The following is a 57,671-nucleotide window of genomic DNA, read 5'->3' as shown; positions in this document are numbered from 1 at the left end:
GAGCTGGTCCCGATCTTCGAGCAGTACGAGTCCTTCTACCGCCTGCTGGTGCGCGCCACCGACCCCGACCCGAGCGGCCGGTTCGCCTCGGCCGAGGAGATGGCCGACCAGCTGACCGGCGTGCTGCGCGAGATCCTGGCCCTCCAGGACGGCTCGCCGCGGCCCGCGCTCTCCACCCTGTTCGGCCCCGAACTGCGGGTGGTGGACACCGAGTTGCTGGCCGAGGGCAGCGGCAGCGCGCCCGGCCTTCCGAAGGTCGAGGCGCTGGACGCGGCGGGCGCCGCGCTGGCCCTGCCGGTGCCGCGGGTGGACCCGGGCGACCCCAACGCCGGGTTCCTCGCCACCCTGATGGCCACCCAGCCGAGCGAGGCGATCGCCGCCCTGCAGGGCGCGCCCACCCAGTCGGTGGAGCGCCGGCTGCGCGAGCTGCGGGCCCGGATCGAACTGGGCGACCAGACGGCGGTGCAGCGCGCGCTGGACGCGCTGGAGGCCGACGAGCCGGGCGACTGGCGGGTGATCTGGTACCGCGGTCTCGCCCTGCTGGTCGCCTCGGCCGCCACCCGGTCCCGCGAGCAGGTGGAGGCCGCCGCCGAGGCGTTCGACGCGGTCTACGACGCGTTCCCCGGCGAGGCCGCGCCCAAGCTGGCGCTGGGCGTCTGCGCCGAGCTGCTGGGCAACGGCGAGGACGCCGCCGAGTTCTACCGGCTGGTCTGGAGCACCGACCACGCCTACGTCAGCGCCGCCTTCGGCCTGGCCCGGGTCCGGCTGGCGGCCGGCGACCGGACCGGAGCCGTGCTGGCGCTGGAGTCGGTGCCGGAGACCTCCAGCCACTTCACCGCCGCCCGGATAGCGGCCGTCCGCTCCCGGCTGCGCGAGCGCTCCCCGCAGGAGCCGCTCGCCCTCGACCTCGGCGCCAGTTCGACCCAGCTGACCGCGCTGGGCCTGGACGACCGGCGTCGCGAGGAGCTCTCGGTGGAGCTGCTGGGCGCCGCGCTGGGCTGGGTGCTGGCCGGCCGGCCCTCCCAGCAGGCGGGAGCCGCCGACCCCGGCGGCCTGACGGTGCTGGGACATCCCGCCGACGAGCGGGAACTGCGGTTCGCCCTGGAACGGTCCTACCGGGTACTGGCCCGGTTGTCCGACCGGGCGGAGAGCAGGATCGCGATGGTGGAGCGGGCGAACCGGACCCGTCCACGGACTTGGGTGTGAGCTGATGCCTCAACAGACCATGTGGTGCCCGACCTGCGTGGAGCCGCTCGACCCGGACGACATGTTCTGCGGCTCCTGCGGGGCGAACCTGGCCGCGCCGGAGCCGCCGTCCGCCGCGGGCCCGTCCGCCGCGGGCCCGTCCGCCGCGCAGCCGTCCGCCGCGCAGCCGTCCGGCACGCAGCCGTCCGCCGGCGAGCCGGACTTCGAGCTGGAGCCGGCCGGCGCGGCCCGCCCCGGCTGCGTGCACTGCGGCGCGCGGCAGGTCGCCTCCGACGGCTACTGCGAGGCCTGCGGCGGCGTCCAGCCGCGCCCGCGCGACCACATGGAGCAGTCGCTGCAGGGTGTCGCGGGCGTCAGCGACCGCGGTCTGCGCCACCACCGCAACGAGGACTCCTTCATGCTCGCGGCCACCTCGCTGCCGGACGGTGCCGCCGCCGTGCTCGCGGTGGTCTGCGACGGCGTCTCCTCCGCCTCGCGCCCCGACGAGGCCTCGCAGGCCGCCGCCGAGACCGCCTCGCAGGCGCTGCTGACCTCGCTCGAGGAGGGCGTCGCGGCCGAGCCGGCGATGCGGCGGGCGATCCTGGCCGCGGCCGAGGTGGTCGCGGCGCTGGCCTCCGACGGCACCGCCCCGACCCCGCACTCCAACTCCCCCGCCTGCACCCTGGTCAGCACGGTGGCCGCGGCCGGCGTGGTGACCGTCGGCTGGGTCGGCGACAGCCGGGCGTACTGGATCCCGGACGACCGGGAGGGCGCCGAGCCCTACCGGCTGACCGAGGACGACTCCTGGGCGGCCCGGATGGTCTCGGCCGGCCTGATGGGCGAGGCCGAGGCCTACGCGGACGCCCGGGCGCACGCGATCACCGGCTGGCTCGGCGCCGACGCCGAGGAGGTCGAGCCGCACACCGTCACCTTCACGCCGCACGTCCCCGGGGTGCTGCTGGTCTGCACCGACGGCCTGTGGAACTACGCCGAGGCCGCCACCCAGCTGGCCGACCTGGTGCGCTCCGACGCCCGGACCGACCCGCTGCGGGCGGCCCGGGTGCTGGTCGACTTCGCCGTCGCGGCGGGCGGGCACGACAACATCACGGTCGCCGTGCTGCCGGTCGTGCCGCTGACCGTCGAGGGGTACACCGAGACGCTGCTCGACCTGCCGGTGCTGCGCCCGGTGCCGGCGCAGGCCGCCCCGCCCCTCCCGGACGCCCCGCCCGCGCCGCCGGCGCCCGCGGCACCCCCGATGCCGGCCGGCCCGCCGGCCGTACCGGCCACCCAGCAGTCCGACTGATCCCCGTCAGACGGCCCCACCCACCACTCGTACCCGAATCAGGAGCTCGGCCATGGCCAGTCTGACGAAGTCGAACCTGCCCAGGTTCAGCACGGACATCTTCCAGAACGAGTACCTCGCCGACGGCGCCCGCGAGGTCAACGCGATCGTCACCGTCACCGCGACCGGCGGCGGTACCACCGGCGGCCGCCCGCTCGGCGCGATGGCCGACGCGGGCGCCGCGGCGGGCACCGACTCGGCCGTCGTGATCATGGTCGACTGCTCGGGCTCGATGGACTACCCGCCCACCAAGATGCGCAACGCCCGGGACGCCACCGCCGTCGCCATCGACACCATCCGCGACGGCGTCGCCTTCGCGGTGGTGGCCGGCACCCACGAGGCCAAGGACATCTACCCCGGTGGCGGGCAGCTCGCGGTGGCCGACGCCGGCACCCGGGAGGCAGCGAAGCAGTCGCTGCGCAAGCTCAGCGCAGGCGGCGGCACCGCCATCGGCACCTGGCTGGACAAGGCCGACAAGCTCTTTCTGACCCGCCGCGAGATAGCCATCCGGCACGGCATCCTGCTCACCGACGGCCGCAACGAGCACGAGAAGCCCGAGGACCTGCAGCGCGTGCTGGACCGGGTGACCGGCCACTACACCTCCGACTGCCGCGGCGTCGGGACGGACTGGGAGCTGACCGAGCTGCGCCGGATCTCCTCCGCGCTGCTGGGCACCGTGGACATCGTCGCCGAGCCGTCCGGCCTGGCCGACGACTTCCGCGGGATGATGGAGGCGGCCATGGGCAAGCAGGTCGCCGACGTGGCGCTGCGGATCTGGACCCCGGCCAACGCCTCGGTGAAGTTCGTCAAGCAGGTCGCTCCCGACCTGGAGGACCTGACCGAGCGCCGGGTCGAGGCGGGCCCGCGGGCCGGCGACTACCCCACCGGCTCCTGGGGCGACGAGAGCCGCGACTACCACGTCTGCGTGCAGGTCCCGTCGGCCGCCGTGGGCAACGAGATGCTCGCCGCCCGGATCAGCCTGGTGCTGCCGCAGGGCGACGGCAGCACCGAGGTGCTCTCCCAAGGTCTGGTCAAGGCGGTCTGGACGGACGACCTGGCCTCCTCCACCCGGATCAGCCCGCAGGTCGCGCACTACACCGGCCAGGCCGAGCTTGCGGAGTCCATCCAGGTGGGCCTGGAGGCGCACCGCGCGGGCGATCTCGACCTGGCCACCGCCAAGTTGGGGGCGGCCGTCCGGCTCGCGCACCAGACCGGGAACGAGGGCACCTACCGCCTGCTGCAGAAGGTGGTGGATGTGGTGGACCCGAAGGAGGGTACGGTTCGGTTCCGTAAGGATGTGAGCGAGGCCGATTCGATGACCCTGGACACCCGCTCCACCAAGACCGTTCGTGTGAAGAAGTGACCTGACGTGACCTGGTACCTGTCAGGGCCGGACCTGCTGAGATGTGGGGGACTTGATGCCGATCTGCCCTAGGGGCCATGAGTCGCAGGCCGAGGACTGGTGCGACTTCTGTGGCTTTCCGATGACACCGCCGAACGCCGGCGGGCCCTTCGGTGCGCCCGCGCCGCCGTCGCACCTGCCGCCGATGCCCGGCGGGATGCCTGGCGGGGCGCACGGCGGCGGCGGGATGGGCGGCGGGATGACCGAGGGCCTGGTCACCTGCCCGATCTGCCGCACGCCGCAGACCGGGCGGTACTGCGAGGAGTGCGGGTACGACTACGAGGCGTCCCCGATGCCGCAGCAGAACGGCTACGCGCAGCAGCAGCCCCCGCAGCCACAGCCGCAGCAGGGGTACGGCTACCAGCAGCCCCCGCAGGCTCCCGGGTACGGCTACCCGCAGCAGGCGCCGCCCCAGCAGCAACCGCCTCAGCACCAGCCGCCTCAGCAGCAGCACCAGCAGAACGGCTACCCGCAGCAGCAGCCCCAGCAGCCGCCGCAGCCCGCGATGGGCGGCGGTGACCCGTACGCGACCTCGTTCCACCTGCCGCCGCCGTCCCAGCCGGTCCAGGTGGAGCAGCCCGCACCGGCCCGCTCCACCTGGATGGCCGAGGTCTGCGCCGACCGGGACTACTTCAACGACATGATGGCGCGCAGCGGTCCGGAGTCCGCCGGGCTCTTCTTCCCGCCGTACTGCCCCCCGCGGCGGATCCCGCTGACCGGCCGCGGCCAGCTGCGGATCGGCCGGCGCAGCCAGCAGAAGGGCACCCTGCCGGAGATCGACCTGTCGGTGCCGCCGGAGGACCCGGCCGTCTCGCACAACCACGCGCTGCTGGCCGAGCAGCCCGACGGCAGCTGGGTGGTGGTGGACCAGGACTCCACCAACTGCACCACGCTCAACTACGCCGCCGACCCGATCGCCCCGCACACCGCGATCCCCCTGAGCGACGGCGACAAGATCCACGTCGGCGCCTGGACCACGATCACGCTGCACCGCTCCTAGCGGCCGGCCGCAGGTCGGCTCTAGAGGGCTCCGTCCGACCGGGCGGGGCCCTCTGCCATGTGCTGGACCTCCTCGAAGCGGACCCGCCCCACCAGCGCGCCCGCGAACACCGTGAACCCCACGCCGATCAGCCAGGACTGCACCACGAGCACCGTGCCGATCGCGCCGTAGGAGGTCGCGCTGGAGACGATCAGCGGCGCGAAGACCAGCTGCGAGAACAGCCGCAGCCCCACCAGTGCGGCCACCGTCGCGCACGCCCCCGGGAAGAGCGGCCGCCAGCCGACCCGGCCGCTCAGCAGCAGCCGCTGCAGCCACCAGAAGAAGATCACTCCGACGATGGTCGTCCAGGTGAGTCCGAGCGCCGGCTGGATCGGGGAGTGCCGCCAGGGGACACCGGTCCAGGAGGCCGCCAGCAGGTACCCCGCCAGGCCCGCCAGGCCCAGCGTCTGGCGCCAGGCCGAGTGCCAGGGGGCGGCCTTCAGCTTCCAGATCCGCTCGTAGCCGGTCTGCACGGCCGCCATGAACGAGACCCCGAAGAAGGCCACTGCCGCGAGGCTGAGGGCCGTGGTCGTGCTCAGCACCCGCCGGGGCGAGCTGAACAGCTGCCGGACGGCGTCGGCCGAACTGCCCGACACTCCCAGCCCGTCCACCATCCACCCCGCGAACCCGGCCCCCCGGACCGGCGAGGCCGCCGCCAAGGTGATCAGCAGTGGCACCAGCGTCACAAACCCGAGCGCCGCGAACCCCATCGCCCGGTGCATCAGCTCCAGTTCCTTCCCGCCACTCCAGAGCCGCCGCCCCCACGCGTGCAGCCGCCCCACCCGCGACACCCCACCCGAACCCGAGCGATCCGAACCCTCCGGCGTGCCGGCCATGGCAACCCGTCACCTCCACCTGTAGCAGCCCGCTGAACCTAGCCCCACCCGCCGATGAAGGCACGCAACAGCCCCCCGCACCGCGCGTCGGCCCGGGATCAGGTGGGCAAAAGCCCCGGGCTTGAAAAGTCGGCCCACCCGACTTCCGCCGCGTCCTATGCTGTGGCGCCATGGGTAGAGATGATCATCAGTCAGCTGTGGGCGTGATCCTGACGCATCGACGGACGCGGGTCTGGGTGGCCGACGGCAAGGTGCACTGGCGGCAGGGGCGGACGACCACGGTGGTGCCCGGTGGCCGGGTGCGCCGGGTGGAGGTCTCGGGGCAGGTGCTGGCGCTGCATCTCTTCGACGAGCAGCAGCCGCTGACGGTCCGCCACCGGATACCCGAGGCCGTCAGCACTCTCGCGTCCGAGATCGAGGCGCTGATCGGCGACACCCCCGGCGATCTGCCAGCCGTCCGCAGCGAGACGCCCAGCGTCTGGCCGGTGCGCGCGGTCCGGGCGTTGGGCGCCTGGATCGCCGGGGTGGCGCGCGCGGCGCGGCGTACGACGGTGAAGCAGCGGTGCTGGCTGGGATATCTGTTCGTCGTGGTGCCGATGATGATCGGCACCGGGACACCGGACAGACCCGGGTTCCTGCTCGCGCTGCTCACGGCGGCCGGCTACGGCGTGCTGCGGCTCGCGGACAAGCTGGCCAAGCCGCGGACCCGGTGGATCCTGGCCCGCCGCGGGGTCACCGTGCAGACCAAGGCCGCCTCGGGCAAGGGCGGCGTGCTCAAGATCACGTACCACTCCCTGGACGGCGAGCGCCACACGCTGGACACTACGGGCGACGCTCGCCATTGGTCTGAGATCCGCTTCGACCCGCGCGATCCCACCCGGTTCCTCTTCCCGACCCGGGCCCTGTGGATCTTCGAGCTGCTGGGCGGCCTGCTGCTCGCCGCGCTCGGCGCATGGCTGCTGACTCCGCTGCTGTCCTGGGTCCTTGAGCTGGTCCCTTAGGAGTCAACTAAGGTCAGGTGCCATGACAGTTGCTATATCCGCGGACGGAATCCGAAAGCGGTACGGGGATGTCCAGGCTGTCGACGGAGTGTCACTCTCCGTCGAGACTGGCGAGTTCTACGGTCTGCTGGGCCCCAACGGGGCGGGCAAGACCACCACACTGGAGATCCTGGAGGGGATCCGCGAGCCCGACGAGGGCCGGGTGGAGCTGCTGGGGATGGCGCCCTGGCCGCGCAACAGCAAACTGCTGCCGCGGATCGGCGTGCAGTTCCAGGCCTCCGCCTTCTTCGACAAACTGACGGCACGCGAGACCATCCGCACCTTCGCCTCCTTCTACGGCGTCGGCCCCAAGCGGGCGGACGCGATGCTGGAGCGGGTCGGACTGACCGACTCCGCTGCCGTCCTGACCGACAAGATGTCCGGTGGCCAGGCCCAGCGGCTCTCGATCGCCTGCGCGCTGGCGCACGATCCCGAGTTGGTCTTCCTGGACGAGCCGACCACCGGTCTTGACCCGCAGGCCCGCCGCAACCTCTGGGACCTGCTGCGGGACATCAACGCCGAGGGCCGCACGGTGGTGCTGACCACCCACTACCTGGACGAGGCGGAGATCCTCTGCGACCGCGTCGCGGTGATGGACCACGGCAAGGTGCTGCGCACCGGCGCACCGGCGGCGCTGGTCCGGGAGTTGGACGACACCGTCCGGGTCAGCGTGGAGTCCGGCCAGCTCTCCGCCGACACGGCACGCGAGCTGTTCACCGCGGCGGGCGGGGAGATCGCCAACCTGGAGGACAACGGCGTCTCGCTCTCGCTCTCCACCAAGGTGCCAGGACCGATCCTGGCCGTGCTGGCCGATCGGAGCGCGCTGCGCGGCCTCGAGGTGCGCGGCGCCACGCTGGAGGACGTCTTCCTCCACCTGACCGGACGGGAGTACCGCGCATGAGCGCCACCCCTGAGAAGGAACGGGCGAGCGCCTTCCTCAACCTGTCGCGCGTGATGATCGTGTCGTTCGTCCGGGACCGGATGGCGCTCTTCTTCGTGCTGCTGATGCCGCTGATCTTCCTGGTGATGTTCGGCTTCCTCTTCAAGAGCTCCGGCACCTCGCACCTCAAGGTCGCCCAGTTCGGTCCTGTCCAGGTGCTGGACGAGCTGCAGGGCCAGCAACGGGCCGGACTCGACAGCGTGTTCACCATCACCAAGGTGACCGACGAGGCGGCCGGCCTGGAGGCGGTGAAGAAGGGCACCCTGGACGCCCTGATCGAGGACGGTCCGGACGGTCAGCCGCTGCTGCACTTCAGTGCCTCCGACCAGGTCAAGGCCGGCGCCGTGCAGAACATCATGAACTCCTTCGTGCAGTCGGCGAACCAGGACGCCACCGGCCAACCGGCCAAGTTCCGGCTGAGCACGGCCCAGGTCGAGGACAACGCGCTCAAGCCGATCCAGTTCCTCACCCCGGGCCTGCTCGGCTGGGCGATCGCCAGCGGCGCGATCTTCGGCGCCTCGCTCACCCTGGTGAACTGGCGCAAGAAGCGGGTGCTCCGCCGGCTGCGGCTGGCACCGGTGAGCGCGGCGGCAGTGGTCGGCTCGCGGGTCGCGGTCAGCCTGCTGGTCGCGCTGGCCCAGACCGCGATCTTCCTGGTGGTGGCGACCACACCGATGTTCGGTCTGAAGCTGAGCGGCAACTGGTGGCTGGTGGTCCCGCTGGTGCTCTGCGCGACCATCGCCTTCATGTCGATCGGTCTGGTCACCGGCTCCTTCGCGAAGACCGAGGAGGCGGCCAACGGGATCAATCAGCTGGTCATCCTGCCGATGTCCTTCCTCTCCGGGTCCTTCTTCCCGCTGGACAACTCGCCGGGGTGGCTGCAGGGCCTGTCGAAGATCTTCCCGCTGCACTATCTGGTCACCTCCGCGCAGTCGGTGCTGACCCGCGGCGGCGGGCTGATGGACGTGCTGCCGGCGATGGGCGGGCTGCTCGCCTTCGCCGCCGTGATGACGCTGATCGCCTCGCGCTTCTTCAGCTGGGACGACGCGTAGTCCCATCCCGAACACCAGCGGGGTCGTAGGCCGGAAGTCCCGGTGTACGGCCCCGCGGCTGTCTGCGACGATGGTCGGGTGAACGAGATCCGGCATGGCACGCTGCACGAGGAGAGCTTCTTCGATTCGGTGGGCGGCGAGCCCACCTTCCGCCGGCTGGTGCACCGTTTCTACCAGGGGGTGGCGGCGGACGAACTGCTGCGGCCGATGTATCCCGAGGCGGATCTCGGGCCGGCCGAGGAAAGGCTTGTCCTCTTCCTGATGCAGTACTGGGGCGGCCCGCGCACCTACAGCGAGGAACGCGGTCACCCGCGCCTGCGAATGCGGCATGCACCGTTCAAGGTCGACCGCGCCGCGCACGATGCCTGGCTTCGCCATATGCGGGTCGCGGTGGACGAGTTGGCGCTCGCACCGGAGGCCGAGCGGCAGTTGTGGGACTACCTCAGTTACGCCGCAGCGTCGATGGTCAACTCCGCTGAGTAAGAAATCAGCCCGGCGCGAATTGCCCGATAGGACATTCTCTTTGCCGACCCTTCCCAGGGTGTTCGCAGTCTGACAGCATCGCCCGATATCCGGTGTTCGATCTCCGCACGACAGCGCGCTCAGGTTTGCCGCTGTGCCGATTTCGAGCACCCCAGGACATTCGGGGGAGGGCATCGTGGGCGGCTTCGTCCTGCGCAGGCTGCGGAGCCGACTGGCACTGGCCGCTGCCGCACTACTCACCATCCTGCTCACTGCGGGGGTGCTCGGCGCCCTCAGCGCCTTCAACGGCGGGGTCGGCGACGCGGGCCTGCGCCAGGCGCTGACCACCCGCGACCGGGCCCGGTCGACCGTCCTGGCCAACGTCAGCACGGACCTGTCCGGGCGGGCGGCGGTGGATCCGAAGGCGCGTCAGCTCGCCACCGAGATCTTCGGCAGCCGAGCCGCCGAGATCAGCGAACTCGCCGTCAGCAACCCGCTCGCGCTGCCCTCGGCGGGCGCGGCCGACCAGGCCAATCCCTACCCCGACCTCACGATGCTCGCCGCGCTGGACCGCGGCCGCGTCAAGCTGACCTCCGGGCACTGGCCCGCGCCGGTCACCGCCGGCGCCGCCACCGAGGTCGCCGTGCCCGATGTCGCTCTGCCCAGGCTCGGCCTGAAGCAGCAGGCACTGCCCGCCAAGCTGCGGCTCACCGACCGCTACACCGACGCCGCCGTCGACATCACGGTGACCGGCAGCTACCGCCCGCTGGACACCGGCGACCCGTACTGGCAGCTGGATCCGCTCGGCGGCCACGGCGAGCAGCTCAACGGCTTCACCTCGTACGGACCGATGCTCACCGACGACAGCGCCTTCACCAGCGGGGCGGTCGTCCAGCACGACCTGAACTGGCTGATCAGCGCGGACTTCGGCCGGATCGGGGCGGCCGACCTCGGCGCCCTGCGCGACCGGGCGAGCGCCGCGACGGCGAACGCCCAGAGCAACTACGGCCTCAAGGCCACCACCCAACTGCCCGCCGCCATCGACGACTTGCGAGCCGACCTGCTGGTGGCCCGGTCCACCCTGGTGATCGACGCGCTGCAACTGGTGGTGCTGGCCGGGGCCGCACTGATCCTGGTCACCCGCCTGCTGGCCGAGCGGCAGCAGGCGGAGAACGCGCTGCTCACCGCCCGCGGCGCGGCGCGCGGCCGGCTGGTCGCGCTGAGCGCCGCCGAAGCCGCCCTGCTCGCGCTGCCGGCCGCCCTGCTCGGCCCGCTGCTCACACCGCCGCTGCTGCGCCTGCTCGACACGTACGGGCCGCTGGCCCGCGCCGGGGTCCGGCTCGGCAGCGGGCTCTCGGTCGGCTCCTGGGCCGTGTCGCTGGCCGTCGGCTGCGGCTGCGTGCTCGCGGTGCTGGCCCCCACCCTGCTGCGCGCGGCCGCCACCGTCGCGCTGCGGCGGGCCGGTCGGCGCCAGGCGCTGGTCTCCGGCCTGGCCCGCTCCGGCGCCGACCTGGCCCTGATCGCGCTCGCCGTACTGGCCTACCTCCAGCTGGCGCACTACAGCGGTGGCGGGCTGTCCGCCGACACCGGCGGACAACTCGGCGTCGACCCGGTCCTGGTCACCGCACCCACCCTGGCGCTCTGCGCCGGCACCCTGCTGGTGCTGCGGCTGCTGCCGTTCGCGGCCCGGATCGGCGAGCGGCTGGCCACCCGCGGCCGGGGGCTGGCCGCCGCGCTGGCCGGCTGGCAGTTCGCCCGCCGGCCCAGCCGGCAGGCCGGACCGGTGCTGCTGCTGGTGCTGGCCGTCGCGATGGGCATGCTGGCGCTCGGCCAGAGCGCCTCGCTGAGCCGCTCGCAGCGCGACCAGGCCGACAACGCGACGGCCGGCGGCCTGCGGGTGACCGACATCGCGCTGCCCTCGCTCGGCCAGGGCGGACTGCTCGCCGCGCTGCCCGGCGGCCAGCGGCTGGTGCCGGTCTCCCGTCAGCAGCTCCCGCTCAAGGACGGCCGTAGCGGCCAACTGCTGGCCCTGGACACCGCGGACGCCGCCCGCTACCTGCGGGTGCGACCGGACCTGACAGGTGGCCGCACTCCGGCCCAGCTGCTCGGGCCGCTGGCCGCGCCGGCCCCCACCGGCTCGGCCGCCGGCCTGGTGCTGCCGGGCAAGCCGGTCCGCATCGACCTGGACGTCTCGGTACAGATCAAGGCGCACGGCCCCACCACCAACACGGACCTGCCACCCGGCGGCGACCCGCACCACCCGAGCCTGCGCCTGGAGCTGCGCGACCGGTTCGGCGTGCCGTACGAAGTCCTGGTCCCCACCCTCCCGCAGGACGACCAGGCCACCGTCTCGGTCGACCTCGGCGACGCCCTCGGCCTGCCGCTCGGCGCGGCCGCCTACCCGCTCACCCTGACCGGCATGCAGGTCTCGTACGCCGAGGACCAGGACGGCGGAGTGACCCAGAGCCTGACGGTGCGCCGGATCGCCACCGCTGACACCCCGAGCGGGCCGGCCACCGCGGCCGCCGTTCCGGCCGACTTCCGCTGGTCGGCACAGAGCATCGCCCCGCCCCGCGGGCCGGTCCCGGTGGGCACCGACGCCAACGGCAACCCGGTCATCCTCGCGCCCAAGCCCCAGGACACCAGCGCCCACCTGGGCGACACCACCTCGACGGTGCTGCTCGGACTCGACTACAGCACCGGCTACGGCGACATCGGCCAGACCACCACCGCCGTGATCACGGCGGCCGGCCCCGACGGCACCCCACCGCCCGCCCCCACCGTCGTGGACGCGGTGGCCACCCAGGACTACCTGCGCGCCACCGGCACCTCGGTCGGCCAGACCGTGCCCGTCCAACTCGGCCTCAGCAACCTGCGGTTGCACATCGTGAGCGCCGTCACCAGCCTGCCGACGCTGAACGGCGAAGAGGCCGGCGGCACCAATGCGGCGCTGGTCGCCGACCTGGCGTCGATCGACCGGGTGACCGCGGCCGCCGGGCAGTCACCGCTCACCCCGAACGAGTGGTGGCTGCCCGGCACCGGCCCGGACGACCCACTGCCCGCCCGGGCGGCCGCCGCGCTGCGCGCCGGCAGCGCCTCGGCGCAGTTCCAGGTCGACAGCGAGCAGGCCACCGCGCTGCGCACGGACCCGCTGGGCGCGGGCCCGCAGAGCGCCCTGCTTGCGCTCAGCGCGGCCGCCGCCGTGCTCGCCGCGATCGGCTTCGCCGCCGGGGCGGCCGGCGCGGCGGGCGAGCGGGCCGCGGAGTTCGCGGTGCTGCGCGCCCTGGGCACCCCGCAACGCCGGCTGGCCCGCACCACCGCCGTCGAGCAGGCGCTGGTGATCGCGCTCGGGCTCGGCATCGGCCTGGGTCTTGGCTCCCTGCTGGTCCGCCTGGTGGTGCCGCCGCTGGTGCTCACCCCCACCGCCCACCGACCGGTGCCCCCCGTACTGGTCCAACTGCCGTTTGTCCAGGTCGCGTTGCTGATGCTCGCGGTGGCCGCGCTGCCGGTCCTGCTGACCGCGCGGGCCGTTCTGAAACCGACCCGAGCCGCCGACACCGCCGCCCGGCTGCGCTACTCGGAGGACACGTGAACCCGCTGAACCGCTCCCCGCGGGCCGCCGCGCCCTGGGTGTGGACGCGGCTGCGCACCAGCCGGCTCGCCGCGCTGCTGCTGGCCGCCCTGGTACTCGGCAGCTCCTTCCTGGCCGCCGCCTTCCCGCGGACCCTGGACCGCGACGCCGACCACGTGGTCAGCGGCCTGCTGAGCTCCGGGTCGCCGCTCTCCCGCAGCCTGGTCGGCCGCGCCACGATGGACCGCTCGTCCGGCGACGTGTCGCCCGCCGCGGTGGCCGCGTACTACAGCGATGCCCAGCTGACCCGGGCCGCGCAGGCGATCCGGGGCGACCTCGACGCGCCGCTGCGCCCGGCGCCGGCCGACCAGGACGCCATGGGCGGGCGCACCCTCGGCTCGCGAGACCTGACCGACCCCGCGCTACCGCGTCCCGACCTCCTTCCCCCCGAGCTGAACCTGGTCTATCTGCAGGGCCAGGCCGACCACGTCCGCCTGGTGGCCGGGAAGCTGCCGAGCGACCCGCCGGCCATCGACGCGGGCGGGTTCACCAGCAGCTACCAGATCGCGCTGCCCAAGGCGACGGCCGACCGGTTCGGCGTCACGGTGGGCGCCGTGCTGCACACCGCCTCGCCGACGCCCGACGGCGCCCCGCCGATCCAGGCCGTGGTGGTCGGGATCTTCCAGCCCACCGACGCCGGAAGCACCTTCTGGAGCGCCACGCCCCCGTGCCTGCTCAGCCCCTGCCTCGACTCCAAGGGCCAGCAGCCGCCGATGCTCTACTGGAGTGTGACCGCCCTGGTCGGTGCCGCCCAGCTGCCCTCGCTGACCGGCTGGCAGAGCGACGCGGAGCTCTTCTGGCAGATCCCCGCCGCCTCGGACGGCCTGCCCGCCCACCGGCTGGCGCAGGCGCAGGCGGTGCTCTCCTCGGCCCTGGACGGCGCGCACGCGGACGCCCTGCCCACGCAGTCCGGCGTCCCCGGGCTGCACCTGACCTCGATGCTGCCCTCCCTGCTGACCCAGGCCCAGCAGGAGCAGTCGGCAGCGGCCGCGCTCTACGCGATCGGGCCGCTGGGCGCCGCGGCCGTCGCCCTGGTGGTGCTGCTGCTGGCCGCCGGTCTGGCCGGCGACCGGCGCCGGGCCGAGCTCAACCTGGCCCGGGCCCGCGGCGGTTCGCTGCGCGGCCTCGGCGGGCGGCTGCTCGCCGAGAGCGCGCTGGTGGTGCTGCCGTCCGCGCTGGCGGGCACCCTGCTCGCGCTGCGGCTGCTGCCCACCGCGCGCTGGACGGCGGCGGTGAGCGCCGGGGCCGCGGTCGGCCTGATCGCGCTGCTGGCGTTCCCGCTGCGTGCCGTCGGGCAGCTCTGGGGCGCCCGGCTGCGCCGCGGTGCGAGCAGCGCGGGAGCCGCGGGCGGCGCCGGTCGGCGGCGCGGCTCCCGGCTGCGGATCGGCGATCCGCGACGGGTGATCGCCGAGCTCGCCGTGCTGGCGGTGACCGCGGCGGCCGTGCTGGCAGTGCGCCGCCGGGGCGCGGCCGCCCCCGGGACCAGCCTCGACCTGCTGCTGAGCGCCGCCCCGCTGCTGCTGGCGCTGTCCGGGGCGGTGCTGCTGGCCCGGGTCTTCCCGCTGCTGGTCGTGCCCGCCGCGCGCTGGGCACGACGGGGATCCGGCGCGATCGGCTTCCTCGGCCTGGCCCGGGCCACCCGCGGCTCGGGGAGCGGGCATCGCGCGCCGACCGTGCTGCCGCTGCTGGCCCTGCTGCTCGCGGTGACCACGGCCGGGTTCGGCGTCACCGTGCTCTCCTCGGCCGACGCCGGACGGACCACGGCGGTGCGCCAACTCGTGGGCGGGGACGCCCAGGTGGAGGCCGTACGACCGGACGGACTGCCGGCCGGCTTCGCCGCGGCGGCGGCCGCGCTGCCCGGCGTGCGGGGCGGCAGCACCGCGGTGGTCGACCGGCTGGCCCCGGTCGGCTCGGTCCCCGGGGTGACCATGGTGATCGTCGACCCGACGACCTACAGCGCGCTGACCCGGTCGATCGGCATCGGCCGCTTCGACCCGGCGCTGCTGAGCGACGCCGGTGCGGCGCCCGGCGATCCGGTGGCCGCGCTGGCCACCCCGGCGCTGGCCGCGCGGCTGGGCGACGACCTCAACTTCACGGATCTGCCCTCGGCCGCAGGGCGGTTGAGCCTCAAGGTGGTCGGCACCGTGAACGGCTCACCCGCGCTGCCGGGCGGCGGCGGTGACCGGCAGGTGCTGGTGCTCTCCGGACCGGCCGTGCTGCGCCAGCTGCCGAGCGCCAAGCCCATGTGGGACGCCCCCAACACCTGGTTCGGAATCGGGAACGGCATCGAGGCCGGCACGCTGCGGGCACTGCTGACGAAGCTCGACAGCACCCGGCCGGCCCCGCCGGCGGACGCGGCGGCGCTCGCCAACGCCGGCGGCGACCCGTCGAAGGTCCCGACGACCAGCCAGCCCGGCAAGCCGTCCTTTGACGAGGCGTACTCCGACTCCTCGTACACCATCCTGACCCGGGCGGCCTACTCCCGGGAGCTCAGCGCAGGCCCGCTGGAGCGCTCGGCCACCAGGCTGTTCTGGGGCTCGGTCGGCGGCGCGGCCGGCTTCACCGTCCTGGCGCTGCTGCTGACCCTGCTCCGGGCCGCGCCCGAACGGGCCGCGCTGCTGGCCCGGTTGCGCACCATGGGCCTGCGGCCGCGGCAGGGCGTCGTACTGATCCTGATCGAGGCGCTGCCGCAGGCCCTGCTCGCCGCCCTGGCCGGGGCCGCGATCGCCTGCCTGACCGTTCCGCTGCTCGGCCAGTCCATCGACCTGTCGATGATGGACGGCGCCGCGGTGACCGGCGGTCTGCGACTGGCGCTGCTGCCGGTGGCCTGGCAGGCCCTGGCACTGGCCGCCTTGGCCACCCTGGCCATCCTCGCCGAGACCGCGATCTCGGGACGACGGCAGATCAACACCGAACTGAGAGCAGGTGAACAGGCGTGACCGCCCCCGACGCCAGCACGGCCGACGCCAGCACGACTGACCCCAGCGCGGCCGACCCCAGCATGGCCGACCCCAGCTACCAGGAGCTCCAGGAGCGCGCCCGACGCGCCCGCAACTCCCCCGTCCCCGACGTCGACGCCATCATCAGCTGCGACCGCGTGGTGCGCATCTACAGCACCGACAACGTCGAGGTGCAGGCCCTCCAGGGCCTCGACCTCACGGTGGCCAGGGGCGACCTGATCGCCCTGGTCGGCTCCTCCGGCAGCGGGAAGTCGACACTGCTCAACATCCTGGCCGGCCTGGACAGCCCCACCGCGGGCACCGCCACGGTCGACGACCACGACCTGCTGCGGATGACGCCCCGCCAGCGTCTGGAGTACCGCCGGCACACCGTCGGCTTCGTCTGGCAGCAGACCGCCCGCAACCTGATGCCCTTCCTGACCGCCGCGCAGAACATCACTCTGCCGATGCAGCTCAACGGCCAACGCCGCAGCCCGGGCGTCACCAAGCAGCGCACCGCGCGCACCGGCCGGCTGCTGGAGACCCTCGGCATCGGGCACCTCGCGCACCGCCGGCCCGCCCAGCTCTCCGGCGGCGAGCAGCAGCGCGTCGCGATCGCCGTCGCGATGGCCAACAACCCCTTGCTGCTGCTGGCCGACGAGCCCACCGGCGAACTCGACACCGAGACCGCGCACGGCATCTTCGAGGCGTTCCGCACCGTCAACAAGGAGCTCGGCACCACCACGGTGATCGTCACCCACGACCCGATGGTCGCCTCGGAGGTCCGCCGCACCATCGCCATCCGCGACGGACGCACCAGCACCGAGATCCTGCGGCACACGCTCACCGACACCGACGGCACCGAGACCACCACCGCCACCGAGTTCGCCATGCTCGACCGCAGCGGGCGCGTCCAGCTGCCGAAGGAGTTCCTGGAGGCGCTGGGCATCGAGCACCGCGTGGCGCTCAACCTGACGCCCGACCACATCACCGTGCACCCGCACAACAAGTAGCCGGGCGCTGTCGGTTCAGAGCACAGTCGGCTCAGAGTGGGGGCGTCAGAGCAGGGGCGTCAGGCCGAGGCCGGCGCCCGGGGCCGCCGCGGCCCGCACCGCTACCGAGCCGTTCGGGGCGTTCAGGCGCAGCCAGCTCCCCGCGCGGTGCGCGGACAGCGGCGCGCCCGGGTGCAGGAAACCGATCACATAGGCCGCGTGGGCGGCGCGCAGCGGCAGCTCGGGCACGGCCAGCAGCGGACGGGACCAGATCTCGTCAGCCAGCGCGTCGAGCACCTGCCGGCTCCGGTGCTGCTCCGGGACCGCCGCGCTGCGCTCCTTGAACTCCCGCACAGCGGCCATCAGTTGCGGCATCACCTGGTCGGCCCCGAGCTCGCCGAGCGGGCGCCAGCCGGTGCGCGGCGGGAGCAGCCCCGCCCACGCCGGTCCGGTCACCGGGGCCGGCAGCGCGACCGCGCCGGTCGCCTCGTCCACGCCCTCCAGCAACTGGCCGGCCGAGACGGTGAGGTCGGCCGCCTGCGCGAGGTCGGTCAGCCGCGCGGTACGGACCGCGACGGCGCCGGACGTCCCCAGCGGCAGCCGTCCGAACACGGCCAGCACGCCTGTCTGCTCACTGCTCTGCTGCTCGCCGCCCGGGTGCTCGCCGCCCTGCTGCCCGCCGACCTGCTGAGCGGCCGATCGGACCGCCTGGAGCCGGACCGCCGCCGCACGGTCGAAGCGCAGCAGTCGCGCCAGGAAGCCTCCGAGGTCGGCGGCTTCCGCGGGGTCGGCGAGGGCCAGCCGGGCGGTGCTGTTCACAGGAAGCTCACTTCGTCTCGGTACGGGCGGAGAGCGGCTCGGTACGGGCTGAGGAGGTGGCGGGGTGGCGCAGGACGTCAGGCCGCGGCCCGGAGTTCCTGGTCCACCAGGAAGCGGCTGAGGAACTCCCGCTCGACCGCGCTGATCCGCCGCGGTCGACCCGCCGCCAGGTCGTAGGGCACGACCACGCTGGAGGCCCGGACATACACCCGCTCGGTACCGTCGGCGTCGGTGTCCTTCACCTCGTAGGCCACCGTCACCGAGGCGCCGCCGATCCTCGTCACCCAGGTCTCGATGGTCACCGGCGTCGGGCGGTGCACCAGCGGAAGCTTGTAGTCGATCTCGTGGCGGGCCACCACCGAGCCGCCCGCGAACTCCCCCGCACCGGCCTCGGCGGCCTGGGTGAACATGAAGTCGATCCGGGCCTCCTCCAGGTAGCGCAGGAAGACCACGTTGTTGACGTGACCGAAGGCGTCCATGTCGGACCACCGCATCGGGCAGGCGTAGATGTGGCGTGCCACGACAGTTCTCCTTCTCACTTCGCTGAGGTACTTCACAGATGACGGGCGTCGGCCCGGCAGGCCGCCTTCTCCAGGCGCCCTGCCGGGCCGGTACTGCTCCCTGCTGTGCGGCCGGTCAGCCGATCAGCCGCGGGTCAGCTTCTTGTAGGTCGCGCGGTGCGGGCGGGCCGCGTCGGCGCCCAGCCGCTCGATCTTGTTCTTCTCGTACGACTCGAAGTTGCCCTCGAACCAGAACCACTTGCTCTCACCCTCGTAGGCGAGGATGTGGGTGGTCACCCGGTCCAGGAACCAGCGGTCGTGGGAGATGACCACGGCGCAGCCCGGGAACTCCAGCAGGGCGTTCTCCAGCGAGGAGAGCGTCTCGACGTCGAGGTCGTTGGTGGGCTCGTCGAGGAGCAGCAGGTTGCCGCCCTGCTTGAGGGTGAGCGCCAGGTTGAGGCGGTTGCGCTCACCGCCGGAGAGGATGCCGGCCCGCTTCTGCTGGTCCGGACCCTTGAAGCCGAACGCCGAGACGTAGGCCCGCGAGGGCATCTCGACCTGGCCGACGTTGATCCAGTCGAGCTCGTCCGAGACCACGGCCCACAGCGACTTCTGCGGGTCGATGTTGGCGCGGCTCTGGTCGACGTAGCTGGTCTTGACCGTGTCGCCGATCTTGATGCTGCCGCTGTCCGGCGTCTCCTCACCGAGCAGCATCTTGAACAGCGTGGTCTTGCCGGCGCCGTTCGGGCCGATCACGCCGACGATGCCGTTGCGCGGCAGGGTGAAGCTGAGGTCGTCGATCAGGATCTTCTCGCCGAAGGACTTCGAGAGATTGTTGACCTCGACGACGATGTTGCCCAGGCGCGGGCCCGGCGGGATCTGGATCTCCTCGAAGTCCAGCTTCCGCATCTTGTCGGCCTCGGCCGCCATCTCCTCGTAGCGGGCGAGACGGGCCTTCGACTTGACCTGGCGGCCCTTGGCATTCGAGCGGACCCACTCGAGCTCTTCCTTGAGCCGCTTGGCACGCTTGGCGTCCTTCTGGCCCTCGACCTTGAGACGGGACTGCTTGGTCTCCAGGTACGTGGAGTAGTTGCCCTCGTACGGGTAAGCGCGACCGCGGTCGAGTTCGAGGATCCACTCGGCGACGTGGTCGAGGAAGTACCGGTCGTGGGTGACCGCCACGACGGTGCCGGCGTACTTGGCCAGGTGCTGCTCCAGCCAGTTCACCGACTCGGCGTCGAGGTGGTTGGTGGGCTCGTCGAGGAGCAGCAGGTCGGGGGCCTCCAGCAGGAGCTTGCAGAGCGCCACGCGACGGCGCTCACCACCGGAGAGCTTGGTGACCGGCCAGTCGCCGGGCGGGCAGCCCAGCGCGTCCATGGCCTGCTCGAGCTGGGCGTCGAGGTCCCAGGCGTTGGCGTGGTCCAGCTTCTCCTGGAGCACGCCCATCTCGTCGAGCAGCGCGTCGGAGTAGTCGGTCGCCATCAGCTCGGCGATCTCGTTGAACCGGTCGAGCTGGGCCTTGACCTCCTTGACGCCGTCCTGGACGTTCTCCAGCACCGTCTTGGACTCGTCGAGCGGGGGCTCCTGCAGGAGCATGCCGACGCTGTAGCCGGGCGAGAGGTAGGCCTCTCCGTTGGAGGGCTGCTCCAGGCCGGCCATCATCTTCAGCACGGTGGACTTACCGGCGCCGTTCGGGCCGACAACGCCGATCTTCGCTCCGGGGAGGAAGTTGAGCGTCACGTCGTCAAGGATGACCTTGTCGCCGTGTGCCTTGCGCACCTTGCGCATGGTGTAGATGAATTCCGCCACGTGAGATCGCTCCGGCGTCGTCGAGGGGGTAAGTCAAGGAGTATTCAGGCTTGCAGCGTTCCATTGTGCCGCACTGGGACTGCCAACCCGAACTCCTTAATACTGCCTGACCCCCTTACCGGCCCCCGCCGCTGCCCCCGGGTCTCCCGTGCTCTCCCATGCTGTCCCATGCTGTCCCGTGCTGTCCCGTGCTGTCCCGTGCTGTCCGGTCCCGGAACGCCGGTGGCCCGGGCCGCCCCACCGCGAAGGGCGGGGCGACCCGGGCCCACCGGGTTCAGCTACGTCGCTCGGCTGCCTCAGGCAGCACTGTGACGACCACGACGGCGCATCATGAAGACCGCGCCACCGCCGGCCACCACGAGCGCACCGGCGATGCCGGCGATCATCGGGGCCTGGCTGCCGCCACCGGTGAACGCCAGACCACCCGCGGGGGTGCTCGCACTGGCCGAGGCGACCGGGGTGCTCGGCTTGGCGCCGGCCGGCGTGCTCGCCGAGGCGGACGGGGTCGGGCTCGTCGAGGCGCCGGCCGCGGTCCAGCTCGCGCTGGCGGTGGCCTGCACGGTGTCGTTCGAGTTGCCGGCCAGGATGAGGGTCTGGCTGTGGTTGGCGACGGTGTAGTGCTGGCTGATGAACGCCCGGCCCAGCTCGACCGTGGTGGAGGTCGACGCGTTCAGCGTGGCACTGCCGGCGGCCGCGGCCGCCGGAGCCTTCACGAAGAACTTGTCGTTCGCCTTGGCCGGCTTGAGCAGGTGGCCGTCCGCACCGGTCAGCACGTTGCCGGAGGCGTCCGTCAGGACCACACCCGACTTGTTCGCCGCCGCGTCGAGCGAGACGTCGACCTGGTCACCGGTGGTGTTGACGGTGATCGGGCCGAGCTGCGCACCGGCGCTGCCCTTGACCGTGCCCGGCGTCAGCGAGAGCGACGGCGCCGGCTCGGACGTCAGGACCGTCTTCGGGTCGTTCACCGTCTTGATCAGGTACTGCGTGAGGCCATTGGCGGCACTGTCCTTCGGCACCGCGACCGCGTCGTCGGAGAAGGTCCAGATCGCCGCCTGGGTGCCCGCCGCCGCCTGAGCGGTGGTGAGGCTCTCGACTCCGGCCTCCGAGGCGAGGGCCTTCAGGTCGGTGATGTGGGGGTAGGAGTTCTGGAGGATCCAGAGCACCTTGCCCGCCTTCTTCGGGTCCTTGCCGCCCTCGTCCGGGTTGCCGAGCGAGATGTTCGACCAGTCGGTCTCCTGGTACTTCGCCCCCGACTGCGTCTCGTTGCCGAGGTCGATGCAGTAGGTCTCCAGGAACTTGCCGTTCTTGGCGTCCGTGTCGAGCTGGATCAGGCCACCCTCGTTGTCAGGTCGCCCGTTGACGGTGATCTGGCCGTAGTTGTTTGCGATCAGCTCGGGGTTGTGCAGGACTGCCACCGCGCCCGAACCGGTACCCGTGCCGGTGTCCGCGATGGCCGCACCCGCCATCGCGAGGCCGCTGCCGACCACCACACTCGACGCGAGCATGACAGTGGCTATGCGGGAGATTCCCCGCCGTTGCATGTGGAACATTGACTGTTACCCCTCCGGGCAGGGCCGCGCCCTGACGGCCCGCCGCGCATTTTCGCGCTCCGTGTGGCGCTGCTGCACTGATGTGAACCAGACGCATCATATTGATTGAGGGGGGCGTGCAAACGTCTGTGTCAAACGATGACGATTCCGTATCGGAATTGTTATCAAGCCTGGGGTTGCGACGGGATGCTGACGGTGTGCCAGCTTTTCGTCACTTTATCGACTCTCCGAGCTCCCCCATTGCGCCTGGTGCAACAAGCAGTAGCTTCGCACGTTCAGTTCACACCCGGCCGGCGATCAGACTGCGCTCAACTGGCGCGTGAAAGGTGGTCAAACGGTGATCGCCTCCTCCTCTTCCAGCCGAGCCGCCACCGCCGGCTCGGCCGACCCGGCAGCCCGCCCCGCCTGCGGCGCTGCGCCCCGGGAGCGGCGAGCGGTCGCCGCTGGGACCCGACGCGCAGGGCGCGCCGCCGGGAACCCAGGCTGCGGCATCACCCGGGCCGAAGCGAGCACTTCACCGGGCTCGGCGGGCTCGACGCACTCGACGGATCCGCCCGCCAAGGCGGCTGCTGACGCTGCGCCACTGCCGCCACCGCCACGGTCATCGCCCCCGCCCCCACCCGCGGCTCCCGCCCGCTGCGCCTCATCCGCCCGACGCTTCTGCACCGCCGCCACGATCCACTCCGGCACCGCCTCCCCCAGCGGCATCACGCTCTGGCGAACCGGCGCTTCGTCACCGAACCGCCCAGCACCGCGATCCGGCTTCGACCACCCGCCCGCCTCGACGGCCGCCAACCCGACGCCGCCCGAGCCGAACTCCCCCGCATCGGCCACAGCCGCCCCCACCGCACCCGGACCGGCGCCGGCGCCGGCGCCAACCCCGACCCCGACCCCCACCCCCGCCAACTCCGGTCGCCCCCGCACCGCCCAGCGGAACGCCGAGGTGCCCCGCCCGAGGTCGTGCCCCACCACGCGGGCGTCGATCTCGACGGCCGACCGCCGCTTGCCGCCCTCCTCCCACTCCCTGATCCGCAACCGGCCGCTGACCACGACCGGATCCCCCTTGCCCACCGAACTCACCACATTCGCCGCCAGCCAGCGCCAGGCGACCACCGTCACCCAGTTGGTGTCCCCGTCGACCCAGTCACCGCGCGCCCGGTCATAGCGACGCTCGGTGGCCGCCAACCGAAAGTTGGCCATCGGGACCCCGGCGGACGTCTGCCCGTAGCTCACCGGGGACGCCACATTGCCGATCATCGTCACCAACGTCTCATTCATGACGTTTCCTCACTTTCGCACCAGGCTGCCTTTCACGCCGCCAGAAGTGAGCATCGCGCCTCTTGTCCAGGAGTGGGAGAAATTCTTTTTTCCTGTGGATAACTGGCCCATGTGGATAACTTTTCCCGCTTATGGCAGATAACCTGCCCGGACGGCCCATCGACTCGCCACTCAAACATTCAGCGTCCATGACAAGTCCCCTTCGGGCATGTCCTCGCCAGCACTGCCGCAACCCCTGAACGAGTGGCCCCGAAGGCGTTCTGTCCACTTCATCCGACCGGAGGAACCGAAATCCAGCCCCATCCGACACTCCGCAACCGTCACCTTCCCGGCACGCCCCGCAACCGCCGCCCCACATCCATAACGGGTGAGGAGACAGCGCCGTAACGACTGCACAACGTCCGGTCCCCGGGTGGCCCGGAGCGCTGCGCTCAGACCCTCCACCTGCGATTATCAGACCGCTCTCTCGCGGTCGACACACCAGCTGCACCAGCCGAAAGCCAAGAGAGGCGCCGGCGCACCCTTATCCTGTCCCCGACAGGTCTAGGGTCCAAGCAACCCGAACCGGTCCCCATGGGAATAGGCACGGGAAGCCCCGGGCCCCACGCCCGCCCCGCCCCCGTAGCTCAGCGGATAGAGCAGGTGCCTTCTAAGCACTTGGCCGCAGGTTCGAGTCCTGCCGGGGGCACCGCGACGGCCCGTCGATCGAAACCGATCGATGGGCCGTTTTCGCAGTTCAGGGGCCTATCGGAGCCATTGGCCCCGGACCAGTGGACCCCTCCCGCACCCATCGTTGAACGTTTTAGTGTCCGGCTGGGAGCGGTCCGTAGCGGGCGATTTCGGCTATCTGCGGCTAATGCGCAATTGGCCCAGCAGCTAGCCCAGCAGCGGGATGACCTCCGCGCCGTACGCGTCGATGGTGGCCTCGACCGCGTCGTGCATGGCGTACACGGCGAACTGGTCGACGCCCAGCTCACGCAGCTGCGCCAGCTTGGCGCGGTGTGCCGCGGGCGGGCCGATCAGGCAGAAGCGGTCCACGATCTCGTCGGGGACGAAGGCGGTGTCCGGGTTCCCGGCGCGGCCGTGGTGGCTGTAGTCGTAGCCGTGCCGGTCCTTGATGTACCCGGTGAGCGCCTCGGGCACCATCCCGGAGTGCTCGCCGTACCGGGCGACCAGGTCGGCGACGTGGTTGCCGACCATGCCGCCGAACCACCGGCACTGCTCGCGGCCGTGCGCGAGCGCCTGCGGTGAGTCGTCGGCGGTGACGTACCCGGGGGCGGCGACGCAGACCGTGACGGCGTCCGGGTCGCGGCCGGCCTCGGCGGCCGCCGTCCGGACCGCCTTGACCATCCACTCGACCAGGTAGGGGTCGGCGAGCTGCAGGATGAACCCGTCCGCCTGCCGGCCGGCCAGCGCGAGCGCCTTGGGCCCGTACGCGGCCATCCAGACCGGCAGCCGGGCGCCGGGCCGCACCCAGGGGATGCGCACGGCGGTGCCGTCCAGCTCGGTCTCGCGCCCTTCGGCGAGCTCCTTGACGACGTGCATGGCCTCGCCGAGCCGGGCCAGTGTGGGCGGGCTGCCGCCCGGCCACCCGCATCGCCGAGTCGCCGCGGCCGATGCCGCAGACGGTGCGGTTGCCGTACATGTCGTTGAGGGTGGCGAAGAGCGAGGCGGTCACCTCCCAGGTGCGGGTGGCGGGGTTGGTGACCATCGGGCCGACCCGCAGCCGCTCGGTGGCGGCCAGGATCCGGCTGTAGATGACGAACGGTTCCTGCCACAGCACCACCGAGTCGAAGGTCCACCCGTGGGTGAATCCCGCCTGCTCGGCGCGGCGCATCCGCTCCACCAGCAGGTCGGCGGGCGGATCGGTCTGGAGCACGAGGCCGATGTCCACGGCGTGCACCTTTCAGGAGATGAACTGGCAGGTGGCCCGGGGCTGGTAGCGGCCGTGGCCGGGACGGCCGAGGTAGGCGCCGCCGTCCACGACGACGGCGCCCCGCGAGAGCACCGTGCGCGCGCGGCCGGTGATCCGCCGGCCCTCGTACGCCGAGTAGTCGACGTTCATGTGGTGGGTGGCGGCCGAGAGGGTCTGCTGCGCCGCCGGGTCGTAGACCACGAGGTCGGCGTCGGCGCCGGGCGCGATGGTGCCCTTGCGCGGGTAGAGGCCGAACATCCGCGCGGGGGCGGCGCAGGCGATCTCGATCCAGCGGCGCCGGGTGAGGTGTCCGTCCAGCACGGCCTGGTGCAGCAGGTCCATCCGGTTCTCCACCCCCGGAAGGCCGTTGGGGATCTTCGAGAAGTCGCCGCGGCCGAGCTCCTTCTGCCCGGCGAAGCAGAACGGGCAGTGGTCGGTGGAGACCACCTGCAGCTGGTTGGTGCGCAGGCCGCGCCAGAGCGCCTCCTGGTGCTCGCGCGGGCGCAGCGGCGTCGAGCAGACGTACTTGGCGCCCTCGAAGCCGTCGGCGCCGCGCTCGGCGAGGTTGTCGGTGGAGAGGAAGAGGTACTGCGGGCAGGTCTCGCCGAAGACGTCCAGGCCCTGCGCGCGGGCGGCGGCCACCTCGGCGACCGCCGAGGCCGCCGAGACGTGCACGACGTACAGCGGCGCGCCGGCCACCTGGGCGAGCTTGACGGCCCGGTGGGTCGCCTCGGCCTCCAGCAACTCGCGGCGCACCTCGCCGTGGTAGCGCGGGTCGGTCCGCCCGGCGGCCAGCGCCTGCTCGACCAGCACGTCGATGGCGATGCCGTTCTCGGCGTGCATCATGATCAGGCCGCCGTTGCCGGCGCTGCGCTGCATGGCGCGCAGGATCCGGCCGTCGTCGCTGTAGAAGACGCCCGGGTAGGCCATGAAGAGTTTGAAGGAGGTGACGCCCTCCTCGACCAGCTGGTCCATCTCCCGCAGGCTGGTCTCGGTGACATCCGACATGATCATGTGGAAGCCGTAGTCGATCGCGCACCGGCCCTGCGCCTTGGCGTGCCAGGCGTCCAGGCCCTCGCGCAGCGCGGCGCCGACGCTCTGCACCGCGAAGTCGACGATGGTGGTGGTGCCGCCCCAGGCGGCGGCGCGGGTGCCGGTCTCGAAGGTGTCCGAGGCGGCGGTGCCGCCGAACGGCAGCTCCATGTGGGTGTGCGCGTCCACGCCACCCGGGATGACGTAGTGGCCGGCCGCGTCGATCTCCCGGTCCGCGGTCCAGCCCTCGGCGACCGTGCTGCCGGTGCTGGCGAGGGCGACCACCCGTTCGCCCTCGATCAGCACGTCCGCCGCGCTCTCCTCGGCCGCCGTGATCACCAGGCCGTTGCGAATCACCGTACGGGTCATGGCAGTTCCTCTCAGGCCTCGGTGAGCGGGCGGTAGGCGTCCGGCCGGCGGTCGCGGTAGAAGGCCCACTGCTGGCGGACCTCGTCGATCAGCGCCAGGTCGAGGTCGCGGACCACCAGCTCCTCCGCCCGGTCCGAGGCCGCCGCACCGACCAACTGCCCGCGCGGGTCCACGAAGTAGGAGGTGCCGTAGAAGTCGTTGTCGCCGTACTCCTCGACGCCGACCCGGTTGATCGCCGCGACGAAGTACTCGTTCGCGACGGCGGCGGCGGGCTGCTCCAACTGCCAGAGGTAGGCGGAGAGTCCGCGACTGGTCGCGGACGGGTTGTAGACGATCTCGGCGCCGGCCAGGCCGAGCGCCCGCCAGCCCTCGGGGAAGTGCCGGTCGTAGCAGATGTACACGCCGACCTTGCCGACGGCCGTCTCGAAGACCGGCCAGCCCAGATTGCCGGGCTTGAAGTAGTACTTCTCCCAGAAGCCCTTGACCTGCGGGATGTGGTGCTTGCGGTACTTGCCGAGGTACGAGCCGTCCGCGTCGATCACGGCGGCGGTGTTGTAGTAGAAGCCCGGGCGCTCGATCTCGAAGACCGGGATCACCATCACCAGGCCCAACTCCCGGGCCAGTGCGGACATCCGGGTCACCGTCGGGCCGTCCGGCACGGGCTCGGCCCAGCGGTAGTGCTCGGCCTCCTGCACCTGGCAGAAGTACGGCGCGTTGAAGACCTCCTGGAATCCGATCACCTGCGCGCCCTGGGCGGCGGCCTCCCGGGCCGCCCGTTCGTGGGCCGCGACCATCGACTCCGCGTCGCCCGTCCACGCGGTCTGGAAGAGGGCAGCACGTACAACTCGGCTCATGGGCACGTCTCCTCGGTCAGCCCGGCGAAGTCAGGGCACGCGACCGCGGTCGCGGCAGCCCTGAAAGGCTGAGAGTAGGAGTGCGGGTGGGCGAGTTGGAAGCGCCACGCGGTAACGGTACGCAGCGCTTGCGTTTCTGCGCGTGGCCGGGAGCGGCCGGGCTCAGATGCCGCTGATCACCGAGGAGACGATCCGCACCTCGCCGTCCGCGCGGGCCGCGAGGGCGGCACGCAGACGCAGTTCGCGCGCCGGGCCGACCAGGACCATCGCCTCCTCGGGCTCGACCCAGCGGTACTCCTCCAGCTCCGACTCCTGCAGCGCGATCGGCGTGCCGACCGGAACCGATCCGGCGTCGAAGAGGAAGTTGACGGCGGGGTGCTCGAGTTGATCGGACGGGTGGGTCCAGGAGACCACCAGCAGGCGGCCGGGCTCGATCCGCAGACCGGTCTCCTCCAGCAGTTCGCGCCGGGCGCACTCATAGGCGTCCTCGCCGCTGTCCACAGTGCCGCCCGCGAACTGCCAGCCGGGGCGGTAGTTGGGCTTGAGCACCAGGATCCGACCCGCCTCGTCGGTGAGCAGGGTGCCCGCCGCGGTGTAGGAGCGCTCCAGCGAGGCCAGCCATCGATCGCGGGGCAGCAGGGGCTCTTCGGCCATGGTCGATCGACTCCTCGGGTGGGCGGGCACCGGCTCGGGCATTCAACCACGGGGGGCGGGTGGCAGAGTGGGGACCATGACCGATCAGATCCTGCTCGAAGGCCGCGGCCCGCTTCCCGCCCGGGCCGCCGGCCTGCAGGCGTACGTCCCCGACGGCGCGCGGGGCGACGGCGTCGCGGTGCTCGTGCTGGACCGGCCCGAGCGGCGCAACGCGGTGACGCTGGCGATGTGGCGCACGCTGCCGGCCGTGCTGGACGAGCTGGCGCGCCACCCGGGCATCCGCGCCCTGCTGCTCACCGGCGCGCAGCGCACGTTCAGCGCGGGCGCGGACATCGGCGAGCTCTCCGAGGTCTACGCCGACGCCGCCGCGGCGGACGCCTACCACGCGCAGAACGTCGCCGCCGAGCAGGCGCTGGCCGCCTTCGCGCACCCCGTGCTGGCCGTGGTGCACGGCTCCTGCGTGGGCGGGGGCTGCCAGTTGGCGGTCGCCTGCGACCTGCGCTTCGGTGCCGAGGACGCCCGGTTCGGAATCACCCCGGCCAAGCTCGGCGTGGTCTACCCGGCGGTGCCGACCGCCCGGTTGGCCCGGTTGGTCGGACCGGCCCGCGCCAAGTACCTGCTGTTCTCGGGTGAGTTGGTGAGCGCCCGGCGCGCCGAGCTGTTCGGCCTGCTGGACGAGGTCCACCCGGCCGATCAACTGGACTCCCGCGCCCTGGAGTTCGCCCGGCTGCTGGCCAAGCGGTCGCCGCAGACGATCGGCGCGGCGAAGGCGGCGCTGGAGTCGGACGACCCGGCCGCCGCCCTCGCCGAGTGGGAGCACCGCTCCCGCCGGACGCCGGACGTCCGGGAGGGTCTTGCGGCCTTCCTGGAGCGCCGGGAGCCGCTCTTCTGACCCGGCCGACGCTGCCGTACGGAGTAACGCGAGGCGTGCACCCGGCGGCTCTCTGGTGAGATGCACTCAGGAGCAGTCCCCCTCACCAGCAAGGAGTCCCCGGCATGGCAGCAGCAGTGGGCGACCGGTTGCACATCCACAGCAACGCGGTCGGTGTCGCCGACCGCACCGGCGAGATCATCGAGGTACGCGGGCCGGACGGCGAGCCGCCGTACCTGGTCAGGTACGAGGACGGGACCGAGGCGCTGGTCTTCCCCGGCCCCGACGGCATCGTCGAACACACCCCCAGCGGCGACTGAGCGGATCGGCAGCTCAGCGGATCAGCGGATCGGCAGGCCCGAGATGGTCCGCGCGATGACCAGCCGCTGGATCTCGCTGGTGCCCTCGAAGATGGTGTAGATCGCGCTGTCCCGGTGCATCCGCTCCACCGGGTACTCACGGGTGAAGCCGTTGCCACCGAGGATCTGCATCGCCTGCGAGGTCACCCACTTGGCCGTCTCACCCGCGTAGAGCTTGGACATCGAGCCCTCGGCGGCCGTGAAGGGCTGCTGGTTGGCGGCCATCCAGGAGGCCCGCCAGACCAGCAGCCGCGCGGCGTCGATCCGGGTGCGCATGTCCGCCAGGGTGAACGCGACCCCCTGGTTGTCGATGATCGGGCGGCCGAACTGCACCCGAGTCCTGGCGTAGTCGAGGGAGACCTCGTAGGCGGCCCGTGCGATGCCGATGGCCTGGGCCCCGACGGCCGGGCGGGAGGCCTCGAAGGTCGCCATCGCCGCGTTCTTCCCCGCACCGGAAGCCGAACCGGCCTTGGCAGCGCCGCCGCCGGCCGCCCGCTCACGGGCCCGGGCGAGCCGCTCGTCGAGCTTCTCCTTGCCGCCGAGCAGGCAGTGCCCGGGCACTCGGACGTTGTCAAGCACCACCTCGGCGGTGTGCGAGGCACGGATCCCGTGCTTCTTGAACTTCTGCCCCTGGGAGAGCCCCTGGGTGCCGGGCGGGACGACGAAGGAGGCCTGGCCGCGCGCGCCGAGCGCCGGGTCGACGGTGGCGACGACCACGTGGACGGCGGCGATCCCGCCGTTGGTGGCCCAGGTCTTGGTGCCGTTCAGCACCCACTCGTCCTTGGCCTGGTCGTAGACCGCCCGGGTGCGCAGCGCGGAGACGTCCGAGCCCGCGTCCGGCTCGGAGGAGCAGAACGCGGCGACCTTGACGTCCTGCGGAGTGCCGAACATCTGCGGCGCCCAGGTGCCGATCTGCTCGTCCGTGCCGTTGGCGAGCACCGCGACGGCCGCCAGCGTGGTGCCGACGATGGCGAGACCGAGGCCCGCGTCGCCCCAGAAGAGCTCCTCCATGGCGACCGGGATGCCGACACCGGACGGGTCGAAGTACTGCTGGGCGTAGAAGTCCAGCGAGTAGATACCGATCTTGGCGGCCTCCTGGATGATCGGCCAGGGGGTCTCCTCACGCTCGTCCCACTCCGCGGCGGCCGGGCGCATCACGTCGGCCGCGAAGCCGTGCAGCCAGTCGCGAACGGCGAGCTGGTCCTCGCCGAGCTCCAGGGAGAAGGGGCTCATGGTGCCTCCAGGGGTCAAGGGTGGGAGAGCGGAGTCGCGAGGTATCAGGGTCGCGCCGCCAGGTGTTACCGCGGGTAACATCGGTGGGAGTCTGCTACTGATAGGTAACGGATGTCAACGAGCGCACGGAACACGGAGGGGGTCGCGTGGCAGCCTTGGAGGAACCGCGCCGGGAGCAGCTGCTCAACGCCGCCGACCGGGTGGTGCGCCGGGAGGGCCCGGGGGCGAGCATGAACGCCATCGCCGCCGAGGCCGGCATCACCAAGCCGATCCTTTACCGGCACTTCGGCGACCGCAACGGCCTCTTCCAGGCCCTGACCGCGCGGCACACCGCCGGTCTGCTGGACGCGATGCGCGCCGCGCTGGCCGAACCCCTGGAGCGCCGCGAGCGCGTGGAACTCGTCCTGGACACCTACCTCGCCGGGATCGAAGCCCGGCCGCAGGTCTACCAGTTGCTCACCCACCCCGAGGCGGGCGACCCGACCGGCGTCGGCAACGCGCTGGCGCCCGCGATGCGGCAGATCGCCGACGAGATCACCCGGGCGGTGACCGCCCAGGTGGACCTCGGACCGGACGCGCCGCTGCTCTCGGAGACCTGGGGTCGGGCCATCACCGGGATGGTGCTGGCGGCCGGGGACTGGTGGCTGGAGCAACGCCCCTGCCCGCGGGCCCGGATGGTGCAGGCGCTGGCCGACCTGCTCTGGGGCCGGCTCGCCGCCGCCGCCCCACTGCCGGCCGCCACCCTGCCGCCGAGCGCCCCCTGAGCTTTCGGCGGGCACCCTTGTGCACCCCCTGACGATCGGGCAGGATCGGCGCTCCCCCACCGCCCAGCCCCGTGCGAGGTGCCCGTGCGCGTCCGCCGAACCGCCGCCGCCCTGTCGCTGACCGTCGCCGCCGTGCTCACCACCGGCGCCGCCGCCCCCACCGCCGCGGTCAGCCAACCCGCCTGCAGCCAGGCCGAGTTCCCCACCGGTACGACCACCACCTCGGACGGTCGCACGCTCTTCACCGACCCGGCCGGCCGCACCCTGCAACTGCGCGGCTTCAACGTGGACAAGTACGACGAGACCACCGAGGCCGACGTCCGCTCGATCGCCGCACACGGCTTCACCCTGCTGCGGGTGGCGATCTCCTGGAACCGCCTGGAGCCCGCCCGCGGCCAGTACGACAGCGTGGAACTCGGCAAGCTCCAGCAACTCCTGGGCTGGGCCGACCGCTACGGCCTGCTCGCCCTGATCGACTTCCACCAGGACGTCTACGGACCGGAGTTCGGCGGCGGCGACCGCGGCATCCCGATCTGGGCCACCCGGGACGACGGGCTGCCGTTCGTGCCCGACCCGTCCGACTGGTTCGCGGGCTACTTCGAACCGTCCGTCCAGGCAGCCTTCCGCCACCTCTACGACGACGCCGACCTGCGGCGCTGGCAGGCCGGCTTCTACAGCTGGCTGGCCGGCCAACTGCGCGGCCACCGCTCGCTGCTGGGCTACGACCTGTTCAACGAGCCGTTCGGCCCGATCAACGGCGACCCCACCGACCCGGCGGTGCTGGCCGCCTCCTCCGCCGCCCTCGAACAGGGCCGGCTGGCCGATATGTACCGGCGGCTGATCGGCGCCATCCGCTCGGTGGACAGCCGCAGTTGGCTCTTCGTCGAGCCCACCGTGCTGGTCGGCCAGGGGGTGCCGACCCAGCTGCCCGGGTTCACGGATCCGCGGGCCGGCCGGCCGCGGATCGGCTACGCGCCGCACTTCTACGACACCGCGGTGGAGAACGGCGCCGACTGGAACCCCCGCCGACGGCTTCATCGAGAACTACACCGCAGCCATCACGGCCTACCCGCAGGCCCATCGGCTGCCCGTGCTGGTCGGCGAGTGGGGTCCGCCGAACTCCCGCACCCCGGGCAACACCGAGCTGGTGGCCCGCCAGGTCGTGGCGATGTCCGGCTTCGCGACCGGCTGGACCATGTGGTACTGGTGCCAGGGCACCGGCGGTTACTGCGCGCTCGGCCCCGACGGCCGCCCGGCGCCGGGCGACGGACCGGCCTTCGAGCCGTACCCGGTCGCGTTGGCCGGCCAACCACTCGACGAGTCCTTCGACGGCACCGACTACACGCTCGACTTCACCACCGGCCAAGGCGGTTGGTCCGAACTGGCGATCCCGCCGGGCGCCCGGGTCCAGGTCACCGGAACGCCCGTGGCGGTGGTCGACACCAGCCGCCCCGGCCACGCCTGGATCCTGCTCCCCCGCGCCCGCCCGGGCACCCGGATCACCGTCACCGTGACCCTCTGAGTCCTGGTCCGTGCCTAGAGCAGGTCGGCCCGGGCCGCCTGGATACCGGCCTGGAACCGGGTGCGGGCACCGAAGCGGTCCATCAACTCCCGTACCCAGCGCTGCACGGTACGGGTGGAGACGCCCATCTGGCGCGCGATGCTCTCGTCGGTCAGCCCGGCGGCCAGCAGGGTGAGCAGCTGGCGGTGGCGGTCCTGCGGCAGCTCGGCGGAGTCCGGCGCGGGCATCCGCATGGCCCGCGACCAGTAGAGCTCGAAGAGCCCGGCCAGCGCGTCGAGCAGCGAGGACGGGCGGACCAGCAGCACGCTCTCCAGCTCGGTGCCCGAGCTGACCGGCAGCAGCGCCCAGCGGTCGTCCACCAGCACCAGTTTCAGCGGCAGTTCGGGCAGCACCCGGGCCTGCTCACCGGCCTCCATCACCGGGTAGATCTCGGCCAGCCGGTCCGGCTCGCGCAGCACCCGGCTCTCGTAGACCGTGCACATCCGCACGCCCCGGGCCAGCGTGGCGAGTTCGAGTGCGGGGTCGGAGCGCTGGATGTAGGGGGGCTTGTCCATCACCCGCAACTGGTGGCGCACGCCCAGCTGGAGGGTGCGCCAGAGCTCCGCGATGGACTCCCGGCCGCTGATGATCTCGACCAGTTCGCCGGCCTGCGAACCGGGCCGTGAGCGGCGGTAGGTGCGCATCAGCTCGTTGATCCGGCCCCGGGTGCGCCGCAGTTCCACCTCGCGCCGCAGCAGCAGTTCCTCCAGCGCCACATCCGGCGCGGTCGCGCTCCACAACCCGCCCTCCGCGCCCGGCCGTTCGACCAGCCCGTGGGCGGCGAGCGCCGCCAGCGCCGCCGCGGCCCGCTCGCTGCCGAGGCCGAGTGCGGCGCCCAGCTGCTGGGCGGTACCGCTGGAGATCCCGAGCAGGTGCACATAGAGCAGCTCCTGGTCGGCGGCCAGGCCGAGCCCGGCGAATCGTCCGGTCCGCTGCTCCACCACCCGGCACCACCCCCCGCTGTCAAGGCCGTTGTCCCGTTCCGGCCCGTGCCCGACTCTGGGCCACGCCAGACCGGAAATCAAGAGCTTGATCGAATGACATGTTTCCGCCATGTCGCGTTCCGGTCCCGGTCAGCACCTTCCTGCAGGTCGCCGGCTGACCGCAGGCTGAGCCGCATCGCTTCGGATACTCCGCCGGTCCCCCACCCGGCGGTGCACTGCGGGCGACATCCACGTACCCCCACGCGAGGAGACCCCCATGTCCAGCCTTCGTACGGTGCGCGCCGGGCTCGCCGTCCTGCTCGCCGTCTCCGGCGCGGCCATCGCCGCCCCGGCGACCGCCGCCACCGGTATCAGCTTCGCGCCGGTGCAGTTCGGCCACGGCGGCCAGCCGTTCTCCGGCAACAGCACCTGGGGCGGCTACGTCGCCCAGGGCAGCGGCTTCAAGAACGTCACCGGCTCCTGGACCATGCCCGATGTCCAGTGCAACACCACCAACGACCTGTTCGCGCCCTGGATCGGCATCGACGGCTACGGCTCGCAGACCGTCGAGCAGACCGGCGTGCAGGTGGACTGCTCCAGCGGCTCGCCGGTCTACTCCGGCTGGTACGAGATGTACCCGGCCGCGCCGGTCTACTTCAGCAACGCGGTCAGCGCCGGTGACAACTTCACCGCCAGCGTGGTCACCGTCACCCGCGGCAGCTACACCCTCAAGCTGACCGACAACACCAAGGGCTGGACGAAGAGCGTCACCAAGCGCCTGAGTGCCCAGAACATCAGCGCGGAGGCGGTCATCGAATCGCCGACCCAGAGCTACCCGTCCTGGAGCAACCTGAGCTTCTCCAACGTGACGGTCAACGGGCACGCCTTCAGCTACTACAGCCCCCAGTCCATGGACAGCGGCCCCTACACCGAGACCGCGCTGCAGGGCGGCTCGTTCTCGATCATCCCGGGCTAAAAGAACGCCCCCTGATCTGCCCGGTGCGCCGAGGGGAACCAACCCCTCGGCGCACCGGTGCACCAACCGCGGGTCAGCCGGCCAGCCCGCGGCGGGCCAGCAGCGGCGCCGCCTCGGGGTCGCGGCCGACCACCGCGCGGAACGCGTCCAGCGCGTCCACGCTGCCGCCGCGCGCCAGGAGTTCGCGCCGGAACAGCTCGCCGCTCTCACGGATCGTCCGCCCGTTGCCGCGGAACCACTCCACCGTGTCGGCGTCCAGCACCTCGGACCAGATGTAGGCGTAGTACGCCGCGCTGTACTCACTGGTGAAGACGTGGTTGAAGTAGGTCGTCCGGTAGCGCGGCGGGATCGCGTCCATCGCGAGGCCCGCCTCCCGCAGCGCCTGGGCCTCGAACTGCGCCGCGTCGGCGATCGGAGTGCCGACCGGAACGGTGTGCCAGGCCCAGTCCAGCAGCGCCGCCGCGAGGTACTCCACGGTCTTGAAGCCCTGGCCGAAGTTCTCGGCCGCCGCCATCCGTTCGGCCAGCTCGGCAGGCAGCGGTTCGCCGGTCTCGTGGTGCTTGGCGAAGTTGGCCCGGATCGACGGCCAGCTCGCCCACATCTCATTGACCTGGGACGGGAACTCCACGAAGTCCCGCGGCACCGCCGTGCCGGCCAGCAGCGGGTAGCGGACGTCCGAGAAGAGCCCGTGCAGCGCGTGGCCGAACTCGTGGAACAGGGTGGTGACTTCGTCACCGGTCAGGAGCACCGGCTCGCCGGGGGCCGGGCGCGGGATGTTGAGGTTGTTGTGGACCACCGGGCGGGTGTCGAACAGGTGGCACTGGGTGACCAGTTCGTCCATCCAGGCGCCACCGCGCTTGGAGGAGCGGGCGTGCAGGTCGGCCAGGAAGAGGCCCAGCGGGGTGCCGTCCTCCTCGAAGACCTCGAAGACCCGGGTGTCGGGGTGGTAGCCGACCAGGTCGGTGCGCTCGCTCAGGCGCAGCCCGTAGACCTGCCCGGCGGCGTGGAACACCCCGTCGTGCAGCACGCGTTCGAGCTCGAAGTACGGGCGCAGCGCCGCAGCGTCCAGGTCGTACTCGGCCTTGCGGACCTGCTCGGCGTAGTACGCCCAGTCGTGCGCGGCGAAGTCGGTGACGCCGTCCGCGGCGGCGGCCTTGACCAGCCGCTCGGCCTCCCGCTCGGCGTTGGCGACGGCCGCCGGGACGAGCCGGGCCAGCAGCGCGGTGACCGCCTCGACGCTGCCCGCCGTCTCGTCCGCGACCACGTACGCGGCGTGGCTCGGGTAGCCGAACAGGGCGGCCCGCTCGGCCCGCAGGCCCGCCAGCCGCACTGCGACCGGCCCGTTCTCGGCCAGCGCCCGCTCGGTCGAGGCCGCCAGCAGTCGGCGCCGCACCTCGCGGTCGGTCAGCGAGGCCAGCTCGATCTGGTTGGAGAAGTTCTTCAGGCTCAGCACGAACTTGCCGGGGTGGCCGAGCGTTCGGCCGTTCTCCTCGGCGGCGGCGATAGCGTCGGGCGAGAGTCCGGCCAGCTCCTCGGGGCTGTCCAGCACCAGCGCGCCGGCCGCGGTCGCCTCGAAGACGTTGCTCTCGAAGCGCGCCGACTCGACGGCGATCTCGGCGTTCAGCTCGCGCAGCCGCTGCTGCTCGGCCTCGGGCAACTGCGCCCCGGCCCGCAGGAACCGGGTGCGGTAGCGCTCCAGCAGCCGCAGCGACTCCTGGTCGAGCCCGAGGTCGGCGCGCTGGGCGTAGACCGACTCGATCCGGGCGAAGAGCGCCTGATCGAGGTGGACGGCGTCGCTGTGCGCGGCCAGCCGGGGGCGGAACTCGGCGTCCAGGGCCTGCACCGCCGGGCTGACGACCGCCGAGTTCTGGATGTCGAAGACCGCGAGCACCCGGCGCAGCAGGCCGCCGGAGCGCTCCAGCGCGATCAGGGTGTTCTCGAAGCTCGCCGGTGCGGGATTGCCGGTGATCTCCGCGATCTGTGCCAACTGCTCGTCCATGCCCTGTTCGAGGGCCGGCCGGAAGTGCTCGTCGCGGATCCGCGCGAAGTCCGGCAGCTGGTACGGCAGTGAGCTCGGGGCGAGGAAGGGATTATTCGTCACCCGGTGACCTTAGACCGACCGGCAGTACTCGCGTGGAGTACTCTGCCCCGTTCACCCTGCTGCTGGACGCGCCGCTGCGGGGCCTGGCCGAGCACTGTCGGACCCAGCCGCTAACGTCGCACTGACCCCGGTCCACCGCCGGCCCAGCTCAGAGAGGAGACCGCCATGACGCCCAGGATCGCGCTCGTCCCGGATGCCCAGGGCCCCGGCGGCCGCCTGCAGCGGCTCACCGAGGACGGCGTGCCGATCGGCCCGCCGATCAAGGTCGCCGCGCTGCCCGGGCCGGTCGCCGAGCTGGAGGCCGCCGAGCGCCCGCGCTGGGTGTGGGCCGCCGCCGAGTCCGCCTACAGCCCGCTGCTGCCCGGCCTGCCGGGCCGGCTGGCCCGCTGCCACGACCTGCGGCTGACCGAGGCCCTGCTGCTGGCCCACGAGGGCCGGTTCGGCCACCCCCGATCGCTCGGCGCCGGCTGGGCCCGGCTGCGCGGCCTGCCGGTGCCGGCCGATCTGCCCGAGGCCGGCGGCTCCGACGGCCAGGACACCCTCTTCGCCCCCGACCGGCTGCAACTCCCGCCCGCCACCGACCCGCTGGCGGCCGTGCTGGCCGTCCACGCCGACCAGCAGCAGCGGCTGCAGGCGATCGAGGGCGAGGCCGAGCGGTCCCGGTTCCGGCTGCTGGTCGCCGCCGAGTCGGCCGGCGCGCTGGTCGCCGCCGAGATGGCGTACGACGGTCTGCCCTGGCGCAAAGAGGTGCACGACGCGCTGCTCACCGAGCTGCTCGGCCCGCGCCCGCACATCCCCGGCACCCAGCCGGCCCGGCTCGCCGAGCTGGCCGCCCAGCTGCAGCACGCGCTCGGCGGGCGCCCGTTCAACCCCGACTCGCACAGCCAGGTGCTGCGCGCCTTCGCCGACCAGGGCATCCAGCTCCCCTCCACCCGCTCGTGGGAGCTGCGCCAGGTGGACCACCCGGCCGCCGAGCTGATGATCCGCTACAAGGAGCTGGCCCGGATCCACGCCGCGCACGGCTGGGCCTGGCAGGACGCCTGGGCACGCGGCGGCCGGTTCCGCCCCGAGTACGTGGTCGGCGGCGTGGTCTCCGGCCGCTGGGCCAGCCGGGGCGGCGGCGCGCTGCAGATCCCGCGGATCCTGCGCGGCGCGGTGGTCGCCGACCCGGGCTGGGAGCTGGTGGTGGCCGACGCCGCCCAGCTGGAGCCGCGGGTGCTGACGGCGCTCTCCGGTGACACCGCCCTGGCCCGCACGGCGGCCGGCGGCGACCTCTACGAGGCACTGGCCGCCTCCGCCTTCCGTGGCGACCGGGACAAGGCCAAGCTCGGCCTGCTCGGCGCGATGTACGGGCAGACCAGCGGCGACATCGGCCCGCTGCTGGCCACCCTGCGCCACCGCTACCCGGCCGCCATGGGCTACGTCGAGGCGGCCGCGCGCACCGGCGAGGAGGGCGGGATCGTGTACTCCCGGCTGGGCCGCCCCTGCCCGCCGCCGTCCGACGCCTGGCTGGACCTCACCGAGGCGATCACCCCGGGCGCCGACGCCACCGACCCGGCCGGGCGCTCGGCGCGCGCCCGCGGCCGGTTCACCCGCAACTTCGTCATCCAGGCCAGTGCGGCCGACTGGGCGCTGGCCCTGCTCGCCGCGCTGCGCCGAAGGCTCATGGCGCTGGAGACCACCCCGGCCGACCGCCCGCACCTGGTCTTCTTCCAGCACGACGAGGTGGTGGTGCACACGCCCGCCAACCTGGCGGACGAGGTGGCGGCCGCGGTGGCCGAGGCCGCCCTGGAGGCCAGCCGACTGGTCTTCGGCGACACCCCGGTGGCGTTCCCGATGAGCACCGCCGTGGTGGAGTGCTACGCCGACGCCAAATAGGAGCAACAGGAGCTCAGGACAACTTCCTTACCTGCCAGGCCTCCTGAGCCGCCGCCAGCACCTGTCCCAGCGCGGCCCCGGTCGAGGCGGTGACCACCGCGGCCACCGCGCCCTCCACGAACGGCGCGTCCGCCAGCACGACTTCGTCCCGCCCGAGGTCCAGCAGCGCGGCCCGCGCGGTGAGCACCGAACTGCCCAGGTCGGGCAGCACCAGCACCCCCGCACCGGAGTCGGCCCGCGCCACCGCGCCCAGCACCAGGTCGTACGCCGTGCCGAGCCCGCCGTCCGCTGCCCCGGCCGCGACCTCCACCGCCACGTGCCCGCCGCCCAGTTGCGCGGTCAGCTCGCGCAGGCCGGCCGCCAGCTGCGGGCTGTGCGAGACCAGGACGATTCCCACCGATGCCATGCTCCGCATCCTAGGGCCGCTCCGGGCGACAGGACGTGTCGGATCGCTCGCCCAGCGGGGGAAAGCCGCCACCGTGGGTTAGCGTCGAAGGCGAGCCCAGCAGAGCCGCCCGCACGGGAGACGCCGCCATGAAGAAGCTGATCAACAGCCCGGAGTCCGTTCTCGAGGACGCCCTCACCGGAATCGCCGCCGCCCACCCGGAGTTGACGGTGGACCGGGCCAACCGGGTGATCCGGCGGGCCGGCGGGCCACGCCCCGGCAAGGTCGCGGTGATCTCCGGCGGCGGCTCCGGCCACGAGCCGCTGCACGCGGGCTTCGTCGGGCCCGGCATGCTGGACGCGGCCTGCCCGGGCGAGATCTTCACCTCCCCGGTGCCCGACCAGGTGCTCGCCGCGATCAACGCGACCCACGCCGGCGCGGGCGTGGTCCTGGTGGTGAAGAACTACACCGGTGACGTGCTGAACTTCCAACTCGCCGCCGAACTGGCCGCCGGGACCGGCATCGAGGTCCGTACCGTCCTGGTCGACGACGACGTCGCCGTCGACGGCGCCGGCTTCACGGCGGGCCGGCGCGGCACGGGTGCCACCGTGGTGGTCGAGAAGGTGGTCGGCGCGCTGGCCGAGCGCGGCGCGGGCGCCGCCGAGGCGGCCTCGGCCGGCGAGCGGGCCAACGCCGCCTCCCGCTCGTTCGCCGTCGCGCTGACGGCGGCCACCGTCCCGGCCGTCGGCCGACCCGGTTTCGAGCTGCCCGAGGACCAGATCGAGGTCGGCGTGGGGATCCACGGCGAGCCCGGCCGCTACCGCGAACCGCTGCGCCCGGCAAAGGAGTTGGTCGCCCAAGTGGTGGACGCAGTGCTCGCCGGGCACACCCTGGCCGCCGGCGACGAGGTCATCGCGCTGGTCAACGGACTGGGCGCGACGCCGCTGATCGAGCTCTACATCGTCTTCGGCGAGGTGAGCGCCCGACTGGCCGAGCGCGGCATCCGGATCGTCCGCAGCCTGGTCGGCAACTACGTGACCAGCCTGGACATGGCCGGCTTCTCACTCACCCTGACCAAGACCGACCCCCAGCTGCTGGACCTCTGGGACGCGCCGGTCAGCACCCCGGCCCTGCGCCGGCCGTAACGGGAGCAGCGCATGGACACCCCCCTCGCCCTCAGCTGGCTGCGCACCGCCGCCGCGGCCGTCGACCGCCGCGAACAGGAACTGAGCGATCTCGACTCCGCGATCGGCGACGGCGACCACGGCGGCAACCTGCGCCGCGGCTTCACCGCGGTGCTCGTCGCCCTCGACGAGCTGGCGCCCGGCGCACCCGTCGGCGCGGTGCTGAGCACGGCCGGCAGCACGCTGATCTCCAAGGTCGGCGGCGCCAGCGGCCCGCTCTACGGCAGCGCGCTGCGCACGGCCGGCGCCGCGCTGCCCGCGCCTGCCGCCGACATCACCGACCTCGCCCCCGCCCTGCGCGCGGGCCTGACCGCCGTCCAGCGGCTGGGCGGCGCCGCGCCCGGTGACAAGACCATGGTGGACGCCTTCGAGCCGGCGGTGGCCGCCCTGGAGCGGGCCGCCTTCGACGGCTTCAGCCTGCGCGAGGCCGCCGCGCTGGCCGCCGAGGCCGCCGAGCGGGGCGCCCGGGACACCGTCCCGCTGCAGGCCCGCAAGGGCCGCGCCTCCTACCTGGGCCCGCGCAGCATCGGCCACCAGGACCCGGGCGCGACCTCCACCGCACTGCTCTTCCGCGCACTGGCCGACGCCGCGGGCGCCTAGACCGTACGGCCGGCCGCGGCCTAGACCGACCGGCTGAGCAGCAACAGCAGCGCGTCGTCCCGCAGCTCCCCGCCGGTGTGCGCCAGCAGGTCCGCGTAGACCCGGGCGACCGCCGCGTCCAGCTCGGCGCCGCTGTCGCCGCTGCCCGCCACCAGAGCGCCGGCCCGCTCCTCCAGCGGGTAGAACGCACCGGTCGCCTTGTGCCGTGCCTCCACCACCCCGTCGGTGCAGAGCACCATCACGTCGCCCACCTCGAAGACCAGGTCCCAGCTCTGCGGGTGCCCCGGCGCCATCCTGCCGAGGCCGAGCGGCACCCAGGGGTCGGGCGCCTCCAGCACGGTGGCCCGCCCGTCCCGCTCCACGCGCAGCGGCGGCACGTGCCCGTACTGCAGCAGCTCGACCACCCCGGGGCTGCGGAACTCGGCGAACAGCGCGGTGGTGAACTCACCGTCCGGCACATGGCGCTCCACACTGGCCTCGATCCGCGCCGCCACCCCGCGCAGCCCGGCCTCGTCGTAGGCCACCTCGCGGAAGGCGCCGAGCACCACGGCCGCCGTCTGGACCGCCGCCAGGCCCTTGCCCCGGACGTCGCCGATCACCAGCCGGGTGCCGGCGGGAGTCTCCACCGCCGCGTAGAGGTCGCCGCCGATCAGGGCCTCGTCGGCGGCGGAGGCGTACCGCACCGCCAGCCGCAGCGGCCCGACCTCGGGGCCCGGCTGGCGCAGCAGAGCCCGCTGGGCCGCCTCGGCCACCGAGCTGACCGCGGCGAAGGCCGCCGCACGGCGCATCCGGACGGTCGCCACGAACGCGCTGAACAGCGTCAACGCGGCATAGGTGATCATCGTGCCGAAGAGGAACCGCTGCTCGTGCAGCGCGGTCACCTGGTCGTACCGGTTGAGCCCGATCAGCGCGCCCAGTCCCACCGTGCAGACCAGCAGCACCTCGCCGGCCGACAGCGTGAGCGCGGCGATCGACGGCACGACGGTCATCAGCGGTGCCAGGTAGCGCTGCTGGCCGGTGGCCAGATCCGCGACGGTGACCGCGACGATCGCCAGCAGGGACGGCGTGGCCCGCCTGCGCAGCGGGATGTTCCGCAGATCGACGGCCAGCAGCGCACGCCGACGACGCGCGCGCGGCAGCCCGGAGGGCTCGGGCGCGAGGGAGGTGACAACGCGACGGAGACGGGACACGAAGCGAACAATACGGGACATTCGGACACGGAGTGCCCGGACGGCTACTGTCTGCTAGCGGACGGTGACCATCACCCGATCCGACCTGATCCCCCCCTTCCTTAAGGAATACCCCTGGGGGGTATCGTGTTCTTGACTGTGCAGGTGCGAGCCGCACCCTTGACCGCCTCGGAGGCCCCGATGTCCAACATCACCACATACACCGTCACCGGCATGAGCTGCGGCCACTGCGAGAAGTCGGTGAGCACGGAGATCTCAGCCCTGGGCGGCGTCATCCAGGTCGCCGCCGACGCCAAGGCCGGCACCGTCACGGTCTCCTCCGAGCACCCGCTGGACGAGGGCGCACTGCGGGCCGCGATCGACGAGGCCGGCTACGAACTGGTGGGCCGGTCAGCCTGAGCCGAGGCTTGGGGGACGCGCCGACGGCCCGTCCCCCATACCCTCTCCCCCAAGGAGTGGAACTGATGAGCACCGTGATCCCCGGCATAGACAGCCCGCCCGTGCAGGACCGGGTCGAGCTCTCGATCGGCGGCATGACCTGCGCGTCCTGCGCGGCCCGGATCGAGAAGAAGCTCAACCGGATGGACGGCGTCGAGGCGACGGTCAACTACGCGACCGAGCGGGCCCGGATCGACTTCGGCCCCGCGGTGAGCGTGGCCGACCTGATCGCCACCGTCGAGCGCACCGGCTACACCGCCGAGTTGCCCGCCCCGCCCGCCGCAGCGCCCACGGCCGAGGCCGCCGCCGAGCAGCCCGCACCGGCCGACCCGCTGCGCGAGCGCCTGCTGCTCAGCGCGGTGCTGACGGTCCCGGTGGTACTGCTCTCGATGGTGCCCGCGCTGCAGTTCAACGACTGGCAGTGGCTGGCCTTCGCGCTGACCGGGCCGGTCGTGGCCTACGGCGGCCTGCCGTTCCACCGGGCCGCCTGGACCAACCTCAAGCACGGCGCGGCCACCATGGACACCCTGGTCTCGCTGGGCACGCTGGCCGCCTTCGGCTGGTCGGTCTGGGCGCTCTTCTTCGGCACCGCCGGGATGCCGGGCATGCGGCACGAGTTCCGGCTGGCGGTGGGCGGCCAGGACGCCTCCTCGGCGCTCTACCTGGAGACCGCGGCCGCCGTCACCACGCTGATCCTGCTGGGCCGCTGGCTGGAGGCCCGTTCCAAGCGGCGCGCCGGGGCAGCCCTGCACGCGCTGCTCGACCTGGGGGCCAAGGACGTCGCGGTGCTGCAGGACGGCCGGGAGCTGCGGATCCCGATCGCGCAACTGACCCCGGGCACCCGCTTCGTGGTCCGCCCGGGCGAGAAGATCGCCACCGACGGCATGGTCATGGAGGGCAGCTCTGCCGTGGACGCCTCGATGCTGACCGGCGAGTCCGTACCGGTCGAGGTGACGGTCGGCGACCTGGTCACCGGCGCCACCGTGAACGCCGGCGGTCGACTGGTCGTCGAGGCCCGCCGGGTCGGCGCGGACACCCAACTGGCCCGGATGGCCAAGCTGGTGGAGGAGGCGCAGAACGGCAAGGCCGCCGCGCAGCGGCTGGCCGACCGGATCTCCACGGTCTTCGTCCCGGTGGTGATCCTGATAGCGCTGGGCACCCTGGTCGGCTGGCTGCTGGTCACCAGCAGCCCCACCGAGGCGTTCACCGCCGCCGTCGCCGTGCTGATCATCGCCTGCCCGTGTGCGCTGGGCCTGGCCACGCCGACCGCGCTGATGGTCGGCACCGGGCGAGGCGCCCAGCTGGGCATCCTGATCAAGGGCCCGGAGGTGCTGGAGACCACCCGCCGGGTGGACACCGTCGTGCTGGACAAGACCGGCACCATCACCACCGGCCGGATGGCGCTGGCCGCCGTACACACCGCCGAGGGCGTCACCCAGGACGAGGCGCTGCGCCTGGCCGGCGCCCTGGAGCACGCCTCCGAGCACCCGATCGCCGCCGCCATAGCGGCCGCCGCAGCGGAACGAGTCGGCCCGCTGCCGCCCGTCGAGGGCTTCGAGAACTTCCCCGGCCTCGGCGTGCGGGGCGTGGTGGACGGCCACACGGTGATCGCCGGCCGCGCCGAGCTGCTGGCCGACCGGTCGCAGCCGCTGCCGCCGGCCCTGGCCGAGGCCAAGGCGGCCGCGGAGGCCGCCGGGCGCACCGCGATCGCGGTCGGCTGGGACGGCGCCGCCCGCGCGGTCCTGGTGGTCGCCGACAGCGTCAAGCCGACCAGCGCCGAGGCGGTGCGCGAGCTGCGCGCGCTGGGCCTGCGCCCGGTCCTGCTGACCGGCGACAACCGCGCGGTGGCCGAGGCGGTCGCGGCCGAGGTCGGCATCGAGGCGGCCGACGTGATCGCCGAGGTGCTGCCCGAGGACAAGGTGTCCACCGTGCGCAGGCTGCAGGCCGAGGGCCGCTCGGTGGCGATGGTCGGCGATGGCGTGAACGACGCCGCCGCGCTGGCCCAGGCCGATCTGGGCCTGGCGATGGGCACCGGCTCGGACGCCGCGATCGAAGCCGGGGACCTGACCCTGGTCCGTGGCGACCTGCGCTCGGCGGCCCAGGCGATCCGGCTCTCCCGCCGGACCCTGGCCGTCATCAAGGGCAACCTGTTCTGGGCCTTCGCCTACAACGTGGCGGCGATCCCGCTGGCGGCCGCCGGCCTGCTCAACCCGGTGGTGGCCGGGGCCGCGATGGCCTTCTCCTCGGTCTTCGTGGTCACCAACAGCCTGCGGCTGCGCCGCTTCGCGGCCTGACGGACCGGACCGGCGGCGGGCCGCCGGGCGCGCTCAGCGCCCGAGCAGCTCGCCGCCGTTGCAGTGCAGGATCTCGCCGGTGATGAAGCCGGCCTCGACCGAGGCCAGGAAGTAGACCGCTGCGGCCACCTCGCCGGTCTCCCCGATCCGGCCCAGCAGGGTGCGGGCCGCCCGCCGGGAGACCTCCGCCTCGTCCAGCCGGGGGCCGAAGAACTCCGTGCCGGCCACGGTGCCCGGGGCGACGATGTTGGCGGTGATCCCGGAGGGGCCGAGCTGGGCGGCCAGGAAGTTGTTCCAGGCGTGCAGCGAGGCCTTGGCCGCCCCGTACGAGCCGGCCCCGCGCAGCGCGGCGATCGAGCTGATCGTGACCACCCGGCCCTCGCCCTGGGTGAGCCGGTCGCGGACCGACTCGGTGAGCAGCACGGCGGTCAGCACATTGCGCTCGAAGTCGCCGCGCCAGCGGGCCAGCAGCGCGTGCGGCCCGGCGCCGAAGGCGGTCTCGCGGCTGCCCGCGTTGTTCACCAGCACGTCGATCCGGCTCGGCAGCGCACCCAGCGCGGCCTCCACCGCATCGGGGTCGGCCAGGTCGCAGACCAGCGGCGTGACGCTGCCGCCCAGGCTCGCGACGGCGTTCTCCAGCACCGCGCGGCGGCGGCCGACGATCACCACCCGGTCACCCGCGTCGACGAACCGCCGGGCGATCTCCAGGCCGATGCCCGTGCCACCGCCGGTGACGATCACGTTCCTGGCCATCTGCACAGCTCCCGCCCGTCCGTACCGGAATGACACGATTCCTATCACGCTGGGTTGTCAGAGCTGCGGGGAGGGTGACGTCGGCCCCACCGGGACGTGTGGTATGAGCAGGTGACCCGGTCGTATACGGAACGCAGCGAGAGCCAACTCACACTGTCCAAACGTAACTTTGCAGGGCCTGATACGTCTTACCTTGTGAAGTGCGGCAGGAAACCGCGGAACGGCAAACTGTGCGGCCCACCCCCCTCCGGGGTCCGCACACCTGCGGTGACCGCCGCCGACGGGGCTCCGGCGGGCCCCGGGACGGCCGTCTCACCTCGACGGCCTCGCGCACGGCGCCGGGGACCGGTGCGACCGGGGATGCTTTGAGCGGCCTTCCCCGGCAGCTCCGACTCCTGGGCGTCGTGCGCCGCAACTCGAAAACGGTCGGTCCAAGGCCGGCACACCGAAGGGCCCCGCTGCAGAAGCAGCGGGGCCCTTCGGTTCGAGGCGGGAGCGGTCAGCGCTCGCCCAGCGCGACGTAGTCGCGGATCGCGGTGCCGGTGTAGATCTGGCGCGGACGGCCGATCCGGCTGCCCGGCTCGTTGATCATCTCGTGCCAGTGGGCGATCCAGCCCGGCAGCCGGCCGAGCGCGAACAGCACGGTGAACATGCTGGTCGGGAAGCCCATGGCGCGGTAGATCAGGCCGGTGTAGAAGTCCACGTTCGGGTAGAGCTTGCGCGAGATGAAGAACTCGTCGTTGAGCGCGTGCTCCTCCAGCTTGAGCGCGATCTCCAGCAGCTCGTCGGACTTGCCGAGCTGCGAGAGGACGTCGTGCGCCAGGCCCTTGACCAGCTGGGCGCGCGGGTCGAAGCTCTTGTACACGCGGTGACCGAAGCCCATCAGCTTCACGCCGTCCTCGCGGTTCTTCACCTTGCGGATGAAGGCGTCGACGTCGCCGCCGTCCTGCTGGATCTGCTCCAGCATCTCCAGCACCGCCTGGTTGGCGCCGCCGTGCAGCGGGCCCCAGAGCGCCGAGATGCCGGCCGAGATCGAGGCGAACTGGTTGGCGTGGCTGGAGCCGACCAGGCGCACGGTGGAGGTCGAGCAGTTCTGCTCGTGGTCCGCGTGCAGGATGAGCAGCTTGTCCAGCGCGTCGACGATGACCGGGTTGAGCTCGTAGTCCTGGGCGGGGACCGCGAAGGTCATCCGCAGGAAGTTCTCCACGTAGCTCAGGTCGTTGCGCGGGTAGACGAACGGCTGGCCGACCGACTTCTTGTACGCGTAGGCCGCGATGGTCGGGAGCTTGGCGAGCAGCCGGACCGTCGACATGTGGCGCTGGCCGGCGTCGAACGGGTTGTGGCTGTCCTGGTAGAAGGTCGACAGCGCACCGACCACCGAGGAGAGCATCGCCATCGGGTGCGCGTCACGGGGGAAACCCTGGAAGAAGCGCTTGACGTCCTCGTGCAGCAGCGTGTGCTGGGTGATCTCGTTGCTGAACTCCGACAGCTGCTCGGCGGACGGCAGCTCGCCGTTGATCAGGAGGTACGCGGTCTCGATGAAGCTGCCCTGCTCGGCCAGCTGCTCGATCGGGTAGCCGCGGTAGCGCAGGATGCCGTTGTCGCCGTCCACGAAGGTGATCGCGGACTTGTAGGCGGCGGTGTTGCCGAAGCCGTTGTCCAGGGTGACCAGGCCGGTCTGCGGCAGCAGCTTCGAGATGTCGAAGCCCGCGTTGCCCGCAGTGCTCTCAACGACGGGGTACTCGTACTCGCCGTCCTGGTACCGCAGTACTACCGAGTTGTCGCTCACGTCTTCCTCACCGACGAAATGAATCTTCCCGGGTGTCCTGACTGTCTCCAGCCTCCCCCATCCGGAGGACGGTCGCGTACCCGGGGTGGCCCGAAAGAGCCTTGTTCCACAAAAGCTGACGCCCCAGCCACTACGAACCGGACAAGATCGCGTCAAGACTAGGCTGGTCCATCAATTTCTTCACGTCAAGATACTCTCACCGGGAGCCGGATCTCGCGTCGGACCGCGGAGCCTCATCCGGTGGCGAGGCGGTGGTCCAGCGCCGAGTGCCGGCGCCCGGCGCTGACCGTACGGACCGCCTGACCTAGGGCCTTACGGGAGCCGACCAGCACCACCAGCTTCTTGGCCCGGGTGACGGCGGTGTAGAGCAGGTTGCGCTGCAGCATGGTCCAGGCCGAGGTAGTGACGGGAATCACCACCGCCGGGTACTCGCTGCCCTGCGAGCGGTGGATGGTGACGGCGTACGCGTGGGCCAGCTCGTCCAGCTCGTCGAAGTCGTAGGGCACCTCCTCGTCCTCGTCGGTGAGCACGGTGAGCTTCTGCTCCTCCACGCTCAGCGCGGTCACCACGCCGACCGTGCCGTTGAAGACGCCGTTCTGCCCCTTCTCGTAGTTGTTGCGGATCTGGGTGACCTTGTCGCCGACCCGGAACGTCCGCCCGCCGAACCGCCGCTCGGGCAGGCCCTCCCGGCCGGGGGTGACGGCGGCCTGCAGCAGCGTGTTGAGGTTGCCCGCACCGGCCGGCCCGCGGTGCATCGGGGCCAGCACCTGGACGTCGCGGCGCGGGTCGAGGCGGAACTTCTGCGGGATCCGGCGGGCCACCACGTCCACCACCAGGCCGGCCGCCCGCTCGGTGTCGTCCTCGACGAAGAGGAAGAAGTCGGGCAGGCCCTCGGTGATCGGCGGCAGCCCCTCGTTGATCCGGTGCGCGTTGGTCACCACGCCGGACTGCTGGGCCTGCCGGAAGATCCGGGTCAGACGCACCGAGGGGATCGGGCCGCCGTCCGCCAGCAGGTCGCGCAGCACCTCCCCGGCGCCGACCGAGGGCAGCTGGTCGACGTCGCCGACGAAGAGCAGGTGGGCGCCCGGCGCCACGGCCTTGACCAGCTTGTTGGCCAGGATCAGATCCAGCATCGAGGCCTCGTCCACCACCACCAGGTCGGCGTCCAGCGGACGGTCCCGGTCGTACGCCGCGTCGCCGCCCGGCCGCAGCTCCAACAGCCGGTGCACGGTGGAGGCCTCACAGCCCGTCAGCTCGGCCAGCCGCTTGGCGGCGCGCCCGGTCGGCGCGGCCAGCAGCACCTTGGCCCGCTTGGCCAGCGCCAGCGTCACGATCGACTTCACGGTGAACGACTTGCCGCAGCCCGGGCCACCGGTCAGCACCGCGACCTTCTCCGTCAACGCGAGTTTGACGGACTCCTGCTGCTCAGGCGCCAGCTCGGCCCCGGTCTGCCGGGCCAGCCAGCCGAGCGCCGTGGGCCAGTCGACGTCCGCGAAGCCGGGCATCCGGTCGGTGTCGGCCCGCAGCAGCCGCAGCACCTGGTTGGACAGCGAGATCTCGGCGCGGTGGAAGGGCACCAGGTAGACCGCGCTGACCCGCTCACCGCCCTCGGCGGGCAGGCTCTCGCGCACCACCCCCTCCTCGGCCACCAGGGCCGCCAGGCAGTCGATCACCAGGCCGACGTCCACCTGCAGCAGCTTGACCCCATCGGCGATCAGCCGCTCCTCGGGGAGGTAGCAGTGGCCCTGGTCGCTGGACTGCGAAAGCGCGTACTGCAGGCCCGCCTTGACCCGCTCCGGGCTGTCGTGCGGGATGCCGACGGCCTGCGCGATCCGGTCGGCGGTCAGGAAGCCGATGCCCCAGACGTCGGAGGCCAGCCGGTAGGGCTCGTTCTTCACCACGCCGATCGAACTGTCGCCGTACTTCTTGTAGATCCGGACGGCGAGCGAGGTGGAGACGCCGACCCCCTGCAGGAAGACCATCACCTCCTTGATCGCCTTCTGCTCCTCCCAGGCCGCGGCGATCATCTTGGTGCGCTTCGGCCCCAGGCCCGGGACCTCGATCAGGCGCTTCGGGTCCTGCTCGATCACGTCCAGGGTGTCGGCGCCGAACTGCCCGACGATCCGCTCCGCGAAGCGCGGGCCGATCCCCTTGATCAGACCCGAGCCGAGGTAGCGCTGGATGCCCTGGATGGTGGCCGGCAGCACGGTGGTGTAGTTCTCCACCACGAACTGCTTGCCGTACTGCGGGTGCGAGGCCCACCGGCCGTGCAGGCGCAGCGACTCGCCCGGCTGCGCGCCGAGCAGCGCGCCGACCACCGTCAGCAGGTCGTTGGCGCCGCGACCGGTGTCCACCCGGGCCACCGTGTAGCCGGTCTCCTCGTTGGCGTAGGTGATCCGCTCCAGCACCCCCTCCACCTGGGCGAGCTGTCGCTGAGCCGCCGCCTCTACCGGCTGCGCACCCATCCTGGACCCCCTTGCGGTGCTGGTGAGCTTCCGCTACGCACCGTACCGCCCTGCGGGGACAACGCGGGACGCGTCGGTGCGCAGTTGTCGGTACCTGGTGCCAGGCTGAAGTGGCAGAGGGAACACTTCGCCCGCAAAGGAGCGGATCGACCATGCTGACGACCAGCTACATTCCCGGCACCCCGAACTGGCTCGACCTCGGCAGCCCCGACAGCCCGGCCGCACAGGCCTTTTACGGCGGCCTCTTCGGGTGGACGTTCGAATCCGCCGGTCCCGAGGGCGGCGGCTACGGCTTCCTGCGCCAAGGCGGGCGGACGGTCGCGGCGATCGGCCCGCTGACCGAGGAGGGCGCCAGGAGCGCCTGGACGATCTACTTCCACACCGCCGACGCCGACCAGACCAGCAAGCTGGTCGAGCAGGCCGGCGGGACCGTCCGGTTCGGCCCCTTCGACGTCTTCACCGCCGGTCGGATGGCCGGGTACACCGACCCGACAGGCGCCGAGTTCGCCGTCTGGCAGCCGGGCGAGACGGTCGGCCTGGACGCCGTCACCGACGTCGGGACGCTCTGCTGGACAGAGCTGCACACCAGCGACCCGGCCGCCGCCAAGCCGTTCTACCGCGCCGTCTTCGGCTGGCAGGAGCAGGACGTCCCGTTCGGCGACTTCACCTACACCGTGATCACCCCCGCCGGCGGCGGCACGGACGCCAGCCTGGGCGGCATCGCGGTACTGCTCCCCGAGCACGCCGCGGCCGGGGTCGGCTCGCACTGGCTGCCGTACTTCGAGGTCGCCGATGTCGACGCCGTCGTCGCCAAGGCCCAGGAGCTGGGCGGCGTGGTCCGCTCGCCCGCCTACGACGCCGCGGGCGTCGGCCGCTTCGCCCAGCTCGCCGACCCGCATGGCGCGGTCTTCTCCGTCATCAGCAGCGAGACCCCCGCGAGCTGACCCGGCCAGCCTAGGGTGGTGGGCATGAACGATCTTGTGATCCGTCGCGCGACCGCGCACGACATCCCCGCCATCGTGGCGCTGCTGGCTGACGACCCCCTGGGTGCCACTCGGGAGTCCTCGGACGACCTGACGCCCTATCTGGCTGCCTTCGACCGGCTGGCCGCCGACCCCAGCCAGCACCCGACAGTCGCCGTCCGCGACGGCCTCGTGGTCGGCACCCTGCAACTCAGCGTCATCCCCGGGCTCTCTCGCCGCGGAGCGACCCGGACCATCATCGAGGCGGTCCGCGTCCACGCCGACGAGCGCGGCAACGGACTGGGCAGCCTGCTCATCGAATGGGCGATCGCCGAATCCCGCGCACTGGGAGCCGACCTGGTGCAGCTCACCTCGGATGCGAGCCGCGTCGATGCCCACCGTTTCTACGAGCGGCTGGGATTCACCGGTTCACACATCGGCTTCAAGCTCCAACTCTGACCTGTCCGGAAACGCAAGTAACCCCCATCCGATTTCTCGGATGGGGGTTGCTTGGAATGATTGTTCGGCGGCGTCCTACTCTCCCACAGGGTCCCCCCTGCAGTACCATCGGCGCTGTGAGGCTTAGCTTCCGGGTTCGGAATGTAACCGGGCGTTTCCCTCACGCTATGACCACCGAAACACTATGAAACTGTCAACCGCACCACACCCCCGACCAAGTGGGGATATGGGGTCGTTGTTTCAGAACAACACAGTGGACGCGAGCAACTGAGGACAAGCCCTCGGCCTATTAGTACCGGTCAGCTCCACCCATTACTGGGCTTCCACATCCGGCCTATCAACCCAGTCGTCTACTGGGAGCCTTACCCTCTCAAGGAGGTGGGAATACTCATCTCGAAGCAGGCTTCCCGCTTAGATGCTTTCAGCGGTTATCCCTCCCGAACGTAGCCAACCAGCCATGCCCTTGGCAGGACAACTGGCACACCAGAGGTTCGTCCGTCCCGGTCCTCTCGTACTAGGGACAGCCCTTCTCAATATTCCTACGCGCACAGCGGATAGGGACCGAACTGTCTCACGACGTTCTAAACCCAGCTCGCGTACCGCTTTAATGGGCGAACAGCCCAACCCTTGGGACCTACTCCAGCCCCAGGATGCGACGAGCCGACATCGAGGTGCCAAACCATCCCGTCGATATGGACTCTTGGGGAAGATCAGCCTGTTATCCCCGGGGTACCTTTTATCCGTTGAGCGACGGCGCTTCCACAAGCCACCGCCGGATCACTAGTCCCTGCTTTCGCACCTGCTCGACCCGTCGGTCTCACAGTCAAGCTCCCTTGTGCACTTACACTCAACACCTGATTGCCAACCAGGCTGAGGGAACCTTTGGGCGCCTCCGTTACTCTTTAGGAGGCAACCGCCCCAGTTAAACTACCCACCAGACACTGTCCCTGATCCGGATCACGGACCCAGGTTAGACATCCAGCACGACCAGAGTGGTATTTCAACGTCGACTCCACGACAACTGGCGTTGCCGCTTCAAAGTCTCCCACCTATCCTACACAAGCCGAACCGAACACCAATATCAAGCTATAGTAAAGGTCCCGGGGTCTTTCCGTCCTGCTGCGCGAAACGAGCATCTTTACTCGTAATGCAATTTCACCGGGCCTATGGTTGAGACAGTCGAGAAGTCGTTACGCCATTCGTGCAGGTCGGAACTTACCCGACAAGGAATTTCGCTACCTTAGGATGGTTATAGTTACCACCGCCGTTTACTGGCGCTTAAGTTCTCAGCTTCGCCTAGTCGAAACCAGACTAACCGGTCCCCTTAACGTTCCAGCACCGGGCAGGCGTCAGTCCGTATACATCGCCTTACGGCTTCGCACGGACCTGTGTTTTTAGTAAACAGTCGCTTCTCGCTGGTCTCTGCGGCCACCCCCAGCTCAGAGTGCAAGACTCATCACCAGGAATGGCCCCCCTTCTCCCGAAGTTACGGGGGCATTTTGCCGAGTTCCTTAACCATAGTTCACCCGAACGCCTCGGTATTCTCTACCTGACCACCTGAGTCGGTTTGGGGTACGGGCCGCCATGAAACTCGCTAGAGGCTTTTCTCGACAGCATAGGATCATCCACTTCACCACAATCGGCTCGGCATCAGGTCTCAGCCTTAATGAGTGACGGATTTGCCTATCACTCGGCCTACACCCTTACCCCGGGACAACCACCGCCCGGGCTGGACTACCTTCCTGCGTCACCCCATCGCTCACCTACTACCCTGTTGGGTCAGCGGCTCCACCACGTCCCTTTGTCCGAAGACTCCGGGCCGGCTTCACGGCTTTAGCATTCAGAGGTTCGACGTTGGCGCTTCAAAGCGGGTACGGGAATATCAACCCGTTGTCCATCGACTACGCCTGTCGGCCTCGCCTTAGGTCCCGACTTACCCTGGGCAGATCAGCTTGACCCAGGAACCCTTGGTCAATCGGCGCAAGAGTTTCCCACTCTTGTATCGCTACTCATGCCTGCATTCTCACTCGTGAACCGTCCACAACTGGATTCCTCCGCTGCTTCACCCGGCACACGACGCTCCCCTACCCATCACAGCAGGCGTTGGCCCTATTGCTGCAATGACACGACTTCGGTGGTGTGCTTGAGCCCCGCTACATTGTCGGCGCGGAATCACTTGACCAGTGAGCTATTACGCACTCTTTCAAGGATGGCTGCTTCTAAGCCAACCTCCTGGTTGTCTGTGCGACTCCACATCCTTTCCCACTTAGCACACGCTTAGGGACCTTAGTCGGTGTTCTGGGCTGTTTCCCTCTCGACCATGGAGCTTATCCCCCACAGTCTCACTGCCACGCTCTCACTTACCGGCATTCGGAGTTTGGCTAAGGTCAGTAACCCGGTGAGGCCCATCGCCTATCCAGTGCTCTACCTCCGGCAAGAAACACGTGACGCTGCACCTAAATGCATTTCGGGGAGAACCAGCTATCACGGAGTTTGATTGGCCTTTCACCCCTAACCACAGGTCATCCCCCAGGTTTTCAACCCTGGTGGGTTCGGTCCTCCACGAAGTCTTACCTCCGCTTCAACCTGCCCATGGCTAGATCACTCCGCTTCGGGTCTTGGGCGTGCAACTCAAACGCCCTATTCGGACTCGCTTTCGCTACGGCTACCCCACACGGGTTAACCTCGCTACACACCGCAAACTCGCAGGCTCATTCTTCAAAAGGCACGCAGTCACGAGACACACAGCAAGCTGGTGTCCGACGCTCCCACGGCTTGTAGGCACACGGTTTCAGGTACTATTTCACTCCGCTCCCGCGGTACTTTTCACCATTCCCTCACGGTACTATCCGCTATCGGTCACTAGGGAATATTTAGGCTTAGCGGGTGGTCCCGCCAGATTCACACGGAATTTCTCGGGCTCCGTGCTACTTGGGAGAAGCTCAAGTGAGCCGCACAGATTTCGTCTACGGGGGTCTTACCCTCTACGCCGGACCTTTCGCATGTCCTTCGACTATCCATACGGTTTCTGACTCACCCAGCCGCCGGCAGACGACTGAAGAACTTTCCCACGACCCCGCATTGGCAACCCCTGCCGGGTATCACACCAATACGGTTTAGCCTCATCCGGTTTCGCTCGCCACTACTCCCGGAATCACGGTTGTTTTCTCTTCCTGAGGGTACTGAGATGTTTCACTTCCCCTCGTTCCCTCCACATACCCTATATATTCAGGTACGGGTGACAGCCCATGACGACTGCCGGGTTTCCCCATTCGGAAACCCCCGGATCAAAGCCTGGTTGACGGCTCCCCGGGGACTATCGTGGCCTCCCACGTCCTTCATCGGTTCCTAGTGCCAAGGCATCCACCGTGCGCCCTTAAAAACTTGGCCACAGATGCTCGCGTCCACTGTGCAGTTCTCAAACAACGACCAGACACCCACCTACACAACTCGAAGACTCGAGCAGTGTCCGTGGGACCGGCACTGAAGCAACGACCATAACCGGCCGCTCCCTCAGGACCCAACAACGTGCCCGACACACCCGACCGCAACCATGCTTTCCACGCGCCGAAACGCAGTACTCGCAAAGAGCAACCGTGTGTGCCGAATAGTCAACGTTCCACCCATGAGCAACCAACCCGGGACATTCGCCCGAGTCTGGCTATGTGCTCCTTAGAAAGGAGGTGATCCAGCCGCACCTTCCGGTACGGCTACCTTGTTACGACTTCGTCCCAATCGCTGGTCCCACCTTCGACGGCTCCTCCCCTTACGGGTTAGGCCACCGGCTTCGGGTGTTACCGACTTTCGTGACGTGACGGGCGGTGTGTACAAGGCCCGGGAACGTATTCACCGCAGCATGCTGATCTGCGATTACTAGCAACTCCAACTTCATGGGGTCGAGTTGCAGACCCCAATCCGAACTGAGGCCGGCTTTTTGGGATTCGCTCCGCCTCGCGGCATCGCAGCCCTTTGTACCGACCATTGTAGCACGTGTGCAGCCCAAGACATAAGGGGCATGATGATTTGACGTCGTCCCCACCTTCCTCCGAGTTGACCCCGGCAGTCTCCTGTGAGTCCCCATCACCCCGAAAGGCATGCTGGCAACACAGAACAAGGGTTGCGCTCGTTGCGGGACTTAACCCAACATCTCACGACACGAGCTGACGACAACCATGCACCACCTGTATACCGACCACAAGGGGGCGACCATCTCTGGCCGTTTCCGGCATATGTCAAGCCTTGGTAAGGTTCTTCGCGTTGCGTCGAATTAAGCCACATGCTCCGCTGCTTGTGCGGGCCCCCGTCAATTCCTTTGAGTTTTAGCCTTGCGGCCGTACTCCCCAGGCGGGGAACTTAATGCGTTAGCTGCGGCACCGACGACGTGGAATGTCGCCAACACCTAGTTCCCACCGTTTACGGCGTGGACTACCAGGGTATCTAATCCTGTTCGCTCCCCACGCTTTCGCTCCTCAGCGTCAGTAATGGCCCAGAGATCCGCCTTCGCCACCGGTGTTCCTCCTGATATCTGCGCATTTCACCGCTACACCAGGAATTCCGATCTCCCCTACCACACTCTAGCCTGCCCGTATCGAATGCAGACCCGGGGTTAAGCCCCGGGCTTTCACATCCGACGCGACAAGCCGCCTACGAGCTCTTTACGCCCAATAATTCCGGACAACGCTCGCACCCTACGTATTACCGCGGCTGCTGGCACGTAGTTAGCCGGTGCTTCTTCTGCAGGTACCGTCACTTGCGCTTCTTCCCTGCTGAAAGAGGTTTACGACCCGAAGGCCTTCATCCCTCACGCGGCGTCGCTGCATCAGGCTTTCGCCCATTGTGCAATATTCCCCACTGCTGCCTCCCGTAGGAGTCTGGGCCGTGTCTCAGTCCCAGTGTGGCCGGTCGCCCTCTCAGGCCGGCTACCCGTCGTCGCCTTGGTAGGCCATTACCCCACCAACAAGCTGATAGGCCGCGGGATCATCCTGCACCGCCGGAGCTTTCCACCCACCCCCATGCGAGGACAGGTCATATCCGGTATTAGACCTCGTTTCCAAGGCTTGTCCCAGAGTGCAGGGCAGATTTCCCACGTGTTACTCACCCGTTCGCCACTAATCCACCCGAAGGCTTCATCGTTCGACTTGCATGTGTTAAGCACGCCGCCAGCGTTCGTCCTGAGCCAGGATCAAACTCTCCGTGAATGTATACCCGTAATCGGGTGACACCCGCGTTGAGCGGCACGACAACCACCGGAATAGGGTGGCAACGTGCACTGCGTCCTCGCTGTGTATTACTTCAAAAGGAATCTCCAACCCCGATCCGAAGATCAAGGCCGGGGATGTCAACATATCTGGCGTTGACTTTTGGCACGCTGTTGAGTTCTCAAGGAACGGACACTTCCTTCGAACTGCCTTCGCAGTATCTCCGGGCGCTTCGTTCTTTCTTCGTTCAGCTTATCAGACCCGCCGTTCGGCGTTTCTCACTCGCTTTACCGATTTGCTTTCGGCCTTTCGGCTTTCCGCTTCCCAGACTCTATCAGAGTCTATGTCTCGCATATTCCTTCGAAAAGGGCATACGGAACCACTCATCAGATTTTTGGGGGGTGGTCGCCGAGCCGCTCAAGGCGGCCGGGGCAACTCGGAGAACACTACGCACCTGAACGGCAGGAGTCAAACGCGTGGGCCCCGGGCAACAGCCCGGGGCCCACGCGGCTCCACTCACCAGCTCCGGCTGCGTCAGACCTCGACGACGACCGGCAGGATCATCGGGCGGCGGCGGTAGTTGTCAGCCACCCACTTGCCGACCGTGCGGCGCACCAGCTGCTGCACCTGGCGCGGCTCCAGCACACCGTTGTCGGCGGACTTGCGCAGCGCCTCCTCCAGCTTCTGCACGACCGGCCCGAAGGCGTTGTCGTCGATGCCGGAACCACGGGCCTGGATGGTCGGCCCGTTCACGATCTTGCCGCTGGACGAGTCGACGACCACGAAGACCGAGATGAAGCCCTCCTCGCCGAGGATCCGACGGTCCTTCAGCGAGGCCTCGGTGATGTCGCCGACGGACGAACCGTCGACGTACACGTAGCCGGCCTGGACCTTGCCGACGATCTTGGCGACGCCGTCGAGCAGGTCGACCACCACGCCGTCCTCGGCGATGACCGTGCGGTTCTTCGGAACACCGGTCTTGATGCCCAGGTCCGCGCAGGCCCGCAGGTGGCGCCACTCGCCGTGGACCGGCATCAGGTTCTTCGGGCGGCAGATGTTGAAGAAGTACAGCAGCTCGCCCGCCGAGGCGTGCCCGGAGACGTGCACCTTGGCGTTGCCCTTGTGCACGACGTTGGCGCCCCAACGCGTCAGACCGTTGATGACCCGATAGATCGCGGTCTCGTTGCCGGGGATCAGCGAGGACGCCATGATCACGGTGTCGCCCTCGACGATCCGGATCTGGTGGTCCCGGTTGGCCATCCGCGACAGCGCCGCCATCGGCTCGCCCTGCGAGCCGGTGCAGACCAGGACGATGTCCTTGTCCGGGAGGTCGTCCAGGGTCTTCACGTCGACGATCAGGTTGCCCGGCACCTTCAGGTAGCCGAGGTCACGCGCGATGCCCATGTTGCGGACCATCGAGCGGCCGACGAAGGCGACCTTGCGCTTGTGCTCGTGCGCGGCGTCCAGCACCTGCTGGATGCGGTGCACGTGGCTGGCGAACGAGGCCACGATGATGCGCTTCTGCGCGCTGGAGAAGACCGTGCGCAGCGCGGCGGAGATATCCCGCTCGTGCGGGATGAAGCCGGGGACCTCGGCGTTGGTGGAGTCCACCAGCAGCAGGTCGATGCCCTCCTCCGCCAGCCGGGCA

At 70.8% G+C, this 57,671-nt stretch carries 41 protein-coding genes, 1 tRNA gene, 3 rRNA genes and 2 pseudogenes (2 of these 47 only partly in view); 25 read left to right on the top strand and 22 right to left on the bottom strand.

The annotated features are described in order from the left end of the window. From P3T34_RS27525 to P3T34_RS27510, 4 genes are all read left to right on the top strand, one after another. Window positions 1-1,206, top strand: partial view of a serine/threonine-protein kinase gene (locus P3T34_RS27525; RefSeq protein WP_280668716.1) — the 3' portion only. 1,074 nt of this gene lie to the left of the window's left edge; only the last 1,206 of its 2,280 coding nucleotides appear in the window; the start codon falls outside the window, past its left edge; it ends in the stop codon at window positions 1,204-1,206. A 4-nt stretch (window positions 1,207-1,210) separates the two neighbouring features. Then, window positions 1,211-2,488: a protein phosphatase 2C domain-containing protein gene (locus P3T34_RS27520; protein ID WP_280668715.1), complete on the top strand. Its 1,278-nt coding sequence runs from the start codon at window positions 1,211-1,213 to the stop codon at window positions 2,486-2,488. 52 nt (window positions 2,489-2,540) lie between these two features. After that, on the top strand, window positions 2,541-3,890 hold the full coding sequence (locus P3T34_RS27515) for a VWA domain-containing protein (protein ID WP_280668714.1): 1,350 nt from the start codon (window positions 2,541-2,543) through the stop codon (window positions 3,888-3,890). Window positions 3,891-4,011: 121 nt separating this feature from the next. Beyond that, window positions 4,012-4,929: an FHA domain-containing protein gene (locus tag P3T34_RS27510; RefSeq protein WP_348534700.1), complete on the top strand. Its 918-nt coding sequence runs from the start codon at window positions 4,012-4,014 to the stop codon at window positions 4,927-4,929. A gap of 20 nt (window positions 4,930-4,949) precedes the next feature. Here the strand turns inward: P3T34_RS27510 and P3T34_RS27505 are convergent, their stop codons facing one another. Next, window positions 4,950-5,804: a YhjD/YihY/BrkB family envelope integrity protein gene (locus P3T34_RS27505; protein WP_280668712.1), complete on the bottom strand. Its 855-nt coding sequence runs from the start codon at window positions 5,802-5,804 to the stop codon at window positions 4,950-4,952. A gap of 203 nt (window positions 5,805-6,007) precedes the next feature. On the opposite strand from P3T34_RS27505, the gene P3T34_RS27500 reads away from it, so the two are divergent. From P3T34_RS27500 to P3T34_RS27470, 7 genes are all read left to right on the top strand, one after another. Continuing rightward, a complete protein-coding gene (locus P3T34_RS27500; protein ID WP_280668711.1) occupies window positions 6,008-6,805 on the top strand; it encodes a hypothetical protein in 798 nt (265 codons plus the stop codon). Between the two features lie 88 nt (window positions 6,806-6,893). After that, window positions 6,894-7,745 (top strand): ABC transporter ATP-binding protein, encoded by an 852-nt coding sequence (locus P3T34_RS27495; RefSeq protein WP_280668710.1) that lies wholly within the window; start codon window positions 6,894-6,896, stop codon window positions 7,743-7,745. Further along, a complete protein-coding gene (locus P3T34_RS27490; protein WP_280668709.1) occupies window positions 7,742-8,836 on the top strand; it encodes an ABC transporter permease in 1,095 nt (364 codons plus the stop codon). Before P3T34_RS27495 ends, P3T34_RS27490 begins: the two co-directional genes overlap by 4 nt. A 78-nt stretch (window positions 8,837-8,914) precedes the next feature. Further along, window positions 8,915-9,319, top strand: a complete 405-nt coding sequence (locus tag P3T34_RS27485; protein ID WP_280668708.1) for a globin — start codon at window positions 8,915-8,917, stop codon at window positions 9,317-9,319. A 175-nt stretch (window positions 9,320-9,494) separates the two neighbouring features. Beyond that, the gene (locus P3T34_RS27480) at window positions 9,495-12,890 is read left to right on the top strand and encodes an anti-sigma factor (RefSeq protein WP_280668707.1); all 3,396 of its coding nucleotides are present in this window, start codon (window positions 9,495-9,497) and stop codon (window positions 12,888-12,890) included. Then, on the top strand, window positions 12,887-15,868 hold the full coding sequence (locus tag P3T34_RS27475; protein WP_280668706.1) for a hypothetical protein: 2,982 nt from the start codon (window positions 12,887-12,889) through the stop codon (window positions 15,866-15,868). The genes P3T34_RS27480 and P3T34_RS27475 overlap by 4 nt, the downstream gene beginning before the upstream one ends. A 62-nt stretch (window positions 15,869-15,930) precedes the next feature. After that, complete coding sequence (locus P3T34_RS27470; RefSeq protein ID WP_280672429.1) at window positions 15,931-16,881, top strand: ATP-binding cassette domain-containing protein; 951 nt, start codon at window positions 15,931-15,933, stop codon at window positions 16,879-16,881. 45 nt (window positions 16,882-16,926) lie between these two features. On the opposite strand, the gene P3T34_RS27465 is transcribed toward P3T34_RS27470, so the two are convergent. The 5 genes from P3T34_RS27465 to P3T34_RS27445 form a co-directional block, all read right to left on the bottom strand. Next, window positions 16,927-17,679, bottom strand: a complete 753-nt coding sequence (locus P3T34_RS27465) for a hypothetical protein (RefSeq protein WP_280668705.1) — start codon at window positions 17,677-17,679, stop codon at window positions 16,927-16,929. 77 nt (window positions 17,680-17,756) lie between these two features. Further along, a complete protein-coding gene (locus tag P3T34_RS27460; RefSeq protein ID WP_280668704.1) occupies window positions 17,757-18,200 on the bottom strand; it encodes a thioesterase family protein in 444 nt (147 codons plus the stop codon). 123 nt (window positions 18,201-18,323) lie between these two features. Continuing rightward, entirely contained in the window at window positions 18,324-19,988 is a 1,665-nt protein-coding gene (ettA, locus tag P3T34_RS27455; RefSeq protein WP_280668703.1) for an energy-dependent translational throttle protein EttA, read from the bottom strand. A gap of 296 nt (window positions 19,989-20,284) precedes the next feature. Further along, window positions 20,285-21,493: a thioester domain-containing protein gene (locus tag P3T34_RS27450; protein ID WP_280668702.1), complete on the bottom strand. Its 1,209-nt coding sequence runs from the start codon at window positions 21,491-21,493 to the stop codon at window positions 20,285-20,287. A 375-nt stretch (window positions 21,494-21,868) separates the two neighbouring features. Next, window positions 21,869-22,816, bottom strand: a complete 948-nt coding sequence (locus P3T34_RS27445; RefSeq protein WP_280668701.1) for a single-stranded DNA-binding protein — start codon at window positions 22,814-22,816, stop codon at window positions 21,869-21,871. A gap of 615 nt (window positions 22,817-23,431) precedes the next feature. Here P3T34_RS27445 and P3T34_RS27440 point away from each other — a divergent pair. Continuing rightward, window positions 23,432-23,504: transfer RNA gene (locus P3T34_RS27440), tRNA-Arg, on the top strand. 188 nt (window positions 23,505-23,692) lie between these two features. Here the strand turns inward: P3T34_RS27440 and P3T34_RS27435 are convergent. From P3T34_RS27435 to P3T34_RS27420, 4 genes and pseudogenes are all read right to left on the bottom strand, one after another. Further along, window positions 23,693-24,710 (bottom strand): annotated as a pseudogene (locus P3T34_RS27435) (TIGR03842 family LLM class F420-dependent oxidoreductase). 12 nt (window positions 24,711-24,722) lie between these two features. Then, complete coding sequence (gene hydA / locus P3T34_RS27430; protein WP_280668700.1) at window positions 24,723-26,132, bottom strand: dihydropyrimidinase; 1,410 nt, start codon at window positions 26,130-26,132, stop codon at window positions 24,723-24,725. An 11-nt stretch (window positions 26,133-26,143) separates the two neighbouring features. Then, a complete protein-coding gene (locus P3T34_RS27425; RefSeq protein WP_280668699.1) occupies window positions 26,144-26,986 on the bottom strand; it encodes a nitrilase-related carbon-nitrogen hydrolase in 843 nt (280 codons plus the stop codon). Between the two features lie 162 nt (window positions 26,987-27,148). Further along, window positions 27,149-27,640, bottom strand: coding sequence for an NUDIX hydrolase (locus P3T34_RS27420; protein WP_280668698.1), 492 nt, complete (start codon window positions 27,638-27,640; stop codon window positions 27,149-27,151). Window positions 27,641-27,716: 76 nt separating this feature from the next. Here P3T34_RS27420 and P3T34_RS27415 point away from each other — a divergent pair, with 76 nt between their 5' ends. Then, on the top strand, window positions 27,717-28,532 hold the full coding sequence (locus tag P3T34_RS27415; protein WP_280668697.1) for an enoyl-CoA hydratase/isomerase family protein: 816 nt from the start codon (window positions 27,717-27,719) through the stop codon (window positions 28,530-28,532). A 104-nt stretch (window positions 28,533-28,636) separates the two neighbouring features. Then, window positions 28,637-28,831 (top strand): DUF1918 domain-containing protein, encoded by a 195-nt coding sequence (locus P3T34_RS27410; protein ID WP_280668696.1) that lies wholly within the window; start codon window positions 28,637-28,639, stop codon window positions 28,829-28,831. A gap of 21 nt (window positions 28,832-28,852) precedes the next feature. On the opposite strand, the gene P3T34_RS27405 is transcribed toward P3T34_RS27410, so the two are convergent. After that, the gene (locus P3T34_RS27405) at window positions 28,853-30,103 is read right to left on the bottom strand and encodes an acyl-CoA dehydrogenase family protein (protein ID WP_280668695.1); all 1,251 of its coding nucleotides are present in this window, start codon (window positions 30,101-30,103) and stop codon (window positions 28,853-28,855) included. Between the two features lie 146 nt (window positions 30,104-30,249). Here P3T34_RS27405 and P3T34_RS27400 point away from each other — a divergent pair, with 146 nt between their 5' ends. The 3 genes and pseudogenes from P3T34_RS27400 (at window position 30,250) to P3T34_RS27390 (ending at window position 32,389) form a co-directional block, all read left to right on the top strand. Next, entirely contained in the window at window positions 30,250-30,867 is a 618-nt protein-coding gene (locus P3T34_RS27400; protein WP_280668694.1) for a TetR/AcrR family transcriptional regulator, read from the top strand. A 78-nt stretch (window positions 30,868-30,945) separates the two neighbouring features. Further along, window positions 30,946-31,809: pseudogene (locus P3T34_RS27395) on the top strand (cellulase family glycosylhydrolase); the annotation flags it as partial. 148 nt (window positions 31,810-31,957) lie between these two features. Beyond that, the gene (locus P3T34_RS27390; protein ID WP_280668693.1) at window positions 31,958-32,389 is read left to right on the top strand and encodes a hypothetical protein; all 432 of its coding nucleotides are present in this window, start codon (window positions 31,958-31,960) and stop codon (window positions 32,387-32,389) included. A 14-nt stretch (window positions 32,390-32,403) separates the two neighbouring features. On the opposite strand, the gene P3T34_RS27385 is transcribed toward P3T34_RS27390, so the two are convergent. Then, window positions 32,404-33,372: a LuxR C-terminal-related transcriptional regulator gene (locus P3T34_RS27385; protein ID WP_280668692.1), complete on the bottom strand. Its 969-nt coding sequence runs from the start codon at window positions 33,370-33,372 to the stop codon at window positions 32,404-32,406. Between the two features lie 256 nt (window positions 33,373-33,628). Here P3T34_RS27385 and P3T34_RS27380 point away from each other — a divergent pair, with 256 nt between their 5' ends. Further along, a complete protein-coding gene (locus P3T34_RS27380; RefSeq protein ID WP_280668691.1) occupies window positions 33,629-34,327 on the top strand; it encodes a G1 family glutamic endopeptidase in 699 nt (232 codons plus the stop codon). Window positions 34,328-34,400: 73 nt separating this feature from the next. On the opposite strand, the gene P3T34_RS27375 is transcribed toward P3T34_RS27380, so the two are convergent. Then, the gene (locus tag P3T34_RS27375; RefSeq protein WP_280668690.1) at window positions 34,401-36,428 is read right to left on the bottom strand and encodes a M3 family metallopeptidase; all 2,028 of its coding nucleotides are present in this window, start codon (window positions 36,426-36,428) and stop codon (window positions 34,401-34,403) included. 165 nt (window positions 36,429-36,593) lie between these two features. On the opposite strand from P3T34_RS27375, the gene P3T34_RS27370 reads away from it, so the two are divergent. After that, window positions 36,594-38,306: a bifunctional 3'-5' exonuclease/DNA polymerase gene (locus P3T34_RS27370; RefSeq protein ID WP_280668689.1), complete on the top strand. Its 1,713-nt coding sequence runs from the start codon at window positions 36,594-36,596 to the stop codon at window positions 38,304-38,306. 13 nt (window positions 38,307-38,319) lie between these two features. On the opposite strand, the gene dhaM is transcribed toward P3T34_RS27370, so the two are convergent. Further along, complete coding sequence (gene dhaM, locus P3T34_RS27365; RefSeq protein WP_280668688.1) at window positions 38,320-38,712, bottom strand: dihydroxyacetone kinase phosphoryl donor subunit DhaM; 393 nt, start codon at window positions 38,710-38,712, stop codon at window positions 38,320-38,322. Window positions 38,713-38,840: 128 nt separating this feature from the next. Here dhaM and dhaK point away from each other — a divergent pair, with 128 nt between their 5' ends. Next, on the top strand, window positions 38,841-39,836 hold the full coding sequence (gene dhaK / locus P3T34_RS27360; protein ID WP_280668687.1) for a dihydroxyacetone kinase subunit DhaK: 996 nt from the start codon (window positions 38,841-38,843) through the stop codon (window positions 39,834-39,836). Between the two features lie 12 nt (window positions 39,837-39,848). Further along, window positions 39,849-40,475 carry a dihydroxyacetone kinase subunit DhaL gene (gene dhaL, locus P3T34_RS27355; RefSeq protein WP_280668686.1) on the top strand — a complete coding sequence of 209 codons (627 nt, stop codon included), beginning with the start codon at window positions 39,849-39,851 and terminating at the stop codon, window positions 40,473-40,475. A gap of 20 nt (window positions 40,476-40,495) precedes the next feature. Here dhaL and P3T34_RS27350 read toward each other — a convergent pair whose 3' ends face one another. Then, window positions 40,496-41,665: a PP2C family protein-serine/threonine phosphatase gene (locus P3T34_RS27350; RefSeq protein WP_280668685.1), complete on the bottom strand. Its 1,170-nt coding sequence runs from the start codon at window positions 41,663-41,665 to the stop codon at window positions 40,496-40,498. Window positions 41,666-41,845: 180 nt separating this feature from the next. Between P3T34_RS27350 and P3T34_RS27345 the strand changes: the two genes are divergently transcribed. Beyond that, window positions 41,846-42,064 (top strand): heavy-metal-associated domain-containing protein, encoded by a 219-nt coding sequence (locus tag P3T34_RS27345; RefSeq protein ID WP_280668684.1) that lies wholly within the window; start codon window positions 41,846-41,848, stop codon window positions 42,062-42,064. 65 nt (window positions 42,065-42,129) lie between these two features. Further along, the gene (locus tag P3T34_RS27340) at window positions 42,130-44,397 is read left to right on the top strand and encodes a heavy metal translocating P-type ATPase (protein ID WP_280668683.1); all 2,268 of its coding nucleotides are present in this window, start codon (window positions 42,130-42,132) and stop codon (window positions 44,395-44,397) included. Between the two features lie 33 nt (window positions 44,398-44,430). Here P3T34_RS27340 and P3T34_RS27335 read toward each other — a convergent pair whose 3' ends face one another. The 3 genes from P3T34_RS27335 to P3T34_RS27325 all read right to left on the bottom strand — a co-directional run bounded on the left by P3T34_RS27335 (window position 44,431) and on the right by P3T34_RS27325 (window position 49,404). Further along, entirely contained in the window at window positions 44,431-45,150 is a 720-nt protein-coding gene (locus tag P3T34_RS27335) for an SDR family oxidoreductase (protein WP_280668682.1), read from the bottom strand. A 499-nt stretch (window positions 45,151-45,649) separates the two neighbouring features. Next, window positions 45,650-46,939: a citrate synthase gene (locus P3T34_RS27330; RefSeq protein WP_280668681.1), complete on the bottom strand. Its 1,290-nt coding sequence runs from the start codon at window positions 46,937-46,939 to the stop codon at window positions 45,650-45,652. Window positions 46,940-47,172: 233 nt separating this feature from the next. Continuing rightward, window positions 47,173-49,404 (bottom strand): ATP-dependent RecD-like DNA helicase, encoded by a 2,232-nt coding sequence (locus tag P3T34_RS27325; protein ID WP_280668680.1) that lies wholly within the window; start codon window positions 49,402-49,404, stop codon window positions 47,173-47,175. 152 nt (window positions 49,405-49,556) lie between these two features. Between P3T34_RS27325 and P3T34_RS27320 the strand changes: the two genes are divergently transcribed. Both P3T34_RS27320 and P3T34_RS27315 read left to right on the top strand, forming a co-directional pair. Beyond that, window positions 49,557-50,348 (top strand): VOC family protein, encoded by a 792-nt coding sequence (locus P3T34_RS27320; RefSeq protein WP_280668679.1) that lies wholly within the window; start codon window positions 49,557-49,559, stop codon window positions 50,346-50,348. A 24-nt stretch (window positions 50,349-50,372) separates the two neighbouring features. Then, window positions 50,373-50,825 carry a GNAT family N-acetyltransferase gene (locus tag P3T34_RS27315; protein ID WP_280668678.1) on the top strand — a complete coding sequence of 151 codons (453 nt, stop codon included), beginning with the start codon at window positions 50,373-50,375 and terminating at the stop codon, window positions 50,823-50,825. Between the two features lie 62 nt (window positions 50,826-50,887). Here the strand turns inward: P3T34_RS27315 and rrf are convergent. The 4 genes from rrf to P3T34_RS27295 all read right to left on the bottom strand — a co-directional run. Further along, window positions 50,888-51,004: ribosomal RNA gene (rrf, locus tag P3T34_RS27310) — 5S ribosomal RNA — on the bottom strand. A gap of 90 nt (window positions 51,005-51,094) precedes the next feature. Beyond that, window positions 51,095-54,215 (bottom strand): 23S ribosomal RNA (locus tag P3T34_RS27305). 286 nt (window positions 54,216-54,501) lie between these two features. Further along, window positions 54,502-56,023 (bottom strand): 16S ribosomal RNA (locus P3T34_RS27300). Together the 16S, 23S and 5S rRNA genes form the textbook arrangement of a ribosomal RNA operon. A gap of 534 nt (window positions 56,024-56,557) precedes the next feature. Continuing rightward, window positions 56,558-57,671, bottom strand: partial view of a ribonuclease J gene (locus tag P3T34_RS27295; protein WP_280668677.1) — the 3' portion only. The gene runs 572 nt beyond the window's last position; only the last 1,114 of its 1,686 coding nucleotides appear in the window; its start codon lies off the right edge, out of view; its stop codon occupies window positions 56,558-56,560.

This window comes from Kitasatospora sp. MAP12-44, assembly GCF_029892095.1.
Taxonomy (GTDB): domain Bacteria; phylum Actinomycetota; class Actinomycetes; order Streptomycetales; family Streptomycetaceae; genus Kitasatospora.
This window is presented reverse-complemented; position numbering and strand designations above follow the sequence as displayed.

Excerpts from the sequence above, each read along its gene's own strand:
- P3T34_RS27445 (WP_280668701.1), bottom strand. The coding sequence starts at position 22,816 with ATGAATGAGACGTTGGTGACGATGATCGGCAATGTGGCGTCCCCGGTG.
- P3T34_RS27410 (WP_280668696.1), top strand. The coding sequence starts at position 28,637 with ATGGCAGCAGCAGTGGGCGACCGGTTGCACATCCACAGCAACGCGGTC.
- P3T34_RS27325 (WP_280668680.1), bottom strand. The coding sequence starts at position 49,404 with ATGGGTGCGCAGCCGGTAGAGGCGGCGGCTCAGCGACAGCTCGCCCAG.
- P3T34_RS27345 (WP_280668684.1), top strand. The coding sequence starts at position 41,846 with ATGTCCAACATCACCACATACACCGTCACCGGCATGAGCTGCGGCCAC.
- dhaL (WP_280668686.1), top strand. The coding sequence starts at position 39,849 with ATGGACACCCCCCTCGCCCTCAGCTGGCTGCGCACCGCCGCCGCGGCC.
- P3T34_RS27450 (WP_280668702.1), bottom strand. The coding sequence starts at position 21,493 with ATGCTCGCGTCGAGTGTGGTGGTCGGCAGCGGCCTCGCGATGGCGGGT.
- P3T34_RS27490 (WP_280668709.1), top strand. The coding sequence starts at position 7,742 with ATGAGCGCCACCCCTGAGAAGGAACGGGCGAGCGCCTTCCTCAACCTG.
- P3T34_RS27420 (WP_280668698.1), bottom strand. The coding sequence starts at position 27,640 with ATGGCCGAAGAGCCCCTGCTGCCCCGCGATCGATGGCTGGCCTCGCTG.
- P3T34_RS27415 (WP_280668697.1), top strand. The coding sequence starts at position 27,717 with ATGACCGATCAGATCCTGCTCGAAGGCCGCGGCCCGCTTCCCGCCCGG.
- dhaK (WP_280668687.1), top strand. The coding sequence starts at position 38,841 with ATGAAGAAGCTGATCAACAGCCCGGAGTCCGTTCTCGAGGACGCCCTC.
- P3T34_RS27340 (WP_280668683.1), top strand. The coding sequence starts at position 42,130 with ATGAGCACCGTGATCCCCGGCATAGACAGCCCGCCCGTGCAGGACCGG.
- P3T34_RS27425 (WP_280668699.1), bottom strand. The coding sequence starts at position 26,986 with ATGAGCCGAGTTGTACGTGCTGCCCTCTTCCAGACCGCGTGGACGGGC.
- P3T34_RS27380 (WP_280668691.1), top strand. The coding sequence starts at position 33,629 with ATGTCCAGCCTTCGTACGGTGCGCGCCGGGCTCGCCGTCCTGCTCGCC.
- P3T34_RS27370 (WP_280668689.1), top strand. The coding sequence starts at position 36,594 with ATGACGCCCAGGATCGCGCTCGTCCCGGATGCCCAGGGCCCCGGCGGC.
- P3T34_RS27405 (WP_280668695.1), bottom strand. The coding sequence starts at position 30,103 with ATGAGCCCCTTCTCCCTGGAGCTCGGCGAGGACCAGCTCGCCGTTCGC.
- P3T34_RS27515 (WP_280668714.1), top strand. The coding sequence starts at position 2,541 with ATGGCCAGTCTGACGAAGTCGAACCTGCCCAGGTTCAGCACGGACATC.
- P3T34_RS27315 (WP_280668678.1), top strand. The coding sequence starts at position 50,373 with ATGAACGATCTTGTGATCCGTCGCGCGACCGCGCACGACATCCCCGCC.
- P3T34_RS27320 (WP_280668679.1), top strand. The coding sequence starts at position 49,557 with ATGCTGACGACCAGCTACATTCCCGGCACCCCGAACTGGCTCGACCTC.
- P3T34_RS27505 (WP_280668712.1), bottom strand. The coding sequence starts at position 5,804 with ATGGCCGGCACGCCGGAGGGTTCGGATCGCTCGGGTTCGGGTGGGGTG.
- P3T34_RS27520 (WP_280668715.1), top strand. The coding sequence starts at position 1,211 with ATGCCTCAACAGACCATGTGGTGCCCGACCTGCGTGGAGCCGCTCGAC.
- hydA (WP_280668700.1), bottom strand. The coding sequence starts at position 26,132 with ATGACCCGTACGGTGATTCGCAACGGCCTGGTGATCACGGCGGCCGAG.
- P3T34_RS27510 (WP_348534700.1), top strand. The coding sequence starts at position 4,012 with ATGACACCGCCGAACGCCGGCGGGCCCTTCGGTGCGCCCGCGCCGCCG.
- P3T34_RS27335 (WP_280668682.1), bottom strand. The coding sequence starts at position 45,150 with ATGGCCAGGAACGTGATCGTCACCGGCGGTGGCACGGGCATCGGCCTG.
- P3T34_RS27470 (WP_280672429.1), top strand. The coding sequence starts at position 15,931 with ATGGCCGACCCCAGCTACCAGGAGCTCCAGGAGCGCGCCCGACGCGCC.
- dhaM (WP_280668688.1), bottom strand. The coding sequence starts at position 38,712 with ATGGCATCGGTGGGAATCGTCCTGGTCTCGCACAGCCCGCAGCTGGCG.